This window comes from Novosphingobium sp. fls2-241-R2A-195 (assembly GCF_030209485.1).
GTDB lineage: Bacteria > Pseudomonadota > Alphaproteobacteria > Sphingomonadales > Sphingomonadaceae > Novosphingobium > Novosphingobium resinovorum.
The window spans coordinates 113,414-171,084 of the sequence record NZ_JARVRY010000019.1; the positions used below are offsets into that span (position 1 = coordinate 113,414).

The 57,671-nt window shown below is 67.6% G+C and carries 44 protein-coding genes and 1 riboswitch (2 of these 45 running past the window's edge); of the genes, 21 read left to right on the forward strand and 23 right to left on the reverse strand.

The window, feature by feature from the left end; genetic code table 11:
• Positions 1 to 1,178, forward strand: the final stretch of a protein-coding gene (locus tag QRN25_RS15015; protein WP_285020123.1) for a TonB-dependent receptor domain-containing protein. 1,498 nt of this gene lie to the left of the window's left edge; only the last 1,178 of its 2,676 coding nucleotides appear in the window; the start codon falls outside the window, past its left edge; it ends in the stop codon at positions 1,176 to 1,178.
• 100 nt (positions 1,179 to 1,278) lie between these two features.
• Positions 1,279 to 1,486: riboswitch (yybP-ykoY riboswitch) on the forward strand.
• Positions 1,487 to 1,492: 6 nt separating this feature from the next.
• Positions 1,493 to 2,068: a TMEM165/GDT1 family protein gene (locus tag QRN25_RS15020; RefSeq protein WP_285020161.1), complete on the forward strand. Its 576-nt coding sequence runs from the start codon at positions 1,493 to 1,495 to the stop codon at positions 2,066 to 2,068.
• 214 nt (positions 2,069 to 2,282) lie between these two features.
• Here the strand turns inward: QRN25_RS15020 and phoB are convergent, their stop codons facing one another.
• The 8 genes from phoB to QRN25_RS15060 all read right to left on the reverse strand — a co-directional run bounded on the left by phoB (position 2,283) and on the right by QRN25_RS15060 (position 10,673).
• Positions 2,283 to 2,972: a phosphate regulon transcriptional regulator PhoB gene (gene phoB / locus QRN25_RS15025; protein ID WP_008828293.1), complete on the reverse strand. Its 690-nt coding sequence runs from the start codon at positions 2,970 to 2,972 to the stop codon at positions 2,283 to 2,285.
• Positions 2,969 to 3,670 (reverse strand): phosphate signaling complex protein PhoU, encoded by a 702-nt coding sequence (gene phoU, locus QRN25_RS15030; RefSeq protein ID WP_271184563.1) that lies wholly within the window; start codon positions 3,668 to 3,670, stop codon positions 2,969 to 2,971. Before phoU ends, phoB begins: the two co-directional genes overlap by 4 nt.
• Before the next feature lie 25 nt (positions 3,671 to 3,695).
• Complete coding sequence (pstB, locus tag QRN25_RS15035; RefSeq protein WP_008828291.1) at positions 3,696 to 4,457, reverse strand: phosphate ABC transporter ATP-binding protein PstB; 762 nt, start codon at positions 4,455 to 4,457, stop codon at positions 3,696 to 3,698.
• 4 nt (positions 4,458 to 4,461) lie between these two features.
• Positions 4,462 to 5,349, reverse strand: a complete 888-nt coding sequence (pstA, locus tag QRN25_RS15040) for a phosphate ABC transporter permease PstA (protein ID WP_271184562.1) — start codon at positions 5,347 to 5,349, stop codon at positions 4,462 to 4,464.
• Positions 5,342 to 6,715 (reverse strand): phosphate ABC transporter permease subunit PstC, encoded by a 1,374-nt coding sequence (gene pstC, locus QRN25_RS15045; RefSeq protein ID WP_285020124.1) that lies wholly within the window; start codon positions 6,713 to 6,715, stop codon positions 5,342 to 5,344. The genes pstA and pstC overlap by 8 nt, the downstream gene beginning before the upstream one ends.
• A gap of 164 nt (positions 6,716 to 6,879) precedes the next feature.
• Positions 6,880 to 7,926, reverse strand: a complete 1,047-nt coding sequence (locus QRN25_RS15050; RefSeq protein ID WP_285020125.1) for a substrate-binding domain-containing protein — start codon at positions 7,924 to 7,926, stop codon at positions 6,880 to 6,882.
• A gap of 114 nt (positions 7,927 to 8,040) precedes the next feature.
• On the reverse strand, positions 8,041 to 9,498 hold the full coding sequence (locus QRN25_RS15055) for a porin (protein WP_285020126.1): 1,458 nt from the start codon (positions 9,496 to 9,498) through the stop codon (positions 8,041 to 8,043).
• Positions 9,499 to 9,683: 185 nt separating this feature from the next.
• Positions 9,684 to 10,673 (reverse strand): sensor histidine kinase, encoded by a 990-nt coding sequence (locus QRN25_RS15060; RefSeq protein WP_271184558.1) that lies wholly within the window; start codon positions 10,671 to 10,673, stop codon positions 9,684 to 9,686.
• A 313-nt stretch (positions 10,674 to 10,986) separates the two neighbouring features.
• Here QRN25_RS15060 and zwf point away from each other — a divergent pair, with 313 nt between their 5' ends.
• The 5 genes from zwf to QRN25_RS15085 all read left to right on the forward strand — a co-directional run bounded on the left by zwf (position 10,987) and on the right by QRN25_RS15085 (position 18,803).
• Positions 10,987 to 12,429: a glucose-6-phosphate dehydrogenase gene (gene zwf / locus QRN25_RS15065; RefSeq protein ID WP_285020127.1), complete on the forward strand. Its 1,443-nt coding sequence runs from the start codon at positions 10,987 to 10,989 to the stop codon at positions 12,427 to 12,429.
• Between the two features lie 131 nt (positions 12,430 to 12,560).
• Positions 12,561 to 14,375: a phosphogluconate dehydratase gene (gene edd, locus QRN25_RS15070; RefSeq protein ID WP_285020128.1), complete on the forward strand. Its 1,815-nt coding sequence runs from the start codon at positions 12,561 to 12,563 to the stop codon at positions 14,373 to 14,375.
• Entirely contained in the window at positions 14,372 to 15,364 is a 993-nt protein-coding gene (locus QRN25_RS15075) for a glucokinase (RefSeq protein ID WP_285020129.1), read from the forward strand. Before edd ends, QRN25_RS15075 begins: the two co-directional genes overlap by 4 nt.
• On the forward strand, positions 15,364 to 15,990 hold the full coding sequence (gene eda / locus QRN25_RS15080; RefSeq protein WP_285020130.1) for a bifunctional 4-hydroxy-2-oxoglutarate aldolase/2-dehydro-3-deoxy-phosphogluconate aldolase: 627 nt from the start codon (positions 15,364 to 15,366) through the stop codon (positions 15,988 to 15,990). The genes QRN25_RS15075 and eda overlap by 1 nt, the downstream gene beginning before the upstream one ends.
• Complete coding sequence (locus QRN25_RS15085; RefSeq protein ID WP_285020131.1) at positions 15,990 to 18,803, forward strand: phosphoenolpyruvate carboxylase; 2,814 nt, start codon at positions 15,990 to 15,992, stop codon at positions 18,801 to 18,803. Before eda ends, QRN25_RS15085 begins: the two co-directional genes overlap by 1 nt.
• A gap of 225 nt (positions 18,804 to 19,028) precedes the next feature.
• On the opposite strand, the gene QRN25_RS15090 is transcribed toward QRN25_RS15085, so the two are convergent.
• Complete coding sequence (locus tag QRN25_RS15090; RefSeq protein ID WP_285020132.1) at positions 19,029 to 20,093, reverse strand: NAD(P)H-dependent flavin oxidoreductase; 1,065 nt, start codon at positions 20,091 to 20,093, stop codon at positions 19,029 to 19,031.
• A gap of 154 nt (positions 20,094 to 20,247) precedes the next feature.
• On the opposite strand from QRN25_RS15090, the gene QRN25_RS15095 reads away from it, so the two are divergent.
• The 6 genes from QRN25_RS15095 (at position 20,248) to QRN25_RS15120 (ending at position 27,114) form a co-directional block, all read left to right on the forward strand.
• Positions 20,248 to 21,270 (forward strand): 2-oxoadipate dioxygenase/decarboxylase family protein, encoded by a 1,023-nt coding sequence (locus tag QRN25_RS15095; protein ID WP_285020133.1) that lies wholly within the window; start codon positions 20,248 to 20,250, stop codon positions 21,268 to 21,270.
• Complete coding sequence (gene astD / locus QRN25_RS15100) at positions 21,267 to 22,688, forward strand: succinylglutamate-semialdehyde dehydrogenase (RefSeq protein WP_285020134.1); 1,422 nt, start codon at positions 21,267 to 21,269, stop codon at positions 22,686 to 22,688. Before QRN25_RS15095 ends, astD begins: the two co-directional genes overlap by 4 nt.
• On the forward strand, positions 22,685 to 23,890 hold the full coding sequence (locus tag QRN25_RS15105) for a hydrolase (RefSeq protein WP_285020135.1): 1,206 nt from the start codon (positions 22,685 to 22,687) through the stop codon (positions 23,888 to 23,890). The genes astD and QRN25_RS15105 overlap by 4 nt, the downstream gene beginning before the upstream one ends.
• Entirely contained in the window at positions 23,887 to 24,897 is a 1,011-nt protein-coding gene (locus tag QRN25_RS15110; protein ID WP_285020136.1) for an arginine N-succinyltransferase, read from the forward strand. Before QRN25_RS15105 ends, QRN25_RS15110 begins: the two co-directional genes overlap by 4 nt.
• Before the next feature lie 198 nt (positions 24,898 to 25,095).
• The gene (locus QRN25_RS15115) at positions 25,096 to 26,361 is read left to right on the forward strand and encodes an N-succinylarginine dihydrolase (protein ID WP_285020137.1); all 1,266 of its coding nucleotides are present in this window, start codon (positions 25,096 to 25,098) and stop codon (positions 26,359 to 26,361) included.
• A gap of 78 nt (positions 26,362 to 26,439) precedes the next feature.
• Complete coding sequence (locus QRN25_RS15120; protein ID WP_285020138.1) at positions 26,440 to 27,114, forward strand: HAD family hydrolase; 675 nt, start codon at positions 26,440 to 26,442, stop codon at positions 27,112 to 27,114.
• Here the strand turns inward: QRN25_RS15120 and maiA are convergent.
• The 4 genes from maiA to phhA form a co-directional block, all read right to left on the reverse strand.
• A complete protein-coding gene (gene maiA / locus QRN25_RS15125; RefSeq protein WP_285020139.1) occupies positions 27,092 to 27,757 on the reverse strand; it encodes a maleylacetoacetate isomerase in 666 nt (221 codons plus the stop codon). The two genes, QRN25_RS15120 and maiA, sit on opposite strands and share 23 nt — an antisense overlap.
• A 5-nt stretch (positions 27,758 to 27,762) precedes the next feature.
• Positions 27,763 to 28,317 (reverse strand): VOC family protein, encoded by a 555-nt coding sequence (locus QRN25_RS15130; protein WP_285020140.1) that lies wholly within the window; start codon positions 28,315 to 28,317, stop codon positions 27,763 to 27,765.
• 122 nt (positions 28,318 to 28,439) lie between these two features.
• On the reverse strand, positions 28,440 to 29,540 hold the full coding sequence (gene hppD, locus QRN25_RS15135; protein ID WP_285020141.1) for a 4-hydroxyphenylpyruvate dioxygenase: 1,101 nt from the start codon (positions 29,538 to 29,540) through the stop codon (positions 28,440 to 28,442).
• Complete coding sequence (gene phhA / locus QRN25_RS15140) at positions 29,537 to 30,391, reverse strand: phenylalanine 4-monooxygenase (RefSeq protein ID WP_285020142.1); 855 nt, start codon at positions 30,389 to 30,391, stop codon at positions 29,537 to 29,539. The genes hppD and phhA overlap by 4 nt, the downstream gene beginning before the upstream one ends.
• 106 nt (positions 30,392 to 30,497) lie before the next feature.
• Between phhA and QRN25_RS15145 the strand changes: the two genes are divergently transcribed.
• Positions 30,498 to 30,959 carry an Lrp/AsnC family transcriptional regulator gene (locus QRN25_RS15145; protein ID WP_285020143.1) on the forward strand — a complete coding sequence of 154 codons (462 nt, stop codon included), beginning with the start codon at positions 30,498 to 30,500 and terminating at the stop codon, positions 30,957 to 30,959.
• Between the two features lie 147 nt (positions 30,960 to 31,106).
• Here the strand turns inward: QRN25_RS15145 and QRN25_RS15150 are convergent, their stop codons facing one another.
• The 3 genes from QRN25_RS15150 to QRN25_RS15160 form a co-directional block, all read right to left on the reverse strand.
• Positions 31,107 to 35,840, reverse strand: coding sequence for an NAD-glutamate dehydrogenase (locus QRN25_RS15150; protein WP_285020144.1), 4,734 nt, complete (start codon positions 35,838 to 35,840; stop codon positions 31,107 to 31,109).
• 194 nt (positions 35,841 to 36,034) lie between these two features.
• Positions 36,035 to 36,937, reverse strand: a complete 903-nt coding sequence (locus QRN25_RS15155) for an ROK family protein (protein WP_285020145.1) — start codon at positions 36,935 to 36,937, stop codon at positions 36,035 to 36,037.
• Positions 36,938 to 36,953: 16 nt separating this feature from the next.
• Positions 36,954 to 38,102: a glycoside hydrolase family 68 protein gene (locus QRN25_RS15160; RefSeq protein WP_285020146.1), complete on the reverse strand. Its 1,149-nt coding sequence runs from the start codon at positions 38,100 to 38,102 to the stop codon at positions 36,954 to 36,956.
• 173 nt (positions 38,103 to 38,275) lie between these two features.
• Here QRN25_RS15160 and QRN25_RS15165 point away from each other — a divergent pair, with 173 nt between their 5' ends.
• From QRN25_RS15165 to QRN25_RS15180, 4 genes are all read left to right on the forward strand, one after another.
• On the forward strand, positions 38,276 to 39,604 hold the full coding sequence (locus QRN25_RS15165) for an MFS transporter (protein ID WP_285020162.1): 1,329 nt from the start codon (positions 38,276 to 38,278) through the stop codon (positions 39,602 to 39,604).
• 60 nt (positions 39,605 to 39,664) lie between these two features.
• Positions 39,665 to 40,735 (forward strand): LacI family DNA-binding transcriptional regulator, encoded by a 1,071-nt coding sequence (locus QRN25_RS15170; protein WP_008829254.1) that lies wholly within the window; start codon positions 39,665 to 39,667, stop codon positions 40,733 to 40,735.
• A gap of 115 nt (positions 40,736 to 40,850) precedes the next feature.
• Positions 40,851 to 42,557, forward strand: coding sequence for an Hsp70 family protein (locus tag QRN25_RS15175; RefSeq protein ID WP_285020147.1), 1,707 nt, complete (start codon positions 40,851 to 40,853; stop codon positions 42,555 to 42,557).
• Positions 42,558 to 42,570: 13 nt separating this feature from the next.
• Complete coding sequence (locus QRN25_RS15180; protein WP_285020148.1) at positions 42,571 to 44,244, forward strand: hypothetical protein; 1,674 nt, start codon at positions 42,571 to 42,573, stop codon at positions 44,242 to 44,244.
• Here QRN25_RS15180 and QRN25_RS15185 read toward each other — a convergent pair.
• The 6 genes from QRN25_RS15185 to QRN25_RS15210 form a co-directional block, all read right to left on the reverse strand.
• A complete protein-coding gene (locus QRN25_RS15185) occupies positions 44,241 to 45,416 on the reverse strand; it encodes a BaiN/RdsA family NAD(P)/FAD-dependent oxidoreductase (RefSeq protein WP_285020149.1) in 1,176 nt (391 codons plus the stop codon). The genes QRN25_RS15180 and QRN25_RS15185 overlap by 4 nt on opposite strands.
• Entirely contained in the window at positions 45,413 to 47,038 is a 1,626-nt protein-coding gene (locus tag QRN25_RS15190; protein ID WP_285020150.1) for an NAD(P)/FAD-dependent oxidoreductase, read from the reverse strand. Before QRN25_RS15190 ends, QRN25_RS15185 begins: the two co-directional genes overlap by 4 nt.
• A 67-nt stretch (positions 47,039 to 47,105) precedes the next feature.
• The gene (locus tag QRN25_RS15195) at positions 47,106 to 48,062 is read right to left on the reverse strand and encodes a helix-turn-helix domain-containing protein (protein WP_285020151.1); all 957 of its coding nucleotides are present in this window, start codon (positions 48,060 to 48,062) and stop codon (positions 47,106 to 47,108) included.
• Between the two features lie 61 nt (positions 48,063 to 48,123).
• On the reverse strand, positions 48,124 to 49,155 hold the full coding sequence (hemH, locus tag QRN25_RS15200) for a ferrochelatase (protein WP_285020152.1): 1,032 nt from the start codon (positions 49,153 to 49,155) through the stop codon (positions 48,124 to 48,126).
• Positions 49,152 to 51,422 carry a xanthine dehydrogenase family protein molybdopterin-binding subunit gene (locus QRN25_RS15205; protein ID WP_285020153.1) on the reverse strand — a complete coding sequence of 757 codons (2,271 nt, stop codon included), beginning with the start codon at positions 51,420 to 51,422 and terminating at the stop codon, positions 49,152 to 49,154. The genes hemH and QRN25_RS15205 overlap by 4 nt, the downstream gene beginning before the upstream one ends.
• Positions 51,422 to 52,426, reverse strand: coding sequence for an Mrp/NBP35 family ATP-binding protein (locus QRN25_RS15210; RefSeq protein WP_285020154.1), 1,005 nt, complete (start codon positions 52,424 to 52,426; stop codon positions 51,422 to 51,424). Before QRN25_RS15210 ends, QRN25_RS15205 begins: the two co-directional genes overlap by 1 nt.
• Positions 52,427 to 52,641: 215 nt before the next feature.
• Here QRN25_RS15210 and hflK point away from each other — a divergent pair, with 215 nt between their 5' ends.
• The 3 genes from hflK (at position 52,642) to QRN25_RS15225 (ending at position 56,369) form a co-directional block, all read left to right on the forward strand.
• Positions 52,642 to 53,805, forward strand: coding sequence for a protease modulator HflK (gene hflK / locus QRN25_RS15215; protein WP_285020163.1), 1,164 nt, complete (start codon positions 52,642 to 52,644; stop codon positions 53,803 to 53,805).
• Complete coding sequence (gene hflC / locus QRN25_RS15220) at positions 53,802 to 54,656, forward strand: protease modulator HflC (RefSeq protein WP_271184530.1); 855 nt, start codon at positions 53,802 to 53,804, stop codon at positions 54,654 to 54,656. Before hflK ends, hflC begins: the two co-directional genes overlap by 4 nt.
• A gap of 171 nt (positions 54,657 to 54,827) precedes the next feature.
• The gene (locus QRN25_RS15225; protein WP_008829137.1) at positions 54,828 to 56,369 is read left to right on the forward strand and encodes a Do family serine endopeptidase; all 1,542 of its coding nucleotides are present in this window, start codon (positions 54,828 to 54,830) and stop codon (positions 56,367 to 56,369) included.
• Between the two features lie 220 nt (positions 56,370 to 56,589).
• Here the strand turns inward: QRN25_RS15225 and QRN25_RS15230 are convergent, their stop codons facing one another.
• On the reverse strand, positions 56,590 to 57,671 hold the 3' portion of the coding sequence (locus QRN25_RS15230) for a transglycosylase domain-containing protein (protein ID WP_285020155.1). 1,144 nt of this gene lie beyond the right edge of the window; 1,082 of the gene's 2,226 nt are visible here — the last part of the coding sequence; its start codon lies off the right edge, out of view — the gene reads right to left on this strand; the stop codon is at positions 56,590 to 56,592.

Consider the following 57,671-nt stretch of genomic DNA (forward strand, 5'->3'; position numbering starts at 1 on the left):
AGGGCGATACGCGCCTGATCAGCACCTTCGGCCTGCTGCGGCCGGACGTGCTGTTCCAGCCCGGCATGTTCTTCATCGACCAGGCGACCGACGGGGCGGTGGACTACCACCTGCTGACCAACGAGATCGATTATGCCGGTGCGGTATTCGACGCCAAGCTGAACAACCATGCATGGTATGCCAAGCTGAACGGCCAGGTCACCGACGCCCTCAGCTTCGATCTCGGCGTACGCTGGGAATACGCCACCCAGTTCGCGGGTGTAGTGCCCATCGCTGCCACCGGCACGGCCATCCCCGATACCAACCTCGAACGCGAATACTGGCTACCCGCACTGACGCTCACGTACGAGCTGCAGCCGGGCATGCAGCTGCGCGTCAACGGTTCGAAGACGATCGCACGCCCGCAGTTCCGCGAGCTGCTCTATCAAACCTTCTTCGACCCTGACAGCAACCGCAGCTATCGCGGTAACCCCCTGCTGACGGACAGCCAACTTTACAACGCCGAAGCGCGTTTCGAATACTACCTGAGCACGAAGGACAAGGTCTCCATCGGCGCCTTCTTCAAGCGTCTGGAAAACCCGATCGAGACGTTCCTGGTGCGTCCGGGCAGCGACTTCGTGACGACTTATGCCAACGCGCCGTCGGCCAACCTCTACGGCGCCGAAGTCGAGCTGCAGAGGTATTTCGACGTCTTCGCCGACCGCCGTCTGCTGCTGGCCGCGAACTACACCTACACCAAGTCCAAGCTCAGCGTGAAGCAGGGCGACACGACGGCGGTGTACGGCGCCTCGACCAACAATGCGCTCGACTACTTCCGCGACGGCGCGCCGCTCACGGGTCAGTCGGAGCACATCGCCAACGTGCAGCTCGGCCTCGAACAGCAGGGTGGCCTCTCGCAGCAGACCTTCCTGTTCAACTACGCCAGCAAGCGTGTGACCAGCCGCGGCCTCAACCAGTCGGGCCAGAACGACATCTTCGAGAACCCCGGCTTCACGATCGACTTCGTAGCGCGCCAGGGCATCGAGCTGGCGGGTACAGAGGTCGAACTGAAGTTCGAGGCGCGCAACCTCACGGGGCGTAAACACTCGGAATACCAAGACTTCGAAGGCGGCCGCATCCAGGTCAATACGTACGACGTGGGCCGCGTGTTCTCGCTTTCGGCTTCGGTCACTTTCTAAGCCGTCTTTTCCGGGGAGGCACCTGCCCTCCCGACGGCAACCTCATGGCCCGGTCGCCCAGCGACCGGGCCCTTCTTTTTGCCCTTTGCAAAGTCGGCAAACACCGGTAAGCGCGGGTCAGTCATCTGGGGAGTAGCCGCCCGCGCATTTCGCGGGACCTGCCGTCAACACACTTGGTCGAGAGGCCATGGCGCGCAGGAGGACGTTTCCGAACGTCCGGGCGAGACCAATGACGCATGCGGTTTCGCTCGGCCGGGCGGATTCCGAATGCGTCGTTGCGTTTCGTTTCCGCCCGGCCCGAAAGAACCATGACCTTGGAAGCCCTGCTCACATCGACCGCCGTGGTCGCCCTCGCCGAGATCGGCGACAAGACCCAGCTTCTCGCCATCGTCCTCGCCACGCGCTTCAAGCGGCCCTGGCCGATCGTCGCGGGCATCTTCGTGGCGACGATCGCCAACCATTTCCTCGCCGCGCTGGTGGGCGAGCAGGCGGCCGCCTTCCTCGATGGGCAGTGGTTCCGCTACCTCGTCGCCGCCAGCTTCATCCTGATGGCGGGCTGGACGCTGATCCCCGACAAGTTCGATGAAGACGAAGAGGCCAAGCCGAGCCGCTTCGGCCCCTTCCTGGCGACCGCCATCGCCTTCTTCCTGGTCGAGATGGGCGACAAGACCCAGATCGCCACGATCGCGCTGGGCGCCCGCTTCCAGAGCGTGGTGCCGGTGATGATGGGCACCACCATCGGCATGATGCTCGCCAACGTCCCTGCGGTGTTCCTCGGCAACGCGCTCATCAAGAAGGTGCCGCTAAACGTGGTGCGAACCGTGGCGGCGCTGCTGTTCCTTGTGATCGGCCTGTGGCTGCTGGCACAGACGGCGGGCTTGCTGGGCTGAAACGACGAAGGGGCCGCGGCAAGGCGGCCCCTTCATTTCATCATACCCCTTGCATGGATTACCACCCTATCGTCATTGCGAGCGCAGCGAAGCAATCCAGGGCGGAGTAATGTCGCCCTGGATTGCTTCGCTGCGCTCGCAATGACGATAGTATTCGGGTGATCCAAGAGCTTTGCCGCCACCGGTCCCGGAACAGGTCCGGGACGTCGAGCGATCAGGCCACGTCCATCGCATACCCCGCCGCGCGCACGGTGCGGATCGGATCGGTCTCGCCATCGCGGTTGATCGCCTTGCGCAGGCGGCGGATGTGGACGTCCACCGTGCGCTCGTCGATATCCGAGTCCATGCCCCAGACGCCGTCGAGGATCTGCTGACGCGAGACCACGCGGTTCGGACGCTCCATGAAGTAGCGCAGCAGGCGGAACTCGGTCGGACCCAGATGCAGCGCCTCGCCGCCGCGACGCACGCGGTGGCTGGTGGCGTCGAGTTCGATATCGCCCCACGACAGCACGCTGCCCGCCAGCGACGGGCGCGCGCGGCGCAGCAGCGCTTCGATGCGAGCCATCAGTTCGCGCGGGGAGAACGGCTTGGTGACATAGTCGTCAGCGCCGGTCTTGAGGCCACGGATCATGTCCTCTTCCTCGCCGCGCGCGGTGAGCATGATGATCGGGACCGAGGCGGTTTCCTTGTCCTTGCGCAGCTGGCGGCAGACCTCGATGCCGGGCACCTGCTCGATCATCCAGTCGAGGACGATGGCATCAGGCGTCTGCTCGCGCACCATGACGAGGGCTTCCTCGCCGTCGGGCGTGGAGCGCACGTCGTAGCCTTCGGCCGAGAGGTTCCAGGTCAGCAGTTCGCTGAGGGCGACGTCGTCTTCGACGACAAGGATCGATGCGGCGCTCACGACAGCATTCCCGAGCTGGTATCATCCGTCAAAGAGTCGCGCTCCGTGCAGTATTCGCCGGTCGCGGCGTAGTAGACCATTTCGGCCACGTTGGTGGCATGGTCGCCGATGCGCTCAAGATTGCGGGCGATGAAGAGAAGCTGCGCGGCGCTGGTGATCGTCGCCGGGTTCTCCATCATGTGCGTCAGCAGCGAACGGAACAGCGTGTTGTAGAACTGGTCCAGCTTCTGGTCGCGCTTGATGACCTCCACCGCCAGCTGCGCATCGCGCGAGCCGTAGGCGTTCAATACATCGCGCACCATGGACTCGGCGATCTCGGCCATGGCCGGGACCAGCGTGACCGGATCGATCTTGGTGCGGCCTTCCAGCGCATTGACGCGTTTGGCGATGTTCTTGGCGTAATCACCGATGCGCTCGATCACGCCCGAGATCTTGAGCGCGGCGATGACGTCGCGCAGATCGTCGGCCATCGGCGCGCGCAGGGCGATCGTGCGAACCGCAAGACGGTCCACTTCGGCCTCCAGCGCATCAAGCCGGGCGTCGGCGGCGACGACTTGCGCGGCCAGTTCCTCGTCATGATGGACGAGCGCGGTGATGGCGTCGCGGATGGCGACTTCGGCGAGCCCGCCCATCTCGGCGACGAGGCCGCGAAGCTGCCCGATCTCGGAGTCGAAGGCCTTGACGGTATGGTCTACCATGGCGTGTCCCTGCTTATGCCAACACTCAGCCGTAGCGGCCGGTGATGTAGTCCTTGGTGCGCGTTTCGCGCGGATTGGTGAAAATCTGGTCGGTCTCGCCGTACTCCACCATGCTGCCGAGGTGGAAGAACGCGGTGCGCTGCGACACGCGCGCGGCCTGCTGCATCGAGTGGGTGACGATGACGATGGCGAAGCTTTCCTTCAGCTCGTCGATCAGTTCCTCGATGCGCGCGGTGGCGATCGGGTCGAGCGCGGAGCACGGCTCGTCCATCAGGATGACCTCGGGGCTGACGGCGATGGCGCGCGCGATGCACAGGCGCTGCTGCTGGCCGCCCGAAAGCGCGGTGCCGGCGTCGGTCAGGCGATCCTTGACCTCTTCCCACAGGCCCGCCTTGGTCAGCGCGTTCTCGACGATGCGGTCCATGTCGGACTTCGCGCTGGCGAGGCCGTGGATGCGCGGGCCGTAGGCGATGTTCTCGTAGATCGACTTGGGGAACGGGTTCGGCTTCTGGAACACCATGCCGACGCGGGCGCGCAAGGCGACCGAGTCCATGGTGGACGCATAGATATCCTCGCCGTCGAGCAGGATCTGGCCGTCGACGCGGGCACCGGCGATCGTGTCGTTCATGCGGTTGAGGGTGCGCAGGAACGTCGACTTGCCGCAGCCCGAGGGGCCGATGAAGGCAGTGACAATCCCGTTGTCGATGTCGATCGAGACGTCGTTGATCGCCTTCTTCTGTCCGTAGAAGACGTCGACGTTGCGAGCCGTGATTTTTGCTTCGGTCATGGTTCTACCAGCGGACTTCGAATTTGTTTCGAAGGTAAATGGCGATGCCGTTCATGGCGAGCAGGAAGACCAGCAGCACGATGATGGCGGCGGAAGTGTTCTGGACGAAGGCCTTGTCGATCTCGTCGGACCACAGGAAGATCTGCATCGGCAGCACGCTCGACGGGGCGGTCAGGCTGTCGGGCGGGGTGACGACGAAGGCACGCATGCCGATCATCAGCAGCGGCGCGGTTTCACCCAGCGCGCGGGCCATGCCGATGATGGTGCCGGTCAGGATGCCCGGCAGCGCGAGCGGCAGGACGTGGTGGAAGGTCGTCTGCACCTTGCTGGCGCCGATGCCGTACGCAGCCTCGCGGATCGAGGGCGGGACGGCCTTGATCGCGTTGCGCCCCGAGATGACGATGACCGGCATCGTCATCAGCGCCAGCGTCAGACCGCCGACCAGCGGTGAGGAACGCGGCATCTGGAAGGTGTTGATGAACACCGCCAGGCCCAAGAGGCCGAAGATGATCGAAGGCACGGCGGCGAGGTTGTTGATCGACACCTCGACCCACTCGATCCACTTCTTCTTAGGCGCGAACTCTTCCAGATAGATCGCGGCGAGCACGCCCATCGGGAAGCTGAGCAGCAGCGTCACCAGCATGGTGAGCAGCGAACCCTTGGCCGCGCCCCACACGCCTGCGGTGGTGGCATCGGTGGAGTCCGAACCGCTCAGGAAGTCCCAGTCGAGCCCGGCAACGCCGTTCTTCAGCATGATGACGAGCAGCAGCGCCAGGAACCCGAGGCTCAGGACGATCGCGCCCAGCCCGACGAGCTTGAAGCGCTTCTCGGCGGCGTGGCGCTTCGCGAGGCGGCGGACCGCCTCGGGCGAATTCCAGTCTGACTTACTCATAGGCTTCGCGGAACCGCTTCACGACGCGCAGGGCGACGATGTTGAGGATGAGGGTGACGATGAACAGCACCAGGCCGAGCGCGAAGGCCGACAGCGTCTTGGGGCTGTTGAACTCCTGGTCGCCGGTCAGCATCTGGACGATCTGGTAGGTCACGGTCGTCATCGAGGCGAACGGGTTCGCCGAAAGGTTGGCGGCGGCACCGGCGGCCATGACGACGATCATCGTCTCGCCGATGGCGCGGCTGATCGCCAGCATCACGCCTGCGACGATGCCGGGCAGAGCGGCGGGCAGCAGCACCTTCTTGATCGTCTCCGAACGGGTGGCGCCGAGCGCCAGCGAACCGTCGCTCATCGCGCGGGGCACGGCGGCGAGCGCATCGTCGGCCATCGAGGAGACGAACGGGATGATCATCACGCCCATCACCAGACCAGCGGCCAGCGCGCTCTCGGTCGAGGGGTTGGCCATGCCCAGCGAGGCGGCGAAGTCGCGGATCAGCGGCGCCACGGTCAGCGCGGCGAAGTAGCCGTAGACCACCGTGGGAATGCCCGCGAGGATCTCCAGCAGCGGCTTCACCCACTTGCGCACGTCGCGGGTGGCGTACTGTGTCAGGTAGATCGCGCTCATCAGGCCGAGCGGGATCGCGACGACCATGGCGATGATCGCGCCGATGTAGATCGTGCCCCAGAACAGCGGCACCGCGCCGAAGTTGTTGTTGATGTTGTCGCCCATGGTGCTCGCGGGCGACCAGTGGGTGCCGGTGAGGAAGGCGATCGGCGACACGTCCTTGAAGAACATGCCCGCCTCGAACACCAGCGAGGCGACGATGCCGAAGGTGGTCAGGATCGCCAGCAGCGAGGCTGCCAGCAGCACGCCCAGCACCAGGCGCTCGACATGGGTGCGGGCCTTGAAGTCCGGGCGGATGCGCGTGAAGCCGAAGGCGCCGCCCGCAAAGGCGACGATCAGCACGATCACCGCGCCGATCAGGCCGAACTTGACTTGCGCCTGCCGGAACGGCTCGACCAGCGCCTGCGCCTCCGGGTTGAAGGCGACGGCGTTCGGATCGGCGGCGATGGTCTGCGCCTCGGCGACGATGGCGCCCAGCTGGAACGGGTCGGTCGGCAGGCCATGCGCGGCGGGGGTGGCGAAGACCGCGCCTTGGACGAGGCCGGGCATCACCGCCTGCCACACCAGCCAGGCGACCAGCGCCGGGACGACGATCCACAGCGCCAGGTGCCAGCCGTGATAGGCGGGCATCGAGTGCATCGACCCCCGGCCGGTATAGAGCAGCCGCGCCCGGCCGCGCGCGGCGAACCAGCCGACAAGGCCGAGGCCGAGGACGGCCAGGAGAACTCCGGTAAGTATCATGACTGGCCCATCGGCCCCTTGTTCATACCGGGCGCTCCATCCACGCCGTCATTGCGAGGCTGCAGGCCGAAGCAACCCAGGGCGGTTTGCACCTGCCTTGGGTTGCCGCGCGGCTGCGCCGCTCGCAATGACGATGCAAGGGATCGAAGCACCGTAGTGGGTTCTTACTTCAGCTCGGACGGATCGAGCGGGGTCATGTTCGCGACGATTTCGGCGCTCTTCTTGCGCACGTCCTCGGGCGCGATGACCATGCCCTTCTTCTGCAGGAGGCCGTCGGCGCCCCACGACTTCACCCACTCGGCAACGTAGCCCTGCAGGCTCTTGATCGGACCCAGGTGCTGCTTCTTGACGTAGATGTAGAGCGGACGCGCGCCGGGGTAGGAATAGTCCGAGATCGTCGCGTAAGTCGGGGTCACGCCCGACATCGGGATGCCCTTCAGGCTGTCCGGGTTCTCTTCGAGGAACGAGTAGCCGAAGATGCCGATGGCCTTGGCGTTCTGCGAGATCTTCTGGACGATCAGGTTGTCGTTCTCGCCGGCGTCCACGTAAGGGCCGTCCTCGCGGATGTCGTGGCAGATCGCCTCGTACTTGTTCTTGTCGCTGTCCTTGAGCGCCTTGGTGGCGGCATCGGTCTTGCAACCGGCCTCGAGGATCAGTTCCTTGAGCGCGTCACGCGTGCCCGAGGTCGAGGGCGGGCCGTAGACGAGGATCGGCTCGGTGGGGAGCGACGGATTGACGTCCTTCCAGGTCTTCGCGGTGTTGGGCTTGCCGAAGGGGTTGGCCGCCAGCGCCTTGTAGATGTCGGTCGGGGTCAGCTGGAAGCCGGGGCCGCTCTTCGATTCGGCGAAGGCGATGCCGTCGATGCCGACCTGGACCTCGACGATCTCCTTGACGCCGTTCTTCTGGCATTCCTCGAACTCGGACTTCTTTATCCGGCGCGAGGCGTCCTCGATATCGGGGTGCTGGGCGCCGACACCGGCGCAGAACAGCTTCATGCCCGCGCCCGTCCCGGTCGATTCGATGACCGGCGACTTCACACCCGCCGCCTTCGCGTAACCCTCGGCCACGGCGGTGGCGAAGGGATAGACGGTCGAGGAACCGACGGCGCGCACGAAATCGCGCGATCCGGCCGAGGAACCGCCCGAACCACCACAAGCGCTGAGCGCGGCGAGCGAGACGGCGGCGAAAATGAAGGTCTTGGTCGAACGCATTGGTAAACCCCCTTGGGCTTTGATCTTGAACTGCCCCCTATTGGTCTTTGATGACACTTTTGCGTCAATAACGTGACTAAGTGGGGGGTGTCTCGAAAATCCTGCGCGCAGGCCTCAATAATTCCACTGGATCTGGGCGCGCAGGACGTCGCCTTCGGCCTGTCCGGCGCGGCGTTCGTCGGCCTCGGCACGCTTCATGCGGGCATAGGAGAGCGTGAACTCGATCGGCTTCACCGGCGTCCATTCCACGCCCAGCTCGATATCGTTGGTATCGAGACGCGGCGCATTGACCGCACCCTTCCAGCCGCCCTTGTAGCGTTCCCACCGCGCATAGGGGATGACCCGCCCCGCGCCGAAGTCCGGCACGCGGTACATCAGCATTACATAGCCGCCGCTGGCATTGTGCGATTCGATCGTCTGCGTTCCGGTATCGAACTGCGGCCCGCGCCCGAAAGTCCACTCGGCCTGGATGCCGAAGGGCTGTGGATAGAGGATCGCGTGCGCCACCGCGCGGCGTTCGGTGAAGTTCTGCGCCGTCACCCCGCCCGCGCGCACTTCCGGCTTCACCTTGTTGTGCATCAGCGAGCCGCCCACTTCGAGCACCTGCCCGTCCAGCCCGATACCGTCGAGCCGCATCGGCCATGTCGCCATCGCCACCGACATCAGGCTCTCGTTGCGTTCCTGCCGGTTGACGCCCTGCCCGTTGAACACGCCGAAGCCGAAGGCGCCGTAATTGCCGAAAAGCTTCTGCCCGCCCGCTTCCAGTTCGTCCCAGATCGCCTGCACGCGGTCGGGCGTGTAGTAGGCGACGATGCCGAGGTCGCGCTCGCTGGGCACTCCGGCGTTGATCGCGTCGGTGCGGTCGAGCGGCACACGGTTGGAGGAGGACTGCAGGTTCTCCCACCCGAAAGGCACCTTGGACTGGCCGAACCGCACCTTCAGGCGCTGCGCCTTGTCGAGCGCGACGTCCACGTAGGCATCGCGCAGTTGAAGGAAGTTGTCGCGCCGCTCGCCCGAAGTCTGGTTGTTGACCGCGCTGGCGAAGTCGGGTTGCAGGTAGAACGAGACGCCGTGGCCGAGGTCGCCCTGCATCACGAGACGGATGCGGCGGAAGAAGAAGTTGCTGTCCGGGCCGATGCTGCCGTCCTGCACCGACCGCAGGCGCGAGCGGCCTGAAGGCGCGTCCTTGTCGCCCGAGATGATCTCGTTGAAGCGCATCTGGGTATAGCCGCGCAGCTTGATGCCGCTCGCGGTCTTGGCGAGCTTCGCCGGGATCGAGTTGGCTGCCGGGGCGGGCGGAGGAGCCTCAGCGGGCGTGGCCGGCCCTGCCGCGAGAGCTGGAACCGGCGTCGCGGCCGCATTCGGAAGCGGAGTCGCGGTCTGCGACGCCGTGCCCTTCGCCGCCGCAAGCTGCCCCTCGAGCGAGGTGATGCGCTGCGCCATCGCCTCCATCTGCGCGCGCATGGCGGCGAGGTCGGCCTGGGTGACCGAATCGGCGGACTGCGCTAGGACCGGGGAAACCCAGCCCAGGGCGACGACGAGCGCTATGGCGGAAACGGGCAATCTTCGCATGGCTGCGGATTGCATCACGATTGGGTTCAGGATTCGCGTCATTTCGATGACGCGAATATGTCCATCGAATGACACTTTGATGACGTCAAGCTTCCCACTCCAACCCCTCCGGCAAGCGGGAGGGGCGGAAAGCTTGCAAGCGAAGCGAGTTAGCCGGATGGGGGGCAACACCGGCCCCCGCGCGATCAGCCCTCCGCGCGCAGCGGCAGCATCAGCGAGGCGGTCGTCCCTACGCCCTGCCGGCTCTCGATGTCGAAGCGGCCGCGGTGGCGCTCGACGATATGCTTGACGATCGACAGGCCCAGCCCGGTTCCGCCCACCGCGCGGCTGCGACTGGTATCGGCGCGGTAGAAGCGCTCGGTCACGCGCGGCAGGTGTTCGGGGCCGATGCCCTCGCCCTCGTCGCGCACGGTGACGAGCACCCAGCCGGTGCTGGCGGCCTCCACAGAAACTTCCACGGGGCCTTCGGGCTTCGCATACTTGCGCGCATTGTCGATGAGGTTGCGCAGGACCTGCGAAAGCTGGCCGCGATCGCCCGCGATGACCGCTTCGGACTGGTTGGCCCGGACATGGACTTCCATCGTGCCCTTGAACTCTCCTGCCACTTCATGCGCCAGTGCGACGACATCGACGGTGTCCGAAGGCGCCTCGTGCTTCACCGCCTCAATGCGCGAAAGCGACATGAGGTCCGAAATCAGCGCCTGCATCCGCTGCGCCTCATGGCGGATGGTGCCCAGGAAGCGGTTGCGCAAGGCCTCGTCGCCGCCCGCCTTGGGGTTCATCAGCGTCTCGCAATAGCCGATGACGCTGGCGAGCGGGGTGCGCAGTTCGTGGCTGGCATTGGCGACGAAGTCGGCGTGGGACTTGGCCACGCTGACTCGCTCGGACAAGTCGTAGAGGCTGACCAGCCGCTCGTAGAGGCCGACGACCTTGCAGTCGACTTCCCATACCGACCCGCCGGTGGACAGCCCCTTCACCCGCGCCGAGCCGCCCTCGTCGCTGAGGATCGCGGCGACCGCGCGCGGCTCGCGAATGGCGATGCGCACGTCCTGCCCGACGATATGGGCGCCCAGCAGTGCCTTTGCCGCGCTGTTGGCGAAGCGCACCTGCCCCCGCACGATCATCATCGCGGGGGTCTGGAGGTGTTCGAGGAGGTGGACGCCCTCGATGCTCATGCCTGTAATGCTCCTGAGGTCGCGGTGGGTGTGCACCGAAGATTCAAATCCGCGCGTGACATGGTTCCAAGACACTATTGTTGCAACATTCGTATTCACCAACGCCGGAAATGACATTTCCGTGTCCATTCGCCCCTCGGCGAGTTTGGAAAACGTGCTTGCATGCCTTCAGCGCCCTAGCGCTCGGCGGCGGCCTTTGTTATGGCGCAACCGCATGGCGGTCCGCCCACAAGTGGACATGACGCCGTGCAGCCTTGAGAACAATCATCAACGGCTGCGAGGAGGAGCGCGGTCGTCCGGTGGAAAGGGTACCGTGACGCAATTCACTTCCGATCGCCTGCTCCTCTTCGGCGCCACGGGCGATCTTTCACGCAGGATGCTCCTCCCCTCGCTTTGCGCGCTCGACGCGGAAGGCCTGCTGGGTCCTGATATCGAAATCATCGGCACCGCCCGGTCGGACATGGACGACCAGGGCTTCCGCAACTTCGCGCGCGAATCGCTGGAGCAGTTCCTGCCCGCCGGTCGCCGCGGCAGCCTGGCGCAGTTCCTCAACCGGCTGAGCTACCAGCCGCTCGACGCCAACGACATCGACAGCTTCCACGCGCTGGCCGAGAAGGTGGGCACCCCGAAGCAGGGCCTGTCGATCTTCCTGTCCACCGCACCCAGCCTGTTCGAACCGACCATCCACGGTCTGGAGAAGAGCGGCCTTGCCAGCGGCAACGTGCGCATCGGGCTCGAAAAGCCGCTCGGGGTGGACCTCGCATCGAGCAAGGTCATCAATGACGCGGTGGCCAGCGCCTTCCCCGAGGACCGGATCTTCCGGATCGACCACTATCTCGGCAAGGAAACGGTGCAGAACATCCTGGCGCTGCGTTTCGCCAACCTGATGTTCGAGCCACTGTGGAACGCCGCGCATATCGACCACGTGCAGATCACCGTGGCCGAGACCGTGGGCCTCGAATCGCGCGTCGCCTATTACGACGACAGCGGCGCGCTGCGCGACATGGTGCAGAACCACATGCTCCAGTTGCTCGCCCTCGTGGCGATGGAGCCGCCGGTTTCCTACAACGCCACCTCGATCCGCAACGAGAAGGTCAAGGTCCTCCACTCGCTGCGTAAGGTGAAGCCCGAGGAAACCGTCACCGGCCAGTACCGCGCAGGCGCGATCACCGGCAAGGCCGTTCCCGGCTATGATGAAGAACTCGGCAAGGATTCGAACACCGAAACCTTCGTCGCGATCAAGGGCTTCATCGACAACTGGCGCTGGCAGGGCGTGCCCTTCTACATGCGCACCGGCAAGCGCCTGCCCAAGCGCACGACCGAGATCGTCGTGCAGTTCCGCGACGTGCCGCACTCGATCTTCCACGGTCGCGGCGCTAGGACGGTGCCCAACCGCCTCGTCATCGGCATCCAGCCGGAAGAGAACATCACCCTCTCGCTCATGGCCAAGGTGCCCGGGCTGGACCGTGACGGCTACGGCCTGCGCTCGGTGCCGCTGGCGATCACCCGCCCCGACGCCTTCGCCGACCACCAGCGCCGCATCGCCTACGAACGCCTGCTGCTCGACCTCATCGAAGGCGACCAGACCCTGTTCGTGCGCCGCGACGAAGTGGAAGCCCAATGGGAATGGATCGACGCGATCCGCTCCGGCTGGGAGGAACAGGCGCAGGAGCCCAAGACTTACACTGCAGGAAGCTGGGGGCCGTCCGCCGCGATCGCCCTCGCCGAACGCGACGGAGTAACCTGGCACGAGTGACCTCGTGCCAGCACCGAAGTTTGCTTGAGCAGGCCCATACGGGCCGGAATATAGCGATTGACACCGGTTACCTTCCCGCGCACATGCGGGGCGGGAAGAAGCCGGATGTCGCGAAAGACCAGGAGTAGACCATGACCAACCTCCACCCGGTGGTCGCGCGCGTCACCGACCGTATCATCGAACGGTCGAAGGACACCCGCGCGCGCTATCTCGACATGATCGCCCGCGAGACGGACCGCCATTCCGACCGCAGCTTCCTCTCGTGCTCCAACCTCGCGCACGGCTTCGCCGCCTCGGGCGAGGACAAGGCGACGATCGCCGGCAACAAGGCGGTCAACCTCGGCATCGTCACCGCCTACAACGACATGCTTTCGGCGCATCAGCCCTACGGCCGCTACCCCGAGCAGATGAAGCTGTTCGCACGTGAAGTCGGCGCCACGGCCCAGGTCGCGGGCGGCGTGCCCGCCATGTGCGACGGCGTGACGCAGGGCTTCGACGGCATGGAGCTGTCGCTGTTCAGCCGCGACGTCATCGCGCTGTCCACCGGCGTCGCCCTTAGCCACGCGATGTTCGACGGCATGGCGCTGCTGGGCATCTGCGACAAGATCGTCCCCGGCCTCGTCATCGGCGCGCTGCGCTTCGGCCACCTGCCCGCGATCTTCGTGCCCTCCGGCCCGATGCCCACCGGCATCTCCAACAAGGAGAAGCAGAAAGTCCGCCAGCTCTACGCCGAGGGCAAGGTCGGCCGCGAGGAACTGCTCGCCAGCGAAAGCGCCAGCTATCACTCGCCGGGCACTTGCACCTTCTACGGCACCGCCAACTCCAACCAGATGATGATGGAGATGATGGGCCTGCATATGCCCAACGCCGCGTTCGTGCCGCCGAACACCCCGCTGCGCACCGCGCTGACCCGCTCTGCCACGCACCGTCTGGCGGCGATGACCCGCAAGGGCGAGGACTATCGCCCGATGGCCAAGGTCGTGGACGAAAAGGCGATCGTCAACGCCATCGCCGGTCTGCTCGCCACCGGCGGCTCGACCAATCACGCGATCCACCTGCCCGCCATGGCGCGCGCGGGCGGCATCCTGATCGACTGGCAGGACTTCGACGAGCTTTCGGGCGTCGTGCCGCTCATCACCCGCGCCTATCCCAACGGTTCGGGCGACGTGAACCACTTCCACGCGGCGGGCGGCATGGCCTGGGTGATCCGCGAGCTGCTCGACAGCGGCCTCGCCCACCGGGACATCCTGACCGTGGCCGAAGGCGGCATGGACGCCTACGCGGACGAGCCGGTGCTGGTCGACGGCGAACTCGGCTGGACCCCCGCCCCGGCGGTCAGCGGCGACGACACGATGCTGCGCCCGGTCTCCAACCCGTTCCTGCCCGACGGCGGCATGCGTCTGGTGGACGGCAACCTGGGCCGCGGCACCTTCAAGACCAGCGCGGTCGATGCCGAACGCTGGACGATCGAGGCCCCGTGCCGCGTGTTCGACGATCAGGAAGGCGTGGCGAAGGCGTTCAAGGCCGGTGAGCTGGACAAGGACGTCATCGTCGTCGTCCGCTTCCAGGGCCCGCGCGCCAACGGCATGCCCGAACTGCACAAGCTGACCCCGCCGCTGGGCGTGCTGCAGGATCGCGGCCACAAGGTCGCGCTCGTTACGGACGGGCGCATGTCGGGCGCTTCGGGCAAGGTGCCCGCCGCGATCCACGTCACCCCGGAAGCCTTCGCAGGCGGCCCGCTGGCGTACTTGCGCGATGGCGATATCGTGCGTCTCTCGGCAGAGGACGGCACGATCTCCACCACCGCCGACCTTTCCGGCCGCGAACCCGCGCCGACCCCGCCGCCCGCGATGGGCACCGGCCGCGAACTCTTCGCGATGTTCCGCATCAATGCGTCGAGCGCCGAACACGGCGGTTCGTCGATGCTGGAGGTTGCCGGGCTGTGACGACGGAAATCGTAGCCGTCGACATCGGCGGCACTCACGCCCGCTTCGCCATCGCCACCATCGGCGATGACGGCCGGATCACGCTTGGCGAACCCGCCACGCTGCACACCAAGGACCACGGCAGCTTCCAGCTGGCGTGGGAGGCGTTCCGCGCCATGAACGGCGGCACCCTGCCCGATGCCGTCGCCATGTCGGTGGCGGGCCCGGTCGGCAACGAGGTCATCAAGTTCACCAACAACCCCTGGATCCTGCGCCCCGCGAAGATCCAGGAGATGCTTGGCCCCACGCGCCAGACCATCATCAACGACTTCGCGGCCGTCGCCCACGCCGTCGCCTGCGCGGACGAGAGCGACTTCCTCTATCTGACCGGCCCGGACGAGGCACTGCCCGCATCGGGCACGCTCAGCATCCTCGGCCCCGGCACCGGCCTTGGCGTGGCGCACCTCTACCGCGATGGCCGCCCTAGATCTGAGGGGGGCAGCTACCACGTCCAGGCGACCGAGGGCGGCCACACCGACTACGCCCCGCTCGACCAGATCGAGGACGCGATCCTCGCCCGCCTGCGCAAGCGCCACACCCGCGTCTCGGTGGAGCGCGTTGTCTCCGGCCCGGCCATCGTCGATATCTACGCGACGCTGGCCGCGATGGAGCACAAGGCCATCCACGAACTGACCGACGTGCAGATCTGGACCGCCGCCGCGGAAGGCACGGACAGCCTTGCCGTCGCCGCCGTGGACCGTTTCTGCCTCGCGCTCGGCGCGGCGGCGGGCGACTGCGCGCTGGCGCAGGGCGCCAGCGGCGTCGTCATCGCCGGTGGCCTTGGCTACCGCATCCGCGAGACCATCAAGACCTCGGGCTTTGCCGAGCGGTTCCGCGCCAAGGGCCGCTTCGCCGGCCTGATGGCCACGCTGCCCGTCAAGCTCATCACTCATCCGCAGCCCGGCCTATTCGGCGCAGCGGCCGCCTTCGCAAGGGAGCACCTCCAGTAATGACTACCGTATCCGAAGCCGTCGAAAAGGTCATGCGCCTCGCCCCGGTGATCCCGGTTTTGGTCATCGAGGACATCGAGCACGCCCTGCCGATCGCCGAAGCGCTCATCGCCGGTGGCCTGCCCGCGCTGGAGGTGACGCTGCGCACCGAATGCGCGATCGAGGCGATCAAGGTGATGAAGCAGGTCCCCGGCGCCGTCGTCGGCGCGGGTACGGTGCTGACGCCTGACGACCTCAAGCGTTCGATCGACGCGGGCGCCGAATTCATCGTCTCGCCCGGCCTGACGCCGAATCTGGCCGAAGCCGCCTACAAGTCGAAGATCCCCTTCCTTCCCGGCACCGCCAACGCCAGCGACGTGATGTTCGCGCTGGAATGCGGGTTCGATCGCCTGAAGTTCTTCCCGGCGATGGCAGCCGGCGGCCCGCCCGCGCTGAAGGCGATCTCGGCCCCGCTGATGGCCGCGAAGTTCTGCCCAACCGGCGGCGTCACCCCACAGAACGCGCCGGAATGGCTGGCGCTGGACGCGGTGATCTGCGTCGGTGGCAGCTGGATGGTCCCCAAGGGCAAGCCGGACGTCGCCAAGATCGAGGCCGAAGCACGCCTCGCAGCGGGCCTCGCCCGCTGATGGCGGCCGGGGGCACGGGCGCATTGGCGCTGGGCACCGTCGATGCACTCGACGCGCGCCTCAAGGAGCTGCACAAGCTCACGGCGGTGACGCCGCTGTTCAACCCCGTGTTCCAGCTCGGTCTGGAGCTGTCGCGGGCTCTGGAGAACGGCGAGATGTCTCTCGACGACATCGAGGCCCTCGTTTCCGAAATGGACTGCGAGGGGCTGCGCGCCCGCGCTTCCCGGCTCGACCGCATTCTGGGCACCATGCCCATCGCGGAGAACGACAAGGCGCTTGACGCCCTTGCCGCCAAGACCGCCGATGAAGACGACTTCACCGCCTTCGCCGTGCGCTGGCAGCGCCCGGCGGCGCATGTCGTCTTCACCGCGCACCCGACCTTCCTGCTGACCGCCGCGCAGACCGAAGCCGTCACGGCGTCCGCCTCCAACGGCGATTTCAGCGTGGCCTCGGTCTGCGTCGCCTCGCCCGCACGCGATACGATCACGCTCGATTCCGAGCATGACGCGGCGATGGCGGCGATGGCACGCGGCCAGAAGGCGCGTGATCGCATCAACGCCCGCCTGTTCGACCTTGCCGCCGCCCGCTGGCCGAAGCGCTGGAAGGGCCTGAACCCGATGCCGGTGCGCTTCGCCCACTGGGTCGGCTACGACATGGACGGCCGCACCGACATCTCGTGGTCCACCTCGATCCGCTACCGGCTTGAGGAAAAGGCCCAGCGTCTGGCCGGTTACGCTGAAGCGCTGGAGCAGGCCGCACCGGAAATCGCCGCACAGCTCTCCCGCGCCCACGCCCACACGGCCGAGGCCGTCGCTGCCTTCAAGCAGGATCTCACCGATCCCGAGGCGCTGTCTGCCGCTGCCAACGGCCTCACCGCCGAGCACGCCGACAAGATCATCAGCCTTGAAGGCGTGATCACCCGGCTCGAGGACGAGGCCCGCCACGCCGATCAGGAACAGGCCCGCGCCCTCCTCGTCACCGCCGCCGCGATGCGCGCCGACGGCCTCGGCATGGGCGGCATCCACTTCCGCGTGAACGCCTCGCAGCTGCAGAACGCGATCCGCCGCCGCATCGACCCGGATGGCAAGCTCAGCCTTGCCAGCCAGGCCGCGCTGGTGCGCATGCGCGAGCTGCTGGCCGAAGTGAAGCCGCTCAAGTCCAACTTCGCCGCGCTCGCGATCGAGAACAGCACCGCCGTGCGCCAGTTCCTCGCGATGGCGCAAATCCTCGGCCACATCGACGCCGACGCGCCGATCCGCATGCTCGTGGCCGAGTGCGAGGAGCCGACCACCGTGCTCGCCGCGCTCTACTTCGCGCGGATGTTCGGGATCGACGAGAAGGTCGACGTCTCCCCGCTGTTCGAAACCGAAACCGCGCTGGAACACGGTGGCCGCTTCCTCGACGCGGTGCTGGCCGAGCCGGCCTACCGCGATTACGCACGGCGGCGCGGCCGCGTCTCGATCCAGACCGGCTTCTCGGACGCGGGCCGCTTCGTCGGGCAGGTGCCCGCCGCGCTCGCCATCGAACGCCTGCAGGGCCGACTGTCGGAAGCCATGGCCGCCAACGGCCTGTCCGACGTCTGCGCGCTGATCTTCAACACCGGCGGCGAATCGATGGGTCGCGGTTGCCACCCGTCCAGCATCGACGACCGCTTCGACTGGCAGCTCTCGCCGTGGGCGCGCCGCCGCTTCCTGCGCGCAGGGATCAGGCTGGAGCCCGAAGTCAGCTTCCAGGGCGGCGACGGCTACCTCTGGTTCGGCTCGGACGAACTGGCGCTGGCCACGCTCACCCGGATGGCCGAGCGCCCGCTGTGGGATGCCGACGTCAACGTGCCGACGGACCTGTTCTATCGCCGCACCGACCTCAGCCTCGACTTCTACCGCGCGATACGTTCGGTGCAGCACGAGCATCTGGAAAGCTCGACCTACAGCCGCGCGATCACCGCGTTCGGTCTCGGCCTGCTGAACGACACCGGCAGCCGCAAGTCGCGCCGCCAGTCGGACCTTGCCTCCGACCGCTCGATGAACCTGCGCCAGATTCGCGCGATCCCGCATAACGCGATCCTGCAGCAGCTGGGTTACCCGGTGAACGTGATCGCCGGGATCGGCACCGCAGCGGACGGCAACCGCGAGGAAATCGCCGGGCTCCTGCGCGAATCCGCACGCGGCCGCCAGATCGTCCGCCTCGCCCGCGCCGCCAATGCGCTCGCCTCGATCAAGACCGTCTCGGCTTATGGCGAGCTGTTCAACTCGGCCTACTGGGCCAGCCGCCCCTATCGCGGCGGTGAGGAAAACATCGCCGACGCCTGCCTCAAGCTGGCCGAGTATCTGACCAAGGACGACCGTGCCGGGGTCTACCGCCGCCTTGCCTCGCGCCTGCGTGTCGATGCGCTGAAGCTGCACCGCCTGCTCGATCTCGTCCCCGACGAGGCCCCGCAGGCCGACCGCGAGCATACGCGCCGTTCGCTCGGCGTGCTGCACGCGCTGCGCATCGCGTTGTTCCAGCACATGTTCCTGCGCTCGGTGATGACCCCGCAGTTCAGCCGCGCCAACGACATCAGTCGCGACGACGTGCTGGAGATGTTCTTCACCCTGCGCGTCGAGGACGGCCTGGCCCAGCTGCGCCGCGCCTTCCCGGTGCATTTCCCCTCGATCAGCGACTTCGCGGTGGACGCACCCAGCGACTACCCGGATTCGAGCGCGACGGGCTATGCACAGATCCACAAGGACTTCATCGACCCGATCGCGCGGTCCTATGCGCTGTCGTTGCGGATCACCACCGCGCTGGCGAACGAGTTCGGCGCGCACGGGTGACGGGGATTTGAGGGCGTGGTTCCCTAGCCGGAACCACGCCCTCCCACACCTGTAACGCCCCCGTCACCCTGAACTCGTTTCAGGGTCCATCGAGCAATTGGTGCCGGAGCGTCGCTGCTCAAGCCGCGCTGTCGGTTTGCTGATCCAGCTACCGCGCTATCGGCGAAATGGACCCTGAAACGAGTTCAGGGTAACGGGAAATGGGTGAAAGATCGCGGGTCCGGACTAGCCCCGCGTCCTCGCGGCTTGCAGTTCCGTCATCAGAACTTCGACCAGTTTTGCAGCGGGCATCGTCCGCGCCAGCGGGGCGCCCTGCCCGGCCCACTGCGCTCCGAATCCGTACTCGCCCTTCGCCTTGGCCGCAGCATTCAGCGCCTTCCCGGCGTGATAGGTGATCGGATAGTCCGGCACCTGCCGCCCGCCCACCTCCGCCGCGAGCGCCGTGAAGCGGTTCGCCAGCGCCCGCGCGGGACGCCCTGACACCAGCGGCGTCAGTGTCGTGTGCCAGGCACCCGGCCCCTTGAGCGCTGCACGATAGCCCTCGTCCGCCGCCGATTCCGGGCAATCGATGAAGGCGGTCCCGAGTTGCGCCGCCACCGCGCCGAGATCGAGCGCGGCGGCGATCCCGGCGCCGTCCATGATGCCGCCCGCGGCAATCACCGGCAGTCCGGTTTCGAGCACCAGCAGCCGCGTCAGCGCCATAGTGCCGAGCCCGGGATCGGGCGCTCCGGGATCGAACATACCGCGATGACCGCCCGCCTCGATTCCTTGCGCGACCACGGCGTCAATCCCGGCTGCCGCGATGGCGCGCGCCTCATCGATATTCGTCGCCGTCGCCAGCATCACGATGCCCCGCTCGCGCAACGCGGCGATGGCATCGGCGGCGGGCAGGCCGAAATGAAAGCTCACCACCGGCGGCCGGGTCTCCAGCAACATCGCCAGCATCGCAGGATCATCCGCGAAACTCGTATAGGGCGATTGCAGAGCTTGTGGCGGCTCGGCCCCGAACTCGGCGAATAGCGGGCGCAGCCAGTCCAGCCACGCCGCTTCGCATGCGGCGTCGGCAACTGGCGTGCGATGGACGAACAGATTCACGTTGAAGGGGCGATCCGTACGCTCACGCAGTTCCCCGATCATGGCCCGCGCGCCGCCCGCATCCGTCGCGCCGACGCCGATCGAGCCAAGCGCCCCGGCGTTCGAGACTTCCGCCGCCAGCAGCGGAGTGCTGGTCCCGGCCATCGGTGCCTGAATGAGGGGCAGGCTCACGCCGAGCCTGTCGAGAAACACCATAACCCGCTCCATCCATTGACCTGATGGCCTTCTAAGCGCCTACCTTGAAAACACAAAGATGCTGCCTCGCAGGCTTCTTTCGCAGGGGCATGGACTTCCGCAAATGGCTTTCCTATGTTTCCCGTACACGCAATAAATGAACAACGGGGGATCGATGATTCCTGTATCTTCGGACTTTGGAACGCTCGCTCGCCTGCTCGGGCCGATTGTCGGTGAGGCCAAGGCGCAAGACGCTCTGGAGACGCTTCGGATCGCACCGGAACTGGCCGGATCGGCCGAGCGCGCCAGCCGCGCGCAAGTGGCCATGGCGCTCAACGCCGTGCTTTTCCTCGACCTTTTGGAGCGAGTACCAACCGCCGCCCGCTATATCGACCGGATGCGCGCCGCTGGTGAGCCGATTGTCTTCGACCACGGCGCCCTGCGCACGATCGACGGTGCGACCGGCGCGCTCCCCTCGGGACATGAGGCATTCGGCCGTTTCCTCGCTCCGCTGGGTTATGAAGTGCGCGGGCTCTACCCCCTGCCCGCGCTGACGATGACCGGGCGCGCCTATGTGCAGGTCGACCTGCCCGCCTCCGTGCCGCAGTTCTTCGTCTCCGAACTGCACATCGACCAGCTTCCCGGCACCGCGCAGGCCGCCGCAGCCGCCATATTCGGGGCGTCCGTCGATCCCTTAGGGGAAGCCGAGTGGGCCGCGCTCGATGCGCTCGCGCGCGATGGGGACTGTTCGATCGAGGACGGGGTGACCATTCTGCGCGGCGCACTGCGCTCCTTCGACCGGCAGCACCCCGCCCCGGCGCTCGCGGATTACGAGGCGCTGCTAGAGCACAGCAAGGAAGGTGCCTGGATCGCTACCGAGGGCAATGCCTTCAATCATGCAACCACCCGCGTGCCCGACGTAGAGGGCCATGCTGATTCTTTGAAATCAGAGGGTTATCCGCTGAAACCGGCTGTCGAGATCTCCCGCAACGGCCGCGTGCGGCAGACCGCAATCCTGGCCGACAAAGTCGCCCGGCCCTTCCGCCTGCCCGACGGCAGCGAGGTCATCCGCGAAGTTCCGGGGTCGTTCTACGAGTTCATTTCACGCGACATCGACCCGGAAACCGGCCTCCTCGACCTCACGTTCGACAGTGGCAATGCGACCGGAATCTTCGCGGTGACGAGGCAGCAGACATGACGACCCTCAAATCCTTCGATCCAGTTGACGGCACGCTCATCTGGGAGGGTGAAGTCGCTGATTCCGAAGCGGTTTCCGCTGCCCTGCTGCGTGCCCGCAAGGCGTTCGGTACGTGGTCGCGCCTTGGCACTCAACGGCACCTAGAGGGGGTCAAACGCTACCAAGCGGCGCTTGAGGCCCGCAAGGACGCACTCGCCGAGACCATAGCGCGCGAAACCGGCAAACCGCTCTGGGAAACCCGCACCGAAGTCGCCTCGATGATCGGCAAGGTCGGTATCTCGATCGCGGCGCAGGCCGAGCGCGCGGGCGAGAAGCGCACTGACATGCCGTTCGGGCAGGCCGTGCTGCGTCACCGTCCCCATGGCGTGATGGCGGTGCTCGGTCCGTTCAACTTTCCCGGCCACCTGCCCAATGGCCACATCATCCCCGCACTGCTCGCGGGCAACACGGTGGTCTTCAAGCCCTCCGAGATGACGCCCGCCACCGGCGCGCTGATGGCCGAGTGCTGGGCGGAGGCTCTGGCCGACCATCCTCACGTCTTCCAGTGCATCCAGGGCGGGCGCGAAACCGGCGAGACGCTGGTCGCGGGCGAAATCGACGGGCTGCTCTTCACCGGCTCGGCGGGCGCGGGCGCGCATTTCCGCCGCGTCTTCGCCGATCGGCCCGACGTGATCCTCGCCCTCGAACTGGGCGGCAACAATCCCCTGGTGGCCTGGGACGGCGACGTCGACGAGGCCGCGTCGGTCGTCGTGCAATCGGCCTTCATCACCACCGGCCAGCGCTGCTCCTGCGCGCGGCGGCTGATCGTTCCCGACAACGAGTTCGGCTCCGCGCTGGTGGAGGCCGTCGCGGCCCTCACCGACCGCATCGTCATCGGCGCCTGGAACGAGACGCCCGAGCCGTGGATTGGCCCGCTGATCTCCGATGCTGCCGCCGCCGCCGCGAAGGCCCGCTTCGACGGCCTCGTGACACGCGGCGCCAAGGTGATCCGCCCCTTCAACGGCGTCGAGGGCCGCTCCGCCGCCTTCGTCACCCCCGCCATGCTCGACGTGACCGGCGTGTTCGTGCCGGACGAGGAAATCTTCGCCCCCGTCCTGCAGGTCAGCCGCGTGCCGGACTTCGACGCCGCGATTGAAGCCGCGAACAACACCCGCTTCGGTCTCTCCGCCGGGCTCGTAAGCGCCGACGACGCACTGTGGGAGCGCTTCCTCGTCGAATGCCGCGCGGGCGTGGTCAACCGCAACCGCCCGACCACCGGAGCGGCGGGCTCGATGCCCTTCGGCGGACTTGGCGAGAGCGGCAACCACCGGCCGAGCGCCTACTACGCCGCCGATTACTGCGCCTACCCGGTCGCCAGCTTCGAAGCCGCCGACGCTTCGGGCAACGCAGGCGCCCTGAACGGCAAGCTCAGGCCATGAGCGCGCTTTCGGGCGAGGAACTGGACCTGCTCGAACCGATCGAGCACGCGCCGATCCTCGACCGGACGCTGGACTGGGCCGCGATCAACAGCGGCACCGGCAATCTCGACGGCCTTTCGGCGATGGCGGACCGGCTGGCCCACGCCTTCGCCGCGCTGCCGGGCGAGGTCCGCCTCGTCGATCCCGCGCCGGTTGAGAAAGTCGACGGCAAGGGCCACTTGCGCGAAGTCGGACACGGTCGCCACCTCGTCCTGTCGGTCCGGCCCGAGGCCGACCACCGGGTGATCCTGACCGGCCACATGGACACCGTCTACGCCCGCGAGCACCCGTTCCAGAGCTGCACCTGGCTCGACGCGGACACCCTGAACGGCCCCGGCACCGCCGACATGAAGGGTGGCCTGTCACTGATGCTCGCGGGGCTCCTCGCCTTCGAGCACGGTACGCCGATGATGGGCTACGACGTGCTCATCAACAGCGACGAGGAGACCGGCTCGCTGTCCTCCGCCGCGCTGATCGCGCAGTTGGCGCAAGGCAAGCTCGCGGCGCTGACGTACGAGCCCGGCCTGCCCGACGGCTCGATGGCCCGCGCGCGGCCGGGTTCGGGCAATTACGCCGCCGTCGTCACCGGGCTTTCCGCCCATGCCGGGCGCAATCCGCAGGACGGGCGCAATGCCGTGCTTGCCGCCAGCGACCTCGCGCTGCGGCTTGCGGCGGGCATTCGTGATGGGCTGACCATCAACCCCGCCCGGATCGAGGGCGGCACGCCCAACAACACCGTGCCCGACCTCGCGATCCTGCATTTCAACTTGCGCCCCCGCTCGCCGGAACTGGCGGAAATCGCCCGCGCGCTGGTGGAGGCCGCCGTCGCCGAGGTCAGCGCGGTGCACGACGTCCATATCCACCTCCACGGCCACGTATCGCGCCCGCCCAAGCCGATCACGCCGAAGACCGAGGCGCTGTTCGGCCTCGTCAGCAAGGCCGCCACCGATCTCGGCCAGCCGATGCGTTGGCAGGACACTGGCGGCGTGTGCGACGGCAACAACATCGCCGCCTGCGGCGTTCCCGTGCTCGACACGATGGGGGCGCTGGGCGGCTCGATCCATTCACCGCAGGAGTTCATGATCGCCAGTTCGCTAGACGCCCGCGCCCGCCTTACGGCCCTCGTCCTGCACCGTCTCGACAGGGGAGCACTGCACGCATGACCTTCCTGCTGCGCACTGCACGAGAGGGCGATCTCGAAGCGCTCTACCGCATGGCCAAGGGCACCGGCGGCGGCTTCACCAACCTGCCGCCCGACAAGCCGACGCTGAAAGGCAAGCTGGAACGCGCCGCCAAATGCTTCGCCCGCGACGACGGCGAAATCGCCAACGACCTGTTCGCCTTCATCCTCGAAGACACCGAAACCGGGAAGGTGCGCGGCACCTGTCAGGCGTTCTCGCAAGTGGGCACCGAACTGCCGTTCTACTCCTACCGCATCGGCCGCATCACCCAGCATTCCAAGGAACTCGACCGCACCTTCCGCGCCGAAATGCTGACCCTCTCCACCGACCTCGACGGGGCGAGCGAAGTCGGCGGGCTCTATCTCGACGCCACCGAGCGTTCGGCGGGTGTCGGCAAGCTGCTGGCCCGCAGCCGCTACCTGTTCATCGCCATGCACCGCGAGCGTTTCGGCGAGACGACCTTGGCCGAGCTGCGCGGCGCCATCGACGATGCGGGCAACTCGCCGTTCTGGGACGGCCTCGCGGGCCGCTTCTTCGACATGAGTTTCCGCGACGCCGACGAGTTCAACGCCAAGCACGGCAACCAGTTCATCGCCGACCTGATGCCCAAGCACCCGATCTACACCGCGCTGCTCTCCGAAGGCGCGCGGCAGGTGATGGGCCAGCCACACTATTCCGGCCGCCCGGCGATGCGGATGCTGGAAAGCGAGGGCTTCGCCTTCCAGAACTACATCGACATCTTCGACGGCGGCCCGACGATGATCGCGAAGACCGATGGCATCCGCACGGTGAAACAGGCGAAGACGGTGACGGTATCGGCGGTGGTCCCGGTGCAGGAAAGCGAGCCGACGCACCTGATCGCAACCGGGCGGCTGGCGGATTTCCGCGCCTGCCTCGGCTGCGTGAGCGAGGATGGCGCGCTGGACGAGGCGGCGGCGGCGCTGCTGGGGGTCGGCGTGGGCGATGCGGTGACGGTCGCTCCGGCGTGATCCTCCACTTTCGTCATTGCGAGCGCAGCGAAGCAATCCAGGGCAGTCTTAGGCCGCCCTGGATTGCTTCGCTGCGCTCGCAATGACGAGTAAGGGTGGCACCCGAGTGCTGAACCTGTCGGAGCATCGAAGCCCCTCTGACAGGGTCTCCGCCCGAAACCATTTTCCTACACCGCCCCTGACAGCTAGGCTCCCCGAATGCGCACAGAGATCAACTTCGACGGCATCGTCGGCCCCAGCCACAACTATGCAGGACTGAGCCTGGGCAACCTCGCCTCGACGAAGAACTTCGGCAAGGTGTCCGCCCCGCGCACCGCCGCGCTGCAGGGGCTGGCGAAGATGCGCGCCAATCTCGAGCGCGGGCTGGCGCAGGGCTTCTTCCTCCCCCAGCGCCGCCCCGACGAGGTGTGGCTTCACCAGCTCGGCACCACGGTCGAGGCCGCAGACGCGGTCCTGCGCGCCAACTCCCTGTCGGCCTCCTCGATGTGGGCGGCGAATGCGGCGACGGTCTCGCCCGCGGCAGACACGGCGGACGGACGCTGCCACCTCACCGTCGCCAACCTCGTGACGATGCCTCACCGCAGCCACGAATGGCGCGAAACGCTGGCGCAACTTCAGATCGCCTTCGCAAACGAGGCGCACTTCGCCGTCCACGCGCCGATCCCTGCGCCCTTCGGCGACGAGGGCGCGGCCAACCACATGCGGCTGTGCGCGGGCCACGACACGCCGGGCATCGAAGTCTTCGTCTATGGCGTGACCCCAAGTACCGGGGCCGCCCCCTACCCCGCCCGCCAGCATCGCGAGGCAAGCGAAGCCGTCGCGCGCATTCACGGCCTCTCGCCGACGCGCACTGTCTTCGCCCGCCAGTCGGACGAGGCGATCGCGGCGGGCGCGTTCCACAACGATGTCGTCGCCGTGGCCAACGAGCGCGTGCTGTTCACCCACGAACTCGCTTTCGCCGACCGCGATGCGCTCTATGCGGAGCTGCGTGCGAAGCTGCCGGAGATCGAGATCGTCGAAGTCCCCGCCGCCGAGGTCAGTCTGGCCGACGCGATCACCTCGTACCTGTTCAACGCCCAGCTGGTGACGCTGCCCTCGGGAGAGGCCGCGCTGGTGCTCCCCGGCGAAGCGCGCGAGACGCCCTCGGTCTGGCGCTGGCTGGAGGCACATGTCGCGGGGAACGGCCCGATCCGCCACCTCTTCGTGCACGACCTGCGCGAAAGCATGGCGAACGGCGGCGGCCCCGCATGCCTGCGCCTGCGCGTCGTCGCCGATCCCGCGACGATCGATCCGCGCTTCATCGCGAGCCCGGAAAAACTGGACCGGATCGAGGCGCTGGTCGCCCGCCTCTGGCCCGAGCACATCGCAGTGGAAGACCTCGCCAGCCCTGCGCTATGGGCCGCCTGCGTGGAGGCGCGCTCGGCTCTGTGCAGGGAACTGGGGCTGGAGGAACTGGCGGGATAATTCCTCACTTGCGCGAGGTCCTTTGCTAGTTCCGCTTTTTGCAATGGCCTCCTCGCACGGTGTCTACATATTGAGACCATGCCCGAGCTTCCCAATCCCATCCGCGCAGCCATTTTCGACATGGACGGCACCCTGATCGCCACCGAAGCGGCGCATCATCGCAGCTATGCAAAGACCTCGCACGCGATCGGCTGGCCGCTGTCGGAGGAAATCCTCGATTCGATGGTTGGCGTCAGCCGCGATCTCAACGAGAAGATGCTCGCTCAGCGCCTCGGGCCTGAGTTTCCGCTGGCGCGGTTCTACGACGAAGCGGATGCGCTGTTCCTGGCCATGCTGGACCGGGGCGTCGAACTGCGCCCCGGCGCGGTGCTGATCCTCGAGCATTTCCGCAGCGCGGGCATCCCGATGGCGCTATGTACCTCGACCGAGGGCGGGCTCGCCGAGCGGCGGCTGGAGAAGGCCGGGCTGTTCGACTACTTCGACGTCATCGTCACCCGCAGCGATGTGTCCCGGCCCAAGCCGAGCCCGGAGCCCTACCTCCTCGCCGCCAGCCGCCTCGGTATCGATCCCGCGCAGTGTCTGGCGGTGGAGGACAGCTATGCGGGCGTGTTCTCCGCGACCTCGGCCGGGATCGCCACGATCATGGTGCCCGACCTGCTCCCCGCGACCGAGGCTATGACGGCTGCCGGAGCGACCGTTCTGCCCAGCCTCGACGCCCTGCGCGAACTGCTCATGGCGCCGGTCGAGGGATGATTGTCGTCCCGCTCGCTTCGGGCTGATGGTCCGGGTGCGCCGCCAGAAATTCCGGCAGGTCCAGACACGCCGCCTCGATCCGCGTGAGGTGCGGATAGCTCGACAGGTCGAACGCGAAACGCCGCGCGTTGTACAGTTGCGGCAAGGCGACGCACTCGAAGTAGCCCGGCGCGTCGAACAGGAAATCGCCCGAGCCGCGCTGCGCCAGCCGCGCCTCCACGCCGGTCAGGGTCTTCTCCAGCCAGTGCCAGTACCACAAGTCCACGTCCGCCTGCGCATGGCCGAGGTCGTGCTTTAGGTACTGCAGCACCGGCAGGTTGAGCGGCGCGTGCAGTTCGGTGGATATAGCCGAGGCCAGTTCGCGAGCGACGAAACGCTCCTCGATGCCCTCCGGCAAGAGCGGGCGTTCGGGATAGCGCTCGTCCAGCCATTCGAGGATCGCCATCGACTGCGCCCGCACCGCACCGTCCGCCTCCAGCACCGGCACGCCCGCGAAAGGGTTCAGCGCCCGATAACCCTCACCCCGCTGCTCTCCCGCCAGCAGGTTCACCGGCACGTTCTCATGATCGAGCCGCTTGAGGTTCAGCGCAATGCGGACCCGGTAGCTCGTCGAACTGCGCCAGTAGCCGTGGAGCCGCAGCATGGCACTCAGCTTTCCGCCGCGATCTTCTCGTGCAGCCACGCCGCATGGCGCGGCGCCTTGCGGGTGCGTGCCCATTCGTCGAGCATGTCGTCGGCGACGGCGCGCAGGGACGCCATCTGGTCCACGGTGCCGATCTGCCAGGCGAGTTCGAGGCGATGGCCATTGGGATCGAAGAAGTAGATCGACTTGAACACGCCGTGGTGGGTCGGACCGATCACCTCCAGCCCGGCGGCCTCGGCGCGGGCCTTGGCGGAGAGGAGGTCGCCCTCGCTCTCCACCTTGAAGGCGATGTGCTGGACCCATGCAGGGGTGGCTTCATCGCGGCCCATGTCGGGCGCATTGGGCAGCTCGAAAAACGCGAGCACATTGCCGCCGCCGCAGTCGAGGAAGACATGCATGTAGGGATCGGGCGCGCCGGTGGAGGGCACCGTGTCCTCGGCGATCGCCAGCATGAAATCCATGCCGAGCACGTCGCGGTAGAAGTCCACGGTCTGCTTGGCGTCCTTGCAGCGGTAGGCCACATGATGGATGCCGCCAAGGGTGGGTGCGGTATTGGTCATTGGTTCTCTCCCGATCTTTACCCTCATCCCGTCATTGCGAGCGCAGCGAAGCAATCCAGGGCAGTATGAGCCGCCCTGGATTGCTTCGCTACGCTCGCAATGACGAGAAGGGGTGGGTCATGTCACTCCGCCGGTTCGCTCACCTTCAGCACGCCGCGCCGGATCTGGTCGCGCTCCATGCTCTCGAACAGCGCCTTGAAGTTGCCGTTGCCGAAACCGTCGTCGCCGCGCCGTTCGATGAACTCGAAGAACACCGGCCCGACACGCGCCTCGGCGAAGATCTGCAGGAGGAGGCGGGGCTGGCCGCCTTCGACCGTGCCGTCGAGCAGGATGCCGCGCATCTTCAGCGCCTCGGTCGGCTGGCCGTGGCCGGGCAGGCGCTCCTCCAGCATCTCGTAGTAGGTTTCGGGCGGCGCGGTCATGAACGGCACGCCGAGCGCCTTGAGCTTGTCCCACGCGCCGAGAAGATCGTCGCAGATCAGCGCGATATGCTGGATGCCCTCGCCGTTGAAAGCGCGCAGGAACTCGTCGATCTGGCCCTTCCCCCCTTCCGCTTCCTCGTTGAGCGGGATGCGGATCTTGCCATCGGGCGCCGTCAGCGCGCGGCTGGTCAGGCCGGTGTATTCGCCCTTGATATCGAAGTAGCGGATCTCGCGGAAATTGAAGAGCTTCTCGTAGTAATCCGCCCAGTAGGCCATGCGCCCGCCGTACACGTTGTGCGTCAGGTGATCGATCTCGGCGAAGCCCGCGCCCGCCGGGTGGCGATCGACGCCGGGCAGGTAATCGAAGTCGATGTCGTAGATCGACAGGGCGCCGTCGCCGCCGCGCTCGTAGCGGTCGATCAGGTAGATGATCGAATTGCCGATGCCGCGAATGCCCGGCAGGTGCAGTTCCATCGGCCCCGTCGCCACCTGTACCGGCTCGGCCGAGCGTGCCAGCAGTTCGGCATAAGCCGCCCGGGCATCGCGCACGCGAAAGCCCATGCCGCAGGCTGAGGGACCATGCTCGCGGCTGAAGAACCACGCGGGGCTGCCGGGTTCGTAATTGGTGATGAAGTTGATCGAGCCCTGCCGCCACAGTTCCACATCCTTGGAGCGGTGGCGCGCGATCCGGGAGAAGCCCATGGCCTCGAACACCGGCTCCAGAATGCCCTTGTCCGGCGCGGAGAATTCCACGAACTCGAACCCATCGAGACCGATGGGATTGTCGAAAAGATCGGTCATGCGAGTGCTCCCAAAGGTGTTTCTCCCGCCAGCGTCTCTCCGGCGGGGAGCGGCGGTTCGTGCCGCCAGGTTTCGTAGACGGGGCCGAAATCGAGACGAACGAGCGCCTCGATCAGCTGCGGCAGGCTTTCGAGGACGAAGTAGGCCTTCTGGAAGCTGTCGATCATGTAGCTGGTGCGCATCACCCGCACCGGGTCGAACGGCAGGCGCAGCACCTCGCGGTCCTCGATCGCAAAGCGCGTCTCGCCCGCCGAAGAGATGATCCCCGCCCCGAAGACCTTCAGGGCGCCGTCCTCCCGCACCAGCCCGAACTCGATGGTGTACCAGTAGATGCGCGCCAGCATGTCCAGCGCGCCCATCGCCATCGCCCGCGCCCCGGCCTTGCCGTAAAGTTCCAGGAAATCGGCGATGGTCGGGTCGAGCAGCATCGGCACGTGGCCGAAGAAATCATGGAACACGTCCGGCTCGGCGAGGTAGTCCAGCTCGTGCTCCTCGCGCAGCCAGCGGGTCACCGGGAAGCGGCGGTGCGCGAGGTGGTCGAAGAACACCGCATCGGGGATGAAGCCGGGCACCGCCACCAGCCGCCAGCCGGTCGCCGCCTGAAGCACGCGGTTGGCGTCGGCGAAGCGCGGGATGCCCCCGGCGCAGTCCAGCCGTGCCAGCCCCTCGCGGAACGATGCGCAGGCATGGGTGCGGACCAGCGCGGACTGACGCTTGAACAGGTGGCGCCAGCGCGCGTGCATCTCCGGGGTGTAGTCATGCCAGTCCTGCGCCACGGTATAGTCGTCGGCGGCCCGGTCATACTCTCCCCGAAGGCCGCTGTTTGACGTGATCGTCGACGGCTTCTTCATGAAAGTACAATACCAGAGGCCCCGCTTCAGTTCCGTGCGATTGCGAGGGAATAGAGACGTGCTATTGGTGGAATCACCCAATAAAACCAGCCTAGAGAGGTGATCCGTGCAACTGGACGAATTCGATCGCAGGATCATCGCGGCGTTGCAGGAAGATGCGCGCATGCCGGTGGCGCAAGTGGCGGAACGGGTGGCGCTTTCCGCAACGCCGGTCAGCCGTCGCATCAAGCGGCTGGAGGACGAAGGCGTGATCCGGGGCTATGCGCCGGTGCTCGATCCCCGGCGACTGGGCTTCGAACTGGAAGCCTACGTGCTCATCAACCTCGTCGCGCATGTGGACGAGAATATCGCCCGCTTCGAGCAGGCCATCGCCGACAACCCCTACGTGATCGCCTGCCATGCGGTGACCGGGGACATGGACTATCTGGTCCGGGTGATCGCGCGCAACGTGGAGCACCTCTCGCAGATCACGCTGCGCACGCTATTGCGGATTCCGGGGGTGCGGGACGTGAAGTCGATCATCGTGCTGGAGACGATCAAGGAAGACCGCGCGGTTCCGGTGGGATAGTTCAGCCTCGCTTCCTCCCCCCTCGTCATTGCGAGCGAAGCGAAGCAATCCAGAGCGGTGCAAGACTGCCCTGGATTGCTTCGCTTCGCTCGCAATGACGAAAAAGAAAGAGGCACTCCGACCATCGCCGAAGTGCCTCCGGCGAAATCACCGCCCCAGCAAGTTCCGCGCCTGACTGGCGATCTGCGCCAGCATCGCGGGCGTGATCGCCACCGCATTCTCCGCGCGGTGGACGATGCCCCGGAAGGCATCGATGGCGCTCTTGTGCTGGCGGCCCCATTCCTCGGTGGCGGCGAGCGGATCGCTCTTGCCCGCCTTGGTCCGGGCAAGCCCGCGCAGGAAGTCCAGCCGCATCTGCTGGAAATCGCGCGCGAGGCCCGCGACCAGCAGGCGCTCCCACGGGTCCGACGGGTTCATGAGCGCCGCCGAAGCCTGCGCCCAGTCGAGGCCCAGCCCGGCACCGACCCGCGTGAAGGCGGTAACGAGACGGCGCGGCGCAATCCCCGTCTCGGCCGAGAGCGAAGCAATGCCCACCGCGCCGTCGAGGTCGAACAGATGCGCCACTTCGGTCGCCACATCCTCGGGCGCGCCGAGGTCGACCAGTCCGTCACGCAGCTTGCGCGAGTGGGCGGCGATGCGCTCGCCGAGCAGTTCCGCCGTGTCGGTGGAGAGCGCCGCAATGCCCTTCTGCAGCCTTGCGGACAGTTCGGAAGGGGCGATCTGGCCCGCGCCCGCGCGCAGCAGGTCGGCCATGTGCCCCCGCACCGCGACGGCGACGGTATCGAACAGCGCAACGCGCGCCGTCTCGGCCATGGGCGCGGTTTCCAGCGTCTCCCACAGCGCGGTCAGCCCGAACAGGCCATCCGCCAGCGCGAAGGCGGCAGCGACCTGCGAGAGGTGCGCGCCCTCCTCTTCCGCCAGTTCGAACGGCGTGACGATGCCGAGGCGGTTGACGATGCGGTTGGCCAGCTTGGTCGCGATGATCTCCTTCGCGAGGCGGTGGCCCTTGATGAACTTGCCGTACTTGTCCTGCATCGGCTGCGGGAAGGCGGCAAGCAGCAGCCCGGTCAGCGCCGGATCGGCGGCCAGCGCGCTGTCCTCGATCGCGGCCTGAAGCTGCAGCTTGCCGCTGGAGAGCAGCACCGCCAGTTCCGGCCGGGTCAGCCCGCGCCCGTCCTGCGCGCGGCGGCTGAGGGCGTCGTTGTCAGCCAGCCCCTCGGTCTTGCGGTCGAGGTGGCCGCTTTCCTCCATCGTCTCGATCAGCCGGATATGCGAGGGGATCGCCTGCGCCCCGCCCCGCTCGGCGATGGAGAGTGCGAGGGCCTGGAGGCGGTTGTCCTCCAGCACCAGCGCCGCGACCTCGTCGGTCATCGCGCGCAGCAGTTCGACGCGCTTCTTCTCGGGCAGCTTGCCCGCGCGCTTGGCGGCGGCGAGCGCGATCTTGATGTTGACCTCGTTGTCCGAGCAGTCGACGCCCGCCGAGTTGTCGATGAAGTCGGCGTTGATGCGCCCGCCGCGTGAGGCGAACTCGATGCGCCCCGCCTGCGTGACGCCGAGGTTGGCGCCCTCGCCGATCACCTTCACGCGCAGTTCGTTGCCGCTGACGCGCAGCGCGTCGTTGGTGGGATCGCCGACCTGCACATTGTTTTCGGCCGAGGACTTCACGTAAGTACCGATGCCGCCGAACCACAGCAGGTCCACTGGCGCCGAGAGGATCGCGGTGATGAGCGAATCCGGGTCGATCTCGGTGGCCGAGATGTCCAGCGCCGCACGCACTTCCTCGCTCAGCGGGATGGACTTGAGGCTGCGCGGGAAGACGCCGCCGCCCTTCGAGATCAGCGCCTTGTCGTAGTCGTTCCAGCTCGACACCGGGAGGTCGAACAGGCGCTGCCGCTCGGCCCAGGCCTTCGCCGGATCGGGTTCGGGGTCGAGGAAGATGTGGCGGTGGTCGAAGGCGGCCACGAGCTTCAATGCCTTCGACAACAGCATGCCGTTGCCGAACACGTCGCCGGACATGTCGCCGCAGCCGATCACGCGGACCGGATCGACCTGCACGTCCACGCCCATTTCCAGGAAGTGGCGCTGGACCGAAAGCCACGCGCCCTTGGCGGTGATGCCCATCGCCTTGTGGTCGTAGCCGTTCGAGCCGCCGCTGGCGAAGGCATCGTCGAGCCAGAAGTCGCGCCGGTCGGCGATGCCGTTGGCGACGTCGGAGAACTTGGCCGTGCCCTTGTCGGCGGCGACGACGAAATAGGGGTCCTCGCCGTCACGGATCACGACGCCCTCGGGGTGGACCACCTTGTCGCCGACGATGTTGTCGGTGATCGACAGCAGCGTATCGACGAAGACCTCGTAGCTCGCCTGACCCTCGGCCGCCCATGCGGCGCGGTCGCGCGAAGGGTCGGGCAACTGCTTGGGGTAGAAGCCGCCCTTGGCCCCGGTCGGCACGATGACGGCGTTCTTGACCCGCTGCGCCTTCATCAGGCCGAGGATTTCGACGCGGAAGTCGTCGCGGCGATCGGACCAGCGCAGGCCGCCGCGCGCCACCGGTCCCGCGCGCAAGTGGATGCCCTCGACCCGGCGCGAATAGACGAAGATCTCGCGCCATGGCACCGGCTTGGGCAGGCCCGGGACAAGGGCGGAATCGAACTTGAAGGCCAACGCCGTCTCGCCCGCTGCGGCAAAGGCATTTGTGCGCAGCATGGCCAGCACGATGTCGCGGAAGGCGCGTAGCAAACGGTCGTCGTTGATCGCGTTGACGTTCGCCAGCCCGACCCGGATAGCCTCTTCGGAGTGCGCGCGCGCCTCGGCCCGATCACCCTCGAATGCGGGATCGTGGAGGGCGCGGAACAGCGCGATGATCGCGGTCGTGACTGCGGGCGCACCCTGCAGCGCATCGACCACGGTGGGGATGCCGAAATGCGTTCCCGCCTGCCGCAAATAGCGATACCAGGCGCGCAGCCAGTTCGCTTCGCCGCTATCGAGCCCGAGGCCGGGCACGAGGCGGTTGAACGCATCGTTCTCGCCCGAACCGTTGAGCACGGCACGCAGCGCGTCCTCGATCGAGGCGGCCTGATCCAGCACTTCAGCCGGGGCACGGCCGTCGAGCGTTTCGAGCACGAAGTCGTGGATCACGCCCAGCTTGCCCTTCTCCAGCGCGGTGGGCACTTCGGCGATGACGCGGAAGCCGAAGTTTTCCAGCGCAGGCACCGCATCGGACAGCGGCAAGCCGCCTTCGGACTGGTAGATCTTGAGGTGGACCCAGGTTTCAGGATCGCCCTCGCGCTTGTGGAAGCGCACGTCGCGGTGCGCGGCGGCCTCGCCCTCGGTGCCTTCGCCGACCGCGATGCGGCGCAGCACGGCGATGTCGGTCGCGGCTTCGTGCGGGCCGAAGTCAGTGCGGTAGCCGATCGGGAACGCCTCGGCATAACGGCCCGCGACGGCGGCCGCGCGGCCCGGCTCCAGCATCGTCGCCAGCGCCGCTTCGACCGCCTCGGTCCAGCCGCGCAGCAGGGTCTGGAGGTTATGGTCCAGCTCCTCTTCGGAAGGCTCGTGCACGCCGTCGCGAATATCGAGGGTATAGCGCAGCATCGCCAGGTTGCCCGCCTCGACCTGCATGCTCCAGTCGAGCGTCGGGGCCTGCGCCGCCTCCTCGATCATGGTCTGGATGCGGCGCTGCATCTGGGTGGAAAGCAGGTCGCGCGGCAGCCACACGAAGGCGAAGAGATGGCGTATCAGCGGCGAGCGGGTGAGCAGCAGACGCGGACGCGGACGGTCGACGAGACCCGTCATGGTCATCGCCAGACGCTCGACGTCGGCCTCGCCCAGCCCCAGCACGAGGTCGTGCGGCAGGCTGGTCAGCGCATGGGCGAGCGCTTTTCCGGTGTGGCCCTTGGGGTCGAACTCCAGCCGCTCGGCGAAGGCGGCGAGGTGGCGGCGCAGGCGGGGCACGCGGTCGGGCGGGGTGGCGAGCGCGGCGCTGGTCCAGATGCCCGCATGGACGGACAGCGCGGCGACCTTGCCGTCCTCGATCACGGGGACGAGGAACAGGTCCATCGGCACGCGGCGGTGGACGGTGGCGATGCGGTTGGCCTTGACCACCAGCGGCGCGCTGACCTTGCCTGCGGCAAGCGCCTCGTCGAAGGCCGCAAAGGCGCGGTCGTAGCTGGCGTCGGAGAGCACGTCCTCCTGACGGCGGCGGCAGATGCCGAGGCGCGCCTTGCGGCTGCCGTCCCGGCCCCGCGTGACGTGGCCGAGCTGGGTCAGCATGGTCCCGGCGAACCAGCGCAGAAGTTCGGCGCCCTCGGTATCCTCGATCCGGTCAGCATCGGCGCGCATCGCCTCGACCATCTGCGGCCAGTCGGTGACGGCGGCGCGCACGTCGGCCATGGCGCTTTCGAGCGCACGCAGCAGTTCGCGGCGCTGGCGGGCATCGCCGCGCGGCGTCTCGATGTAGATCATCGACTCGCGGCCGGTCGCCTCGGCCGGGTCGGCGGGAATGTCGATCAGGCGGCCCTTGTCGTCGCGGCGCACCGGCACGACCGGATGCGCGAGGCGATCAATCACCAGCCCGGCCTCGGCCAGCACGGCAGCCGCGGAGTCGACGAGGAACGGCATGTCGTCGTTGATCAGCGCGATGCGCAGGATGCGGCGCTCCTCGCTGGCGGAAGTCAGGTCGATGACCGGCTCGCCCGCCTCGCGCACTTCGGCGGTGGCGAGCAGGAAGCGCACGGCCTCGTCGATCCACGATCCTTCCGGATCATCGCCGGGAAGCAGCGCGTCGCAGACCTCTCCGGCAAGCGCCTTGTGCAAGGCGGCGGGCGAGAGAGCCCCCCGCTTCTTCGAAGCCTTTTTGGGGACGGTCAGTTCGCCTGCGCTCATTGCTTTCTCCGCGATCTTCCAACGTGTGCCGTGCCTGCTTCTTGCGCGTCAGGACTGCGGCTTTGTGACCATATAGGCCGATGCAACATATCCTGCATCCGGGTGATGGCAGGATTTTTCAACGGCAGGCGGGTGTAACACGATTTCTCGACCACGCAATATTCGTTCGCGCGTGTTCTGGGTACACCGCCGCGTCAGGCCGTGACGACGTGCCCTTCGAACGCTTTCGCCGCGAGCAGCAGCGCGCCCATCGGCCCGGCGTCGTCGCCCAGCAGCGGCGGCACGACCATGCCCGCAAGCCGCTCGCGCGTGCAATCGCGCAAGTAGCCGCCGAGCAGCGCAGGCATGCGCGCCACCGCCATCGGCAGCAGGTGCGGCTGGCGACCGGCGACCCCACCGCCGATGACGATGCGCTGGGGCGAAACGGTCAGGACCAGCATCGTCAGCAGTTCGGCAAGATCGTGCGCGACCGGTTCCCACAGCGGGTTCTCGGGATCGACGCGCGAGGGGTGCGTACCGAGCCGCGCGGCGAGCGCGGGGCCGCTCAACAGGCCCTCGATGCAGTCGCCGTGGAATGCGCAGGCACCCTCGAAGCGATCCGCAGCGGCGCGGCGCAGGCGCACGTGGCCGATCTCGGGGTGCAGCATGCCATGAGCCGGCACCCCGCCGACCAGTACGCCGCCGCCAAGGCCGGTGCCGATGGTGAGGTAGACCATGGTTTCGCAGCCCTGCCCGGCACCGAAGCGGTGCTCGGCCATGGCGGCCCCGTTTACGTCGGTGTCCAGCGCGACCGGACAGGCCAGCGCCTCGGCCACCTTGGCGCGCACTTCGGCCCCCGCCCAGCCCTGCTTGGGGGTGTCGAGCATGGTGCCGTAGTCCGCCGCCTCGCGCGAGACGCGGATCGGGCCGAAGCTGGCGATGCCGACGGCGTCCACCGGCTTGTCGTCGCGCCAGCCCTCGATCGCCTCGACCGCGCGGCCGAGCGTCTCCGCCGGGTCGGTAGTCGGAAATTCCAGCCGCTCGTCGATGCGGCCCGGCGCGCCGAGGACCACTACGGTCTTGGTGCCGCCCAGTTCGATCCCCGCGAGCTTGTGCATGATCGCTCTCCGTCCTTCACCTTAGCGTGGCGACGTCGCCCTCCAGACGCAAGTGCAGGAAGGGGGCGAAGGTTCCGCCGAAGTACTCGCGCCCTTCGGGTTTGCGCTCCGCTGCGGCATCGTCGATCCCCCAGTAATCCACGAAGCTGGTCACGGAAAGGTCGGGCAGCACCCACCAGCTATAGGCCTGGAACGGCTCGCCTTGCGGGTTGGCGAAGACGAGGCCATGGCCGTTGAGCAGGCGCCACGGCCCCGCGAACCCGTCCGCGACCGCGCCATAGAGCCCGGTCGGCGCGTCGATACCGGGCGCGAAGACCTTCGCCTGCGTCGACCAGAACAGATAGAGCCGCCCGCCATGCGCGACGATATGCGGGCGCTCCAGTTCGTTGTTGACGCCCGTGGCATCGACCAGAGGCGGCCGCTTCTCGAACACGCCGCCTTCGGGATCGGCATCGCCGCGCCGCGCGCAGCCGATGAGGCCATTGTGAAGCCCGAGATGCCGCGCCGATGACGCGGTGAACAGGAGGTGATCCACGCCGTCTTCGGCCCGCCACGGCGCGGGATCGCGGAACGCCTTGATCTCGCCGAGTTCGCCCGTGCCGTCGTGCCGATTCATGTAGACGATATTGGCGGGTATCACCTGCTCGACCGGACCGGACCAGCCGGTGAAGACCCCGTCGCCGGCCTCGGCCAGCCCGGTCGTGCAGGCGAAGATGCGCTGACGGAAGGTCGGCTCCGTCTCGCCCCGCTCTCCGGCGGCGGTGAAGTAGAGGGTCACCACGCCGTCCTCGAATAGCGCCGAACCGGACCATTCGCGGCTGCCGGGCGTGAACCCTTCCTCGAAAGTCGCGCCAATATGGCGGAACTGCCCGTCGATCCGGTGGAAGTGATGAATCCGCGCGGCGCCGTGCCGCTCCTCCGGATCATCGAAGGCCGGAGCGGCGAGTGCGAACCACAGTTCACCGCCGCGCCAGCGCACCGGAATTCCGTGCATGGAGGCAAGCGGCCATGCGTCCCAGACGTCGAGATTCTCGGCAATCCGGCGCACGTCGGAAGGCGTGAAGACGGGCGCGCGCGGGATTGAAATGTCCCGTAGCCGGGCGAGATCCCGAGCCGTCCATTGCAAGGTGGGATATGACTCGAGCGTCGCAGGGTGAGGGTTCATGGGCGGCTGATGTACAATCGTTTGCAATATCTGCAAATGTTAATTGCTCCATTATTGCGCTCGCAGAGCGGGAAAGTGGTGCAATCTCTTCTTGGCCTTTACGAATATCATCCGGTATTCAACGGGTTCTTGCCGGGGTGCCTGGCATGGAACGGTCGCACTCGGAGAAGCGGATGCCCTTCGGCCTCAAGCCGCATCTGTCGCTGCCCCGCATCGTCGAGATGAACCTGGGTTTCTTCGGCCTGCAGTTCAGCTTCGGCCTGCAGCAGGCGAACATGGGGCCGATCTACGGCTACCTCGGCGCGAGCGAGGGGCGCATGCCGCTGCTCTGGCTGGCGGGACCGGTGACGGGCCTGATCATCCAGCCGCTGATCGGCGCGATGAGCGACCGTACCCGCTCCCGCCTCGGACGGCGCGCACCTTACTTTCTAATCGGGGCGATCCTGTGTTCGCTCAGCCTGCTGGCGATGCCCAATTCTTCCACGCTGTGGATGGCTGCGGGGCTGCTCTGGGTGCTCGATGCGGGCAACAATGTGACGATGGAGCCTTACCGCGCCTATGTCGCCGACCGACTGGCACCGCACCAGCGACCGACCGGGTTCATGGTGCAGAGCGCCTTCACCGGACTGGCGCATACCCTGTCCTACCTTGCGCCCTCGATCATGGCGACGTTCGTGGACCGCGACCTGCTGGGACCGAACGGCATCCCCGTGATCGTGCGCATGGCCTTCGTGATCGGCGCGGTGCTGTCGATCTCGACGGTGATCTGGTCGGTCACCCGCGTGCCCGAGCTTCCGCTCACACCCGAGGAGCAGGAGCGCATCGCCGCCTCTCCCCTTACCCTGCCCGCCACCTTGCGCGAAGTGCGCGACGCGGTGGTCGAGATGCCGCGGCCGATGCGGCAGCTGGCGCTCGCCATGCTGTGCCAGTGGTACGCGATGATGGTCTACTGGCAGTACATCGCCTTCGCCATCTCGCGCTCGCTGTTCGGCACCGGGGACGTCCATTCGGCCCGCTTCCGCGAGGCGGTGCTGACCGAGCAGCAACTGGGCGCGCTCTACAATTCGGTCGCCTTCGTCGCGGCGATCGGGCTGATCCCGGTGGTGAGCCGCTTTGGCGCACGATCGGTGCACGTCGGTTGTCTCGCCGCATCGGGGCTGTCGATGCTGGTGATCCCCTCGACCAGCGAACTGCCGCTGCTCGGCCTGCTGATGATCGGCATCGGCTTCGGATGGGCGGGCATGATGGGCAATACTTACGTAATCCTCGCCGATTCGATCCCTCCCCAGCGCAACGGCATATACATGGGGGTTTTCAACTTGTTCATCGTCATCCCCATGCTGATCGAGGCCCTGACGATGCCGCTCATCTACGGCCCCATTCTCGGCAACGACCCGCGCAATGCGCTGATACTTGCCGGATTGCTGATGGTGGCGGGTGCAATTGCCACCGTCTTCGTCGAGGCCGGAGGCCGACCGGAGCCGAAACTGGCAACTAACTGAACAAGTTACTTCCGGCGCGCCAATCCGGGTGCTAAGGCATTGTGCAACATGGCGGCAGGGATGGAAGAGAACAACGTGGGGAACGACGGCACGGACGCGTCTGGCCCGGATGTACCCGGTCCTGATGTGGAAGTGCGCACGCTTGCCGATCTGGCCCGCGTGGCCGGCGTTTCCGCAGGCACGGTTTCGCGCGCGCTGGCGGGCAAGTCCCTCGTCAACGCCGAGACTCGTGAGCGGATCCAGGCCCTCGCCCGGCAATATGGCTTTCGTCCCAACCAGATGGCCAGCAAGCTGCGCTCGCGGCGCACGGGCGTCATCGGCGTGGTCATTCCGCTGGGTCATGAGAAGCGCCAGCAGATTTCCGACCCGTTCTTCCTGACCCTGCTCGGCCACCTTGCCGACCAGCTGACCGAGGCGGGCTACGACCTCATGCTCAGCCGCGCGATCCCGGACGGGACGACCGACTGGCTGGAGCGCATCACCGGCTCGGGCATGGTCGACGGCGTGCTGCTGATCGGCCAGTCCGACCAGTCGGACGTGATCGATCAGGTCGTCTCGCATTACCGCCCGCTCGTCGCCTGGGGCAATCACCGCGAAGGGCAGAAGCACGTCGTCGTCGGCACCGACAACGAACTGGGCGGCCGCCTCGCCGCCGAGCACCTGATCGCCTGCGGCGCCCGGCGCCTCGCCTTCTTCGGCGATACGGCAGGCATCGAGATCGCCATGCGCTTGCGCGGCGCGCGCGCAGCCGCAGAGGCTGCGGGCCTGCACATCAAGCACGTCCCCATCAAGCTCGCCGACGCCGAGATGGGACCGCAGCTCGAAGCCGCCCTCGCCGACGCCGAAGCGGACTTCGACGGCATCGTCACCGCATCCGACCTCATCGCCATGTCGGCGCTGCACGTCCTGCACGAAAGCGGCCGCAGGATACCCGGCGACGTCCAGATCGTCGGCTTCGACGACCTTCCGCTCGCTCGCCTGACCTCCCCCCCGCTGACCACCGTGCGGCAGGAGATCGGCCAGGGCGCCAAGGTCATGGTCGAGAAGATTCGCGCCCTGATCGAAGGCGAGACGCGCCATAGCAAGGTCATGCCCCCAACACTCATCGCGCGCGACACGACGCGGTCGTGACGGGAGCATCGTGACGAGACAGGCTTGATCCCCTTGCCACGATCCCGCTACCACTCCCGGTACGTGTTGAATCTTCGGGGAATAGCGTGTTTCTGAACGGATTGGCCGGCTCGCGATGCTGATCGGGATCGACCTCGGCACCACCAACAGCGCGGTGGCCATCTGGCGTGGCGGAGAGGCGCAGCTGGTGCCCAACGCGCTCGGCGAACCGCTCACCCCTTCCGCCATCAGCATCGCGAAAGACGGGCAGGTGTGGATCGGCACCCCGGCGCTCGACCGCATGGCGACGCACCCGGCCGATACCGTTGCCAGCTTCAAGCGCATGATGGGCACACAGCGCACCGCGAAGCTGGGCGGGAAGGACTACACGCCCGAAGACCTCTCCGCGCTCGTCCTCGCTGCCATCGCCCGTGATGTCGAGGCGCTGACCGGCGAGAAGCCGACCGAAGCCGTCATCACCGTCCCCGCCTATTTCAACGACCGCCAGCGCAAGGCGACGCGCCGGGCGGGCGAGCTGGCGGGCCTGACCGTGCGCCGCCTGATCAACGAGCCCACTGCCGCCGCGCTTGCCTTCGGCCTGCAGGACAAGGGCGACCGCGAGCCGTTCCTCGTCTTCGACCTCGGCGGGGGTACTTTCGACGTCTCGATCGTCGAGATGTTCGACGGCATCGTCGAAGTGCGCGCCTCGGCGGGCGACAACCGCCTCGGCGGCGACGATTTCGACGATGCGCTCTCCGGCTTCGTGCGTGGCCGTCTTGACCCTGACTGCCTGCTCGACAGCCTGCCGCAAGAGCGCCGCGACGCCCTCCTCAAGCGCGCCGCCGAAGCCTGCCGCCGCGCGCTCAGCAGCGCCGGCGAGGCCGAGTTCGCGCTGACGGTGAACGAAACGCGCCTCTCCACGAAAGTCACCGACGCCGAGTTCGAGACCGCCTGCGAACCGCTCGTGCGCCGCCTGCGCGACCCCGTCGTGCGTGCCCTGCGCGATTCCTCGATCGAGGCTGCGGAGCTTTCCGACGTGGTCCTCGTCGGCGGCGCCACGCGCATGCCGGTGGTGCGCAAGGCGATCACCCGGCTGTTCGGCCGCTTCCCCAATTCCTCGGTCCACCCCGACCACGCGGTGGCGCTGGGAGCCTCGATCCAGGCGGGCCTGGTCGGGCGCGACGCGGCGCTCGAGGAAATCCGCATCACCGACGTGTGCCCCTTCACGCTGGGTGTCGAAGTGGCCGAGCACGACCGCTACGGCGGCCTGCAGCGCGGGCTGTTCTCGCCCATCATCGAGCGCAACACGCCCGTCCCCGTCAGCCGCGTCAGCACGTATCACACGATGGGCGACGGCCAGAAGCAGATCGAATTCGGCATCTACCAGGGCGAGGCGCGCGAGGTTTCCGGCAACGTCCGTCTGGGCCAGCTGCAAGTCCCCGTCCCGCCGCGCCCCGCCGGAGAAGTGAGCGCGGAAGTGCGTTTCTCCTACGACAGCTCGGGCCTGCTGGAGATCGACGTCCACGTGCCCCTCAACGGCACCACCCGCAATCTCGTCATCATTGACGAAGAGGATCGTCCCGACCCCAGGGACATCGAGAAACGCCGCGCCGCCCTCGCCAAACTCAAGTTCCACCCGCGCGAGGACGCGGCCAACGTCGCCCTGATCGCGCGGGCCGAACGTTGCTACGAAGACCACATCGGCGACCTGCGGCAGGCGATCGGCCACTGGATCACCGAATTCGTCGGCGCGCTGGAAACGCAGGACCCCCGCCGCATCGCCGATGCGCGCGGCTTCCTGCTGGAACGCCTGGACGAACTCGACCGCGTCAGCCCGCTTTGAGGCCGGGCAAGTGATGACGGCATTCCCGTGGTCCCTGCTCGGGATCGAGCCGACCGGCGATGCCCGCGCGATCCGCAGCGCCTACGCCGCGCGGATAAAGACAATGGACCTCGACGCCGAGGTCGAAGGCTACGCGCAGCTGCGCAGCGCCCGCGACGCCGCCTTGCGCCTGGCGAAATCCATGCCGTCACCGCAAGCCGAAGCGTCCGTCGAGGAACCCGAAGCACCCGCGCCCGAGCCCACCGGCTGGCTCCACGCCGCTCCTTCGCTCACCGGCGTATGGCCGGAAGACACCCTCGACGTCCCGGTCCCGCCGCACGGCGATGCGCCTCTGATCGATCGCCTCGCGCCCGATTTCATCCCCGATGGCACAGTCGCCACCGGAGAGCCTCTGGCGCCCGGCCGCCCCGATCCTTTCGCCGCGCCGCTGGTCGAAGGCCACGGCGATGCTCCCGGCGTCGGCACGGACGAACTACAATCTCCCTTCGCCCGCCTCGCCGCCATGCTCGACCCCGATGGCTCTGCCGGGACCGCGCCGCTCGACGAGGCGGAAGAGGTACAGGCCCTCACGCTCCTGAAGCCCGTGCTCGATGGCATCCACTGGGCGCCGATCGGACAGCAGGCCGAAATGGAAGACTGGCTCGCCGGTCTTCTTGCCCGCGCCTGGCCGCGCAGCGCGCCGCTTCTGGAGGCGGCGACCACGGCGCTCGGCTGGGAGCACGAATGGGGCCGTCTCGATGCCCGCCCGACGATGGACTACCTCGGCGCACGGCTGCGCGGCTACCGCTTCCAGTGCAAGGTGCAGGTGCCCGGCCACCGTTACCACAAGGCATGGGCCGAACTGCACCGCCCCGGCCCCGCCGGTCTCATGCGCTTCCTGCGCGTCAGCGGCGGCGACGTGCGCGGGCTGCTGGCGGGCGTGCGCAAGAACTTCCCGGAACTGGAAGACCACTTCGATCCGCAGCGCGTCGCTTCGTGGGAAAGAGTCAGGACATGGCCAACCGGTCTTCTCGTGCTCGGCGGGCTGATCGTGCTGGGCTTCCTCACTAATCTCGGCCCGCCTAGCAAGTCGGAAGCGCAGGAAGAAGCCTTCAAGGTAACCGTTACCCAAGTATTCGGCGAAGGCCATGACCCTGTATGGCTGAGCAGCCACCAGCCCGATTTGGCGACGTTGCTGGCGGGCCGCACTCGATACACCGAAAATGGCGGCGTCGATCAACAGGCTACTGCCGAAAGTGGACTGGAACTGGTGCGCGCCCGCACCTACCTCGACGGTCGCCTGCTTTATGGCAAGGACTTCGAAACCACCATGCGCCTGCGCTTCGCCCTCCTGGAGGCTGCGAAAGCGGACAGCGCCGAAGCCTGCCGCCAGATGATGGCCCGGGGCGCACCGCCAGGCACCACCCTCGTCCCGAACGAAATCCGCGAAGAGGAGCGCCGCTTCGCCGCCTCGCTGGTCCAGCGCGGGATGCTCAAGGCGCCGGAAAAGGCTGCCGCCCGCTCCGCCAGCGTGCCGCCCGAACTGGTGCGGCAGGTGCTGAAGGACACCGGACTCGGCAAGGAACAGGTCTCCACGGCGATGCGCAAGGAGGACGATCCCAACCGCTGCGCCGCCACCATCGCACTGCTGAAGGCGACGCTCGACTGGCAGGGCGAAGGCCGCCGCGACATCCTGATGACGCTTTAGATCGCCAGCCCCGCGGCGCGGGCGCTCGCCCAGGCCCACTGGAAGTTGTAACCGCCCAGCCAGCCGGTGACATCCACTGCCTCGCCGATCGCGTAGAGACCCGGCGCGCGCTTCGCCTCCATGGTCTTGGACGAGAGTTCGGCGGTGTCGATGCCGCCTGCGGTGACTTCGGCCTTGGCGAAACCTTCCGAACCATCGGGCAGGAACGGCCAGCGCGCCAGCCGCGCTTCCGCCGCGCCGAGCGCCTTGTCGGTCAGTGCGCCGAGTTCGCCTTCGAGACCGAGCCGCCCACACAGCGCCTCGGCCAGCCGCTCGGGCAGGCCGTCACCCAGTGCCTTGCGGAACGAGAGGCGCGGGCGATCGCGCTTCAGCGTGCGCAACCAGCCCTCGGGTCGGTCGGGCAGGAACTGCGCGGTCACGGTGTCTCCGCGCTTCCAGTAGCTGGAAATCTGCAGGATGGCGGGACCGGACAGCCCGCGATGGGTGAACAGCGCCGCCTCGCGGAACGCCGCCTTTCCACATCGCGCGACGATCTCGGTGGAGACGCCGGAGAGTTCGCGGAACAGCGCTTCGTCCCCCGGCAGGGTCAGCGGCACCAGTGCCGGACGCGGCTGCACCACCTTGAGCCCGAACTTGCGCGCGAGATCATAGGCGAACCCGCTCGCGCCCATCTTGGGGATCGACGGTCCGCCGGTGGCGATCACCATTGCGGGGGCAGTCGATGACTGCTCGCCGTGGCGCACGCGGTAGAGGCCGTCAGCATGCTCGACCTCGCCCACGGCCTCGCCGCAGCGGAGTTCGACCATGCCCTTGGCGCATTCCTCCAGCAGCATGGCGACGATCTGCTTCGCCGAACCGTTGCAGAACAGCTGGCCCAGCGTCTTCTCGTGCCATGCGATGCCGTAGCTTTCGACCAGCGCGAGGAAATCGGCGGCGGTGTAGCGGCTGAGCGCGGACTTGGCGAAGTGCGGGTTGCTCGACAGGTAGCGGTCGGGCGCGGTGTGAATGTTGGTGAAGTTGCACCGCCCGCCGCCGGAAATGACGATCTTGCGACCCGGCTCGGGTGCGTGGTCGATCAGCAGCACCCGGCGGCCGCGCTGTCCGGCGGTGGCGGCACACAGCAGCCCGGCGGCCCCGGCGCCGAGAACGATGGCATCGTAATGCGCGATCATTCGGGCGTACCAACCAGTTCCAGCGCCAGCGCCTCGGCCACGCGGATGCCGTCGACGGCGGCGGAGAGGATGCCGCCCGCATAGCCCGCGCCTTCACCCGCAGGATAGAGGCCGCGCGTGTTGAGGCTCTGGCAGTCCTTGCCGCGACCGATCCGGACAGGCGAGGAGGAGCGCGTCTCCACCCCGGTCATGACGACGTCGGGATGATCGTAACCGGGCACCTGGCGGCCGAACACTGGCAGCGCCTCGCGGATCGCCTCGACGACGTAGTCGGGCAGGCATTGTGCGAGGTCGGTCAGGCGGATGCCGGGCTGGTAGCTGGGGTTGACCTCGCCCAGCTCGGTCGAGGGGCGGCCCGCCATGAAATCCGCCACTTTCTGGCCCGGCGCGCGGTAGTCCGATCCGCCCGCCACGTAGGCCAGCTTCTCGAACTTGCGCTGAAGCGCGATCCCGGCGAGCGGATGGCCGGGGAAGTCGCGTTCGGGGCTGATGTCCACGACAAGGCCGGAATTGGCGTTGAACTCTGCGCGCGAATACTGGCTCATGCCGTTGGTGACGACGCCGCCTTCCTCGCTCGCCGCTGCGACGACGCGGCCGCCCGGGCACATGCAGAAGGAATAGACGGTGCGCCCGTTCTTCGCCTTGTGCGAGATGGCATAGGCCGCCGCGCCGAGGATCGGGTTGCCCGCGCAGGCCCCGTAGCGCGCCTTGTCCACCCAGCTTTGCGGGTGTTCGATGCGCACGCCGATGGAGAACGGCTTGGCCTCGATGTGCACGCCGCGGTTGTGCAGCACCTCGAAGGTGTCGCGTGCGGAGTGGCCCACAGCCATGATGACGTGCTCGGCGGGAAGGTATTCGCCGGTCGAGAGGTGCAGGCCCTTGAGCCGGCGTTCGTCGCCCTGTCCTTCGATCTCGAAATCCTCGACGCGGGTGCTGAAGCGGTATTCGCCGCCCAATTGCTCGATCGTCTCGCGCATGGACATGACCATGGTGACGAGGCGGAACGTGCCGATGTGCGGGTGCGCTTCGGTGAGAATGTCCTCGGGCGCGCCGGCCTTGACGAATTCGGTCAGGACCTTGCGGCCGAGATGGCGCGGGTCCTTGATGCGGCTGTAGAGCTTGCCGTCGGAGAACGTGCCCGCCCCGCCCTCGCCGAACTGCACGTTGCTTTCCGGGTTCAGTTCCGAGCGGCGCCACAGGCCCCAGGTATCCTTGGTCCGTTCGCGCACCGCCTTGCCGCGCTCGATGATGATGGGCTTTAGGCCCATCTGCGCGAGGATCAGTGCGGCGAGGAGGCCGCACGGGCCTGCGCCGATGACGACCGGGCGCGGGCCTTCCCAGCCCTCGGGCGCGCGGACGGGGAACTTGTAGGCAATGTCCGGGGTGAGCCGCACATGCTGGTCGTCGGCGAAGCGGGCGAGCACGTCGGCTTCATCCTTCACCGTGACGTCGAGCGCATAGACCAGCTTGATCGCATTCTTGCGCCGCGCGTCGTTGCCCCGGCGAAACACGGTGACGCGCTCGAGGTCGGCAGGCGCGATGGCGAGGCGCTGGACGACTGCCGCGTCGAGATCGGCGGGCGTATGGTCGAGCGGCAGGGCAATGTCGGTGAGGCGAAGCATCCGCGCGCCTTTATACGCTGGCGCGCCCGAATGCCATGGCGGCGTGCTAAAGCGGTTCCCGGGGCGCTCAGATCGGCGCCGGGGCCGTGAGGGCGATCTCCGTGAAATAGCGGGCCATGGCCTGCATCGCCTTTTCGCTGAGGTCGATGAAGGCGCGGCGCTTGTCGGCGCCGTCGCTGAGGCGCACGAAGAGGCCCGCATCGACCATCTGGCCGATCCAGCGCAGCGCCGTGGTCGGCGGCACTCCGGAAGCGATGCAGAGCGAGGTCACCGAGACCCGCTTGCCTTCGAGGCGCGAGGCGGTGAGGTCCAGCAGCATATCCCAGGCGGGATCGGCGAAGAGATCGTTGTCGAGGAAGCGCGCGCGCAACTGGCGCTGGCGGATGATCCGCCGGACCAGTCTCGCATCGGGAAGCTGACCCGGCGAGAAACCGGCGGCGGGGACGGCGGGGAGCGGCGCGGGGATACCGCCCGCATCAAGGCGATCGATACGGCCCGCGATCTGGCCCACCTGCTCGGTCAGGCGCAGCAGCATCAGGCGGTCGTCCTCGGAAAGTTCGCGAACACGTCCGGAGGGCATCGTCGCCAGCACGCGGCCCAGCGCCAGTACCCGCTCCGCGCGGTCGGGATCGACAAGCAGGACGGGCGAGGACTGGTCCATGCAGGCGAAGACATCGTCCAGCGCCTCCACCCCGGTCGAGACGATCAGCCGCGTCGCGCCGCCTGCCGCGCGCAAGTCCAGCCGGGCGAGCGCCGCCAGCACCCCCGCATCGACCTGCGGGCAATCGACCAGCACCACGTCGGCAAGGCGGGCCTGCGCCAGCCCCTCCCCCATGGTGACGAGATCGGCAAGGGGTGCGGCAGCGACGATGCGCATGCCGGCCGCGTCTGCGTCCTCGCGCAAGGTGGCGCGCAAGTGGGCGCGGTTGGCATAGATCGACAGCGCCACGCCCGGGCCGCCGGACGCCGATTTCTCCGGCCCACCATAAGCAAAGTCGGGCTGGAGATAGTCCGCCTCGCGCATGATCCAAAATCCTTCCCTCTGAACGGGAACAGAGTTGGAACAAACGTGCCGCTACCGACAGTTAAATTGCTGCAACCCAGCCCGACAACTCGCGCCGCGCGAGGGCTTCGAGCATCGCCATGCCCGGTTCGCGGGCGTTGAGGCAGGGGAGGACGGCGAGGCGCTCGCCGCCCGCTTCCTCGAAAACCTCGCGGCCGCGGATCGCCAGTTCCTCCAGCGTTTCCACGCAATCGGCCGAGAAGCCGGGGGCCAGGATGGCGAGGCGCCGGGTGCCGGCCTTTGCCTCGGCCACAAGCACGGTCTCGGTGGCGGGTTCGAGCCATTTGGCGCGGCCGAAGCGGGACTGGAAGCTGGTCTCGACGCGCAGGTCCGGCAGGCGCAGGGCCAGCCGCTCGGTCAGCAGGCGCGAGGTCTTGCGGCAGTGGCAATGGTAGGGATCGCCGAGGTGCAGTGTGCGCTCGGGCATGCCGTGGTAGGAGAGCAGCAGCACTTCCGGCGTGAAATCGAGCGCGGACACATGCGCGACGACGTCTTCCTCCAGCGCGGCGATATAGGCCGAATCGTCGTGGTAGGGCGGCAGCGTGCGCAGCGCGGGCTGCCAGCGCATGGCGCGCAGGGCGTCGCCCAGCTTGTCCATCACCGAGGCGGTCGTCGCCCCCGAATACTGCGGGTAGAGCGGGGCGACGAGGATACGATCGATCCCTGCATCCTTCATCGCCTGCAGGCGCGAGGGGAGCGAGGGATTGCCGTAGCGCATTGCCCAATTCACGGTGACCGTATCGCCCAGCCGCGCCTGAAGCGCGCGGGCCTGCGCGGCGGTAATGGCGGCGAGCGGCGAACCCTCGGGCGTCCAGACCTGGCTGTAGGCATGGGCGGACTTCGCCGGACGGGTGCGCAGGATGATGCCGTGGAGGATCGGCTTCCACGCGATCGCCGGGATCTCCACCACGCGTGGGTCGGAGAGGAATTCGGCAAGGTAGCGGCGCACCGCATCGGGCGTGGGCGCATCGGGCGTGCCGAGGTTGACGAGAAGGACGCCGACGCCTCCGGTCGCGACGGACGGGTGTTCTGGCGGGAGCTCAGGCGGTTTCATACGTCCTCGGCAAAGAAGGGGAGGCGGCGCAGGCGCAGGCCCGTCGCCGAGAAAAGTGCGTTGGCGACGGCCGGGGCGACGGCGGCGACGCCCAGTTCGCCCGGATCAGCGGGGTCTTCCTTGCTCTCGATGAAGTCCACCTCGATCGCGGGGCAGTCGGCCAGCGTCGGCAGGCCCATCGCGGCGAGGCTCTCGCTGTCCGGCCGCCCGCCTGCATAACGCACCGCGCAGCCGAGCGCGAGGCCGAGGCCGAAGACCAGCCCGCCCTCGATCTGCTGGCGGGCGATGTCGAGATTGAGGATGCGACCGACGTCGGCGACGGCGCTCAGGCGGTCGACCCGCACGCCTTCGGCCTCGCGCCGGGCGCTGGCGATGACGGCGATGCGGCCACTTCCGATGACGTGGCAGGCAAGGCCCTGCCCGCTGGCATCCGAGCCGCCGCCCCATTGCGCCAGCGCCGCGACGCGCTGGAGGCAGGCGGCGAGACGCGGATCGTGGCCCAGCATCGCCATGCGATAGGACAAGGGCTCGCGCCCGGCCTTGTGGGCCAGTTCATCGACGAAGCTCTCGTTGAAGAAGGCGGTCCAGCCGTGGGCATTGCCGCGCATCCGGGCAGTGGGCAGGCCGACGCGCACGGGGACATGGTCGATCGCGAGGTTGGGAATGGCGTAAGGCGGCACCGCGCCTTCGAGCGCCATCGGATCGGCATCGAGCGCGACCGCCTCCAGCGCTTCGTAAGGCGCCTCGCCGCCCAGCAGGCGGCGGCCGAACTCGCGCGCGGTCGCGGGTACGGTGATGCGCGCGCGCCAGCCGGCGATCTGGCCATCGGTATCGGGACGCGCGGCCATGACCGCCGAGACAGGCGCACGGGGCAGGCCGGCGCGGAATTCCTCGCGCCGGGTCCAGGTGAGCTGGACGGGCTTGCCCACCTCCCTGGCGATCAGCGCGGCCTCCACGGCATGGCCGAATTCAAGGCGGCGGTCGAAGCTGCCGCCGATCGCGACGGGGTAGAGCACGACGTCGCGCACCGCCATGCCGAGTGCCGCCGCGACAGCCTCGCGCGTGGCTTGCGGGGCCTGCGTGCCGACCCAGAGTTCCAGCTTGCCGTCGTGGAGCCACGCAGTCGCGGCGGCGGTTTCGATGGTGACGTGGATTGCGGGAGAGACTTCATAGCCGAGCTGGATCGGCAGACGGTCCTTCACCAGCGCCATGTCGCCCGCCGAATGGATGCGGTGCGCGTCGGCATTGTGAAGCGCCTCGTCCATCGCGGTGTCGACGGCGTCGGATTCGGCCCCGGCAGCGACGCGGAAACCCGGTTCCATGCGGGTCAGCGCCTGCTCGGCGGCCCAGCCGTCGGTGGCGACGGCGGCGACCCATGCGGCGTCTCCTTCCGGGCTGCCGACGGTGCGCAGGAAGCCGAGCATGTCCTTCGCCGCGCTCTCGTCGAGGTCGGAGAGGAAGGTCTTCCTGCCGATCGGGCCATGGCGGATCGCGGCGAAGACCATGTCGGGCAGGCGCACGTCGCCTGCGAAAGTCCACGAGCCATCGACCTTGGAAGGCAGGTCGAGACGCGGATAGCTGAGGCGCGCGCCGGGCGGGAATTCGCCGGGACGCTCGGCCATGGCTTCAGGGCGCAGCGGCGGGGTCGAGGGCGGGGAAAAGCGGGCAGCCTCGGAGGCCAGCGGGCCGAAAGGCAGCTTCTTGTTTTCGTGCGTGACGAAGCCGTTCGCGACCTCGCACTCCTCCCAGGCGACGCTCCAGCGGGCGGCGGCGGCCTGCGCCAGCATCGCGCGGGCAGAGGCGGCGGCGGCGCGGGCTCCGGCCTCGTAGGCGGCGATCTCGGTGCCGTCGGCGGTGACGTCGAAGACGTGGCTCTCGGCCCAGCGGCGGGTCAGGAGGTCGTCCGGTTCATCCGCCAGCGAGGGTAGCAGCGGCATCCAGAGCGGAGCCCACTTCGCCGCCAGCGCGAGGTTGGCGTAAAGGGCACTGACGGGGGCTGGCTCGGCGGCGACCTGCCGCCAGTCCGCGCCGAGTTCATGTGCGACGATCTGCGGAACGAGCGTGGTGACGCCCTGCCCCATCTCCACTTGCGGGACCGAAACGGTGACGACACCGTCCGTACCGATCCTGATCCACGCATCGAAGGCGAATTCACCCTCGCGCGGCTGCAGCGGCAGGGGATAGCTGCGCGGACGCAGCATGTAGCCGAGCGCGAGCCCGCCGCCCGCCAGCGCTCCGATGAGCACGCTGCGGCGGCTCACCGCCATCAGGGATTGGCGTCCAGCCAGGCCGCGACTTGCGCGGCGAGCGCGGTGAAGGCTTCGGCCTGCGGGCCGGTCCCGGCAGCGGTGGGCGTGCCCGCGTCGGCCTCGCGGCGGATTGCGATATCGAGGGGAATGCGGCCGAGGAAGGGCACGCCCATCTCCTTCGCCGAAGCCTCAGCGCCGCCACAGCCGAAGGGATCGCTGACTTCGCCGCAGTGGGGGCAGGCATAGCCCGCCATGTTCTCGACCACGCCGACGACGGGGACGTCGCCTTTCTCGAACAGTTCGACCGCACGGGTCGCGTCGATCAGCGCGAGGTCCTGCGGGGTGGAGACGATCACCGCGCCCGCAGGCTTGCAGCGCTGGAGCATGGTGAGCTGCACGTCGCCGGTGCCGGGCGGCAGATCGACGATGAGCACTTCGGCGCCTTCCCAGTGCCCCTCGACCAGTTGCAGCAGCGCGCCGGAGATCTTCGGCCCGCGCCAGGCGATCGCCTGCCCGGCATTGGAGAGGTGCGCCATCGACAGCGCCGGGACGCCCCAGCGGCTCTCGACGGGGACCAGCCTGCCTTCGTGCGCGGTGGCGCGCTGGCCCTCGGTGCCGAGCAGACGCGCCTGCGAGGGGCCGTAGATGTCCGCATCGACGAGGCCGACGCGCCGCCCCATCCGGGCGAGGGCGACCGCGAGATTGGCCGAAAGCGTGGATTTGCCGACGCCGCCCTTGCCCGATCCGACCGCGATGATGCGTGGTCCCTTGGGTGGTGCGGGCTCGGTTTTATCCGCCATCATCGCCACGCGCACTTCGGCGACTTTGCCGCCAAGCGCATCGCGCACATGCGCTTCCAGTCCCGCCCGCGCCGGCGCATCGAGGCCGGTCGCATCGAGCACCAGCGTCGCGCGGCCGTCCGCCGCGCGCAGCGACTGGACACGCGCGGCGGCCTCGGGCTGAAGCAGCGCCTTGAGATCGTCGCTTTGGGTTCCTGCCCCAAGACCTTCGGCGCTGCTCACTCGTCGTCTCCAGTAGATTGCCGGTTCGTTTCCGGCGTGTCCGTCATGGCCGAGGGATACCCCGGCGCTCGCCGCTCAGGTGGCGTACGCGGGGAAAAAGGGCAAGAGAGGCACTGTTATTTGCCCGAGGGGTTCTTATAGATAGCCTCATGACAGCTATCGGTGGTGCAGACACGCCTGGCGGCGTGCCGGGGGACGGAACGGGAATTTCCCAGATGACGGGACGCAACAGCCCGTGGGGCGGCGGCGGCGGCAATGACGGCGGCGGTAGCGGAGACGGCGAAGGCTCCGACGGCGCAGACGCATCCGGCGGCCAGCCCGACGAGCCGCAGTCCGAAACCCCCGAGCGCAAAGGCCCCCGCAATCCCTGGCTCCCCAGCGGAGAGGGCGCCCCGCCCCGCCGCTCGGCCAGCATCGAGGACATCTTCCGGCGCGGCGACCAGCGGCGCCCCGGTGGCGGAGGCGGCGGCCCGCGCGGCCCCGGCGGCTTCCCCAACCTGCCGCGCCGTCCGGACGGCAAGTCGTGGCTGCCGCTCGGCATCGGCGCCGCCGTGCTGGTGGTGCTCGGTTTCTCCAGCGTCCACATGCTCGGCCCCAAGGAACAGGGCGTGGTCACCACGCTCGGCCAGTATTCGCGCACCGTCGATTCGGGCGTGAGCCTGACCCTCCCCTGGCCGATCGAGCAGGTGAAGGTCGTCGACGTCAGCTCGTTCCAGGTCGTGGCCGTGCCCGACAACGAGAACGAGAAGCTGATGCTCACCAGCGACAAGAGCCTGGTCGATCTCAGCTACCTCGTGCGCTGGAACATCAAGGGCCTGAAGGACTACACCTTCCGCCTCGCCGACCCGGACGGTACCGTACAGGAAGTGGCCGAGGCCGCGATGCGCGCCTCGATCGCGCAAGTCTCGCTGGGCCAGGCTCTGTCCGGTGCAGGCCGTGCGCAAGTCGAGCAGGACGTGGGCGAGCGCATGCAGCGCATCCTCGACTTCTACCGCTCGGGCATCGCCATCCAGGGCGTCGAGATCAAGAAGGCCGACCCGCCCGCCAAGACCAAGGGCGCGTTCGACAACGTCAACGTTGCCCAGCAGGAAGCCGAACGCGACCGCTCCGAAGCCCGCGCCTGGGCGCAGCAGGTGATCGCCCGCGCCCAGGGCGATGCCAGCTCGTTCGACAAGGTCTACGAGGAATACAGGCTCGCCCCCGAAGTGACCAAGCGCCGCATGTACTACGAAACGATGGAACGCGTCCTGCGCGACAATGACACGGTGGTCGGCGAAAAGGGCGTGAACACCGTCCTGCCGCTGCCCGAGATGCAGCGCCGTGCCGCACCCGCTCCCGACACCTCGGTCAGCGTACCGACCAGCACGGGAGGTCAGTGATGAACCTGTGGCATGACTACAAGGCCGCGTGGATCGCGGCGGGCGCCGTCGTCGTCGGATTGATGATGAGCACCATCGTCGTTCCCGAGGACGAGCAGGCGGTCGTCGTCCAGACCGGCCGCCCGGTGCGGGTCTACAACCCCTATATCGCCAACGCGGCCTACGGGCAGACCGGCGCGGGCGTGCACTGGCGCATCCCGCTGGTCGAGCAGGTGATCCGCATCGACAAGCGCCTGCTTTCGGTCGACATGCAGCAACAGCAGGTGCTCTCCACCGACCAGCAGCGGCTGAACGTGGACGCCTATGCCCGCTACCGCATCGTCGATCCGATCAAGATGGTCCGCTCCGCCGGCACCAGCGAGCGGGTGACGCAGCAGCTCGAACCGATCCTCTCCTCGGTCGTGCGCCAGGAACTGGGCAAGCGGACCTTCCAATCGCTGCTCACCGCCGAACGCGGCGCGGCGATGGAGAACATCCGCAAGCTGCTCGACCGTGAGGCCGCCGAATACGGCGCGCAGGTCGTCGACGTGCGGATCAAGCGCGCCGACCTGCCCGAGGGCGCGCTCGCCGCCGCCTTCGTGCGCATGGAAGCGGGCCGCCAGGAAGAGGCGAAGACGATCGCCGCGCAGGGCCAGCGCGACGCGCAGATCATCCGCGCCGAGGCCGAGGCCCAGGCCGCGAAGATCTATGCCGACAGCTTCGGCAAGGACGCGCAGTTCTACGACTTCTACCGCGCGATGCAGAGCTACGCGGTGTCGTTTGGCAAGGGCGCGCCCGGCAGCCCGAACGGCGCCAAGACCATCCTGCTCTCGCCGGACAATGCCTATCTGAATCATTTCAGGGAGCCGTGAGCGGTTTCGGCCGTTGCCCATCGGGAGTTGGCGGCCGGAACTTCGTAAAAGTGGCGGATTTCCGCATCATTCAAATCCGGTTAAGCTCGCGGGGCGTGAAACCGCTTCGGGGTTACCAGTCGGATCTTGGCGCAAGCCGCCGAAACGGAGGAATCAAAGGACGTGAAGCCAGTGCGATATGCCTATGGACTGACCACAGCGCTCCTCATCGGAGGCGCTACCGCATCGCTCGTCACCGGCTACCCCGCAGGTGCCCAGGTGGCCCAGAACGAGGCCAGCGAAATTTCGAAGGTGGTGCCGCGTGCCGGTGCCCCCGCCAGCTTCGCGGATCTCACCGCGCAGTTGCAACCCGCCGTCGTCAATATCTCGACCCGCCAGAAGGTGCAGGTCGCGGGCGGCGGCGCCAACCCCTTCGCGGGCACTCCGTTCGAGGGGCTGTTCGGCGGACAGGGTGGCGGTAACGGCGCGCCCCAGACGCGTGAGGCCCAGTCGCTCGGCTCGGGCTTCATCATCTCGGCGGACGGCTATGTCGTGACCAACAATCACGTCATCACCGCCGAGGGCAAGGGCCAGGTCGAATCGATCACCGTCACCATGCCCGACGGTGCCGAGTATCCCGCCAAGTTGATCGGCAAGGACGCCGCATCCGACCTTGCGGTGCTCAAGATCGACGCGGGCAAGAGCCTGCCGTTCGTCAAGTTCGGTGACAGCCGCAAGGCGCGCGTGGGTGACTGGATCATCGCGATCGGCAACCCGTTCGGCCTCGGCGGCACGGTGACCTCGGGCATCGTCTCGGCCGTCTACCGCTCCACCCAGAGCGGCGGCGCCTATGACCGCTACCTGCAGACCGACGCGGCGATCAACCGGGGCAACTCGGGCGGTCCGATGTTCGACATGAACGGGCAGGTGATCGGCATCAACAACGCCATCTTCTCGCCCACGGGCGGCAGCGTCGGCATCGGCTTCGCCATTCCGGCGGAGATCGCGGCCCCGCTCGTCCAGAAGCTCATCAAGGGAGAGGCGATCGAGCGCGGCTATCTTGGCGTGCGCATCCAGCCGGTGACCGAGGACATCGCCGATTCGCTGGGCATCGCCCACAACAAGGGCGAGTTCATCCAGATGGTCGAGCCTGACGGCCCGGCGGCCAAGTCCGGCATGCAGGCGGGCGACGTCGTCGTCACGGTCGACGGCAAGGAAGTCACCAAGGATCAGACGCTGTCCTACATCGTCGCCAACACCAAGCCGGGCGCACGCATCCCGGTCGAAGTGATCCGCGGCGGCAAGCGCCAGACCCTGACCGCCACGGTCGCCAAGCGCCCGAGCGAGGACGAGCTTTCGCAGTCCTTCACGCCCGATGGCGACGAAGACGGCGATGCGTTCAACAATCCGCCCCAGAAGCAGGAAAAGGGCGTGATCGAGAACTCGCTCGGCCTGACCGTGACCCCGCTGACGGCCACCATCGCCCGCCAGCTCGGCGCGGCCGACGGCACCAAGGGCGTGGTCATCGTGGCGGTCGATCCGAACTCGGACGCGGGCCAGAAGGGCTTCCAGCGCGGCTTCATCATCCTGCAGGCCAACGGCCGTCCGGTGACGACCGCAGCGGACCTGACCGCAGCGATCAACGCCGCCAAGGCGGAAGGCCGCTCGGCCCTCCTCCTGCGCGTCCAGCCGCGTGGCCAGCAGGCGACTTTCGTGCCGGTGCGCCTGCGCTGACACGACGCGCCGAGGCGTAAAAGGAAAAGGCCCGCCGGAGCGATCCGGCGGGCCTTTTCGTGTGTGGGAGATGGGCCAACGTCATCCCAGCGAAGGCTGGGACCGCCGGCCGCGTAAAACCCAATCACCGGCAGGGCGCCCTAACGATAGTTGGCAGTAATGGGCGAGCGGTCCCAGCCTTCGCTGGGATGACGCGGTTTGGTTTGAAACGACGCGGCGATCAGGGCTGCGTTGTACCGGGTATCCGCGTCGGCGTCGGACGCGGCGTCGGCATCACGCGCGGGACCGGCGTGGGACGCGCGCCCGGATAGACCCCGGTGCCCTGCCCCGGACGCAGGCCCGGATCTTCCCGCTCGCGCCCGGTGGCGCGGTCGAGGAAGTCGTTGCCCGCAGCGGGCGGCGGCCCGGCTGGCGCACCCTGCGGCCCATAGTCCGGCGGGACCACGCCGCCGTTCGGCGCCTGCCCGTTCGGAACCCCGCCATAAGGCGGCTGGTCCGGCGTGGCGCCGTCAGGATGGACGAGGTTGCCGTTCTCGTCGGTGTAGTAATAGTCGTCAGGATTGCCCTGCATCTGCTCGTCATCAGGCTCCAGCTGCCATTCGGGCAGCTTGAGTTCGGTGTCGAACTGCTCGACCGGGCGCTTGGCGACGGCAACCTTCATATAGTCCGAGAACGCCCGCGCCGGAGCATGCCCGCCGGAGAGCCCCGCCACCCGCTTGGCATCGTCGCGGCCCATCCACACACCGGTGGTGATGCCGCTGGAGAAGCCGAGGAACCAGCCGTCCTTATTCGAGCTGGTGGTGCCGGTCTTGCCCGCCACCGGACGCCCGATCTGCGCGGCGCGCCCCGTACCGATGGCCACGGCGGTCTGCAGCAGGTCGGTGATGCCCGCCGCCACGTAATGCGGCACCAGCACCTGACCCTGCACCGACTTGTGCTCGTAGAGCAGCTCGCCCGAGGTCGTGGTGACCTTGGTGATGCCGTAGGGCTCCACCGAAGTACCGCCCGCCGACACCGCCGCGAAGGCGCGGGTCATGTCGATCACGCGCACTTCCGAGGTGCCCAGCACCATGGCGGGCTTGGTGTTGATGTCGGTGGTGATGCCGAAGCGCTTGGCCATGCTGGCGACGGTGCCGAAGCCGACCTCGTTACCCAGCTGCGCGGCGATGGTGTTCTTGGAATAGGCGAAGGCGGTGCGCACGTCGATCTGGCCGGCGAAGTTGCGGCCGTCGTTCTGCGGGCTCCAGCCCTGGATCGTCACCGGCTCGTCAACGACGCGATCGTCGGGGGTGTAGCCCGCCT

Bases quoted from the DNA above. Each gene is read 5' to 3' on its own strand.
- QRN25_RS15055 (WP_285020126.1), bottom strand. From the start codon at position 9,498: ATGCGAAGATTGCCCGTTTCCGCCATAGCGCTCGTCGTCGCCCTGGGC.
- QRN25_RS15170 (WP_008829254.1), top strand. From the start codon at position 39,665: ATGGAAGAGAACAACGTGGGGAACGACGGCACGGACGCGTCTGGCCCG.
- QRN25_RS15060 (WP_271184558.1), bottom strand. From the start codon at position 10,673: ATGAGCATCGAGGGCGTCCACCTCCTCGAACACCTCCAGACCCCCGCG.
- QRN25_RS15185 (WP_285020149.1), bottom strand. From the start codon at position 45,416: ATGATCGCGCATTACGATGCCATCGTTCTCGGCGCCGGGGCCGCCGGG.
- phhA (WP_285020142.1), bottom strand. From the start codon at position 30,391: ATGAAGAAGCCGTCGACGATCACGTCAAACAGCGGCCTTCGGGGAGAG.
- hppD (WP_285020141.1), bottom strand. From the start codon at position 29,540: ATGACCGATCTTTTCGACAATCCCATCGGTCTCGATGGGTTCGAGTTC.
- QRN25_RS15180 (WP_285020148.1), top strand. From the start codon at position 42,571: ATGACGGCATTCCCGTGGTCCCTGCTCGGGATCGAGCCGACCGGCGAT.
- QRN25_RS15095 (WP_285020133.1), top strand. From the start codon at position 20,248: ATGATTCCTGTATCTTCGGACTTTGGAACGCTCGCTCGCCTGCTCGGG.
- QRN25_RS15165 (WP_285020162.1), top strand. From the start codon at position 38,276: ATGCCCTTCGGCCTCAAGCCGCATCTGTCGCTGCCCCGCATCGTCGAG.
- QRN25_RS15085 (WP_285020131.1), top strand. From the start codon at position 15,990: ATGGCGGCCGGGGGCACGGGCGCATTGGCGCTGGGCACCGTCGATGCA.
- QRN25_RS15105 (WP_285020135.1), top strand. From the start codon at position 22,685: ATGAGCGCGCTTTCGGGCGAGGAACTGGACCTGCTCGAACCGATCGAG.
- hemH (WP_285020152.1), bottom strand. From the start codon at position 49,155: ATGAAACCGCCTGAGCTCCCGCCAGAACACCCGTCCGTCGCGACCGGA.
- pstB (WP_008828291.1), bottom strand. From the start codon at position 4,457: ATGACCGAAGCAAAAATCACGGCTCGCAACGTCGACGTCTTCTACGGA.
- astD (WP_285020134.1), top strand. From the start codon at position 21,267: ATGACGACCCTCAAATCCTTCGATCCAGTTGACGGCACGCTCATCTGG.
- QRN25_RS15155 (WP_285020145.1), bottom strand. From the start codon at position 36,937: ATGCACAAGCTCGCGGGGATCGAACTGGGCGGCACCAAGACCGTAGTG.
- QRN25_RS15195 (WP_285020151.1), bottom strand. From the start codon at position 48,062: ATGCGCGAGGCGGACTATCTCCAGCCCGACTTTGCTTATGGTGGGCCG.
- QRN25_RS15120 (WP_285020138.1), top strand. From the start codon at position 26,440: ATGCCCGAGCTTCCCAATCCCATCCGCGCAGCCATTTTCGACATGGAC.
- QRN25_RS15150 (WP_285020144.1), bottom strand. From the start codon at position 35,840: ATGAGCGCAGGCGAACTGACCGTCCCCAAAAAGGCTTCGAAGAAGCGG.
- hflK (WP_285020163.1), top strand. From the start codon at position 52,642: ATGACGGGACGCAACAGCCCGTGGGGCGGCGGCGGCGGCAATGACGGC.
- QRN25_RS15160 (WP_285020146.1), bottom strand. From the start codon at position 38,102: ATGAACCCTCACCCTGCGACGCTCGAGTCATATCCCACCTTGCAATGG.
- phoU (WP_271184563.1), bottom strand. From the start codon at position 3,670: ATGGTAGACCATACCGTCAAGGCCTTCGACTCCGAGATCGGGCAGCTT.
- pstC (WP_285020124.1), bottom strand. From the start codon at position 6,715: ATGATACTTACCGGAGTTCTCCTGGCCGTCCTCGGCCTCGGCCTTGTC.
- QRN25_RS15205 (WP_285020153.1), bottom strand. From the start codon at position 51,422: ATGGCGGTGAGCCGCCGCAGCGTGCTCATCGGAGCGCTGGCGGGCGGC.
- QRN25_RS15130 (WP_285020140.1), bottom strand. From the start codon at position 28,317: ATGACCAATACCGCACCCACCCTTGGCGGCATCCATCATGTGGCCTAC.
- maiA (WP_285020139.1), bottom strand. From the start codon at position 27,757: ATGCTGCGGCTCCACGGCTACTGGCGCAGTTCGACGAGCTACCGGGTC.
- QRN25_RS15110 (WP_285020136.1), top strand. From the start codon at position 23,887: ATGACCTTCCTGCTGCGCACTGCACGAGAGGGCGATCTCGAAGCGCTC.
- QRN25_RS15050 (WP_285020125.1), bottom strand. From the start codon at position 7,926: ATGCGTTCGACCAAGACCTTCATTTTCGCCGCCGTCTCGCTCGCCGCG.
- QRN25_RS15175 (WP_285020147.1), top strand. From the start codon at position 40,851: ATGCTGATCGGGATCGACCTCGGCACCACCAACAGCGCGGTGGCCATC.
- pstA (WP_271184562.1), bottom strand. From the start codon at position 5,349: ATGAGTAAGTCAGACTGGAATTCGCCCGAGGCGGTCCGCCGCCTCGCG.
- QRN25_RS15115 (WP_285020137.1), top strand. From the start codon at position 25,096: ATGCGCACAGAGATCAACTTCGACGGCATCGTCGGCCCCAGCCACAAC.
- QRN25_RS15190 (WP_285020150.1), bottom strand. From the start codon at position 47,038: ATGCTTCGCCTCACCGACATTGCCCTGCCGCTCGACCATACGCCCGCC.
- eda (WP_285020130.1), top strand. From the start codon at position 15,364: ATGACTACCGTATCCGAAGCCGTCGAAAAGGTCATGCGCCTCGCCCCG.
- QRN25_RS15090 (WP_285020132.1), bottom strand. From the start codon at position 20,093: ATGGTGTTTCTCGACAGGCTCGGCGTGAGCCTGCCCCTCATTCAGGCA.
- edd (WP_285020128.1), top strand. From the start codon at position 12,561: ATGACCAACCTCCACCCGGTGGTCGCGCGCGTCACCGACCGTATCATC.